This window comes from Paenibacillus oryzae (genome assembly GCF_001675045.1).
Taxonomy (GTDB): domain Bacteria; phylum Bacillota; class Bacilli; order Paenibacillales; family Paenibacillaceae; genus Pristimantibacillus; species Pristimantibacillus oryzae.
Genome location: NZ_LYPA01000066.1, coordinates 1 through 57,671, shown reverse-complemented (window position 1 = coordinate 57,671; position 57,671 = coordinate 1). Strand labels below are relative to the sequence as shown.

Genomic DNA, 57,671 nt, shown 5'->3' with positions numbered 1-57,671 from the left:
GCCTCCCCTCTAAAAGAAGTGACATGCCGGTAGACTTGAATGAAAACATCCTGTGTAATGTCGTCGGACATGACCCTGTTTTTTGTTATAAAAAAAGCATAATTCCATACCTCTTGTCCGTATCTTGTCAACAGGCTTTCCAAAGTCAGTGGATCCATTTCGGTCAAATGCTTTAAAGAATCGTGACTCAACCTTTATCACCTCACTATATAGACAAATGATAGCTGGGATGGGTTCATTTTTAATCGGAAAATGTGGACATGTCTCCTACCACAATATTTAACCGGTAGTTGGCTAGATGCGAAAGCTCGTCCAGGAAGGAGTTGAGTTCATCGTTGGAGTGAAAGCGGCATTCCAGCAAATAACAGCCTTCTCCGCTAATTTTGAAGCGTTTGAGAATATGGATGGTTTTTGTTTCGAGAAATGAAAAAAGGGGCTGATGATCGTAGCTAATCGTCAATATCGTAATAAACGTATGTAAAGCTTGTCCGGTTTTTGTATAGTTCAGGGTAATTGTATACCCTTCAATCACTTGCTCCTCCTGAAGCCGCGCTACCCGATTGGCTGCAGCCTGACCGCTCAAATGAACCTTTTCTCCCAATTGCTTCATAGAAATTCTGCCATCCTTGCTCAATTCCTCGAGAATGCGTTTATCCGTATGATCCACTTATATTCAACCTCTTTCAAAATTCAAGTATTTTCAACTATTTTCGTTATTTTGAATCTGTACGGTTCGTTACAATCAATGATAATTTAGAATGGAAATATTGGAAAGGGAGGCATGAGACGAATGATGGCAGAGAAACGTGTGTATGCTTTGTGGGATGACCTGGAACCATTTAATGGGGGAGAGACCAGGGCAATTTCGGGAGAATGGAAGGGTAAAGAGACGTTATATTTGAACCAAATGAATTCAGCTTTTTTTCTTCGTGAGGAAGTGACGTTCTCTTCGTTTCGTTTGGAGGCAGAGGTGGCGATACCTGGCGAAGTGGGCTTTGTCGGCTTGATTTTTGGGGCAAAGGACGAAAGGAACTATGAGCTTGTTTATTTAGCGCCGATTGAAATTCAATATGATCCAATCATAAACGGGTCGATGACTTGGCAAATTTACAACGGTCCAGCTTATCAAAAGCCGCTGCCTGATACGACAGGAGCCTGGCATCGGTTTGCCGTTGAGGTTGGTCCGGAGGGAGCAAAGGTTTTTTTGGATGATCAACCTGATCCGATGCTTGTTATTTCAAATCTGCAGCATGGCGGGGAACGGCTGGGTAAGGTGGGCTTTTGGAATTATGTGCCGGTTTACATACGGAATTTTTCGATTGAGGAAATCCCCACTACTGAGCGTGTTTTTTCTGACCCTGTTCAAGCTGGCGCCATCAACCGGAGGCAACCGGAAGCGGGAGCGTTCCTGACTGAGTGGATGGTGAAAAACCTGCTGATGCCAGAGAGGGCTGAGCCATGGATAAAAGGCATAGTGGAGGAAAACGGAACCCTTAATCTCAATCGTATTTGTGAGGCGAAACCAGGTCTGGTAGCCGAAGCCAAAAGCGGTTTCCTGCTTCAAGAAGAGACGGAAGCTCTGTTATCGCTTGGATACAGCGACTCAATCCGGCTGTGGATTAACGATATCGAAGTTTATCAGGGAGATTGGCTCTGGCAGCCCCCAAGTCATGACGGGCGCATACGTCCTGATTTTGTAAGCGTACCGGTTAAATGGAGGAAAGGCGTTAATACTGTACGCGCCGAAGTGACGCAGCGCGAAGGATTTGGTTGGGGAGTTGCTGTCAAAACCGGATTGCCGGGGATAACGCATCTTAGCGAAGAACAATTGAAAAACTTGAGCCATATATAGAGTAAAGAATTCGGAAATAAAAAAGCCAAAGGATACTCAACAATAGTATTCATTGGCTTTTTCTCCCTTCAGATCATTATATTTGTTAGGATCATATAGAGCTATCAGTGTAGTCAGTGTCTTGCGACTCTGTGTCACGGAAGGTTTTCCGTCCTAGCAGGCCTGCAAAAAGTGCCAGCAGGGTGAGGAGTGCAGCTACCAGATACAAGTTGACAATACCAATGCTCTCAGCAAGACCTGCCATCACAAGCAGCGAAATACAAAAAAACAAATGCAACAAGGAGGCCTGTGCAGACAATACTTTAGGCAGCATTTGCTTGACTACGCTGCGCTGAATCAGGGTACGTCGGTTAATGATGGACAGCTCTGCAAAAGGTCCCATAAGCAGCACGAGAACAAGTGCGATGAAAGGGGAGGTGTTAAGTGCATAGAAGACGGTCAGCACACCGTAACCCGTCATGCCGATCAGCATAGCTGCAAGGTAGCGATTGCCAATAGTACGGGCTAAAGCTAATACCAGAAGTCCTCCACCAACCGTTCCCGCAAAATAAGCCGCATTAATAAAGCCCCACCATTCTTCACCTTGTCCAAGTGCCACTTGCACGAAAGCAAGTGTAAAAGCGCCAACCCAGACTGAACCACCAAGCATATCGATCATATCCATAAAGGTAAGCATCCGCAGGCGCGGCATAGCCCATATTAATTTCCAGCCTTCAGTCAACGTATGCCATCTTGAAGCGGCAGGTACCGCCTGTTTATCTGGATAAGCATCCGTCCGTTGGTTAACGGCTACGGGATCTGCAGGTTCCTTAACGCCAAGCGTAAAAGCAGCTGCCATCCCATAGATTACTGCGGTTAGAAGCAAGGTAGGAGTGGGGCCCATGATGACAACAATAACTCCGCTTAAGCCCCACCCAGCGAACTGAACAACCTGGTCGCTAATGCTAATCAAACTGTTGGCTTTGATCAGTCCTTGTTCATGACTGATCAGCCGGGGAATGAGAGCGTTTCTTGCTGGGGTTGTCCACCCATCAAGGAAAGACATAACGAACACAAGCGCAAAAACGATTAGCAATGAAGAGCTTTGCCCATTTATTTGCAAATAAATAGCCAGGCAAAGAAATAACAGGAATTGACCTGTCTGCGATAGCAGCAGCAAGGAGGGCAGCTTGAAGCGATTGATCAGCAGCGGAGCAATCAGACTACTCAGCATTTGGGCGCCACTGCGCATAAGCGGCATTAGTGCGGCAGATATTAATGAATTGGTCTGATCCAGCACCAGCACCGTAAGCGCCATAATGTAAAGTACATCTGCGGCATTCGCCGCGGTTTGAGTAGTCCAGAGAAAATAGAAGGGCCGAGTTAAAAAGGATGAAGATTTCATAACAAGCACAGTCTCCGTTTCTTGGTGAATAACCATAATAAAAGCAATAAATATAAGAATACAAGAATATCAATATTTTTACAAACAACAAAAAACACCCCTTTCGACTTCCGATGAAAGGGGGAGTCGAAAGGGGTGCCAGAGCTGTTTAGGGCTGCTGCAAGTTTTACTTACTTGTTTCGTTTATTAAACTGGAGTTTTGCAGCAGCCGCTCAATCATGACGGCTGCCTCAGCTCTAGTAATGTCAGCTTGCGGCGCCAGGATTCGGCTGTCTTTGCCTGAAACGATGCCCCCGCTTAAGGCATCCTCCACGCCTGCAACCGCCCAGGCCGCTACATGTTCTGCATCATTGTAATAATGAATTTTGGCAATACTGCTGATGCTTTCGGCTCCTCTCAGCCCGGTTAGCTTCATCGCTTTCGACAAAATGAGCATGCCCTGTTGACGGGTAATGCTATCCTGCGGCCTAAAGGTGCCGTCCTCAAACCCGTTAATTAAGCCATAAGCCGATGCTGTTTGTACGAAATTGCTGTACCAAACGTCTTGCTCCACATCCTTAAAGCTGTTCTGCGATGTTTGAAGCTTCAATCCGAGAGCGCGTACCACGGTCGCTGCGAATTCTGCACGCGTAATGCTTCGGTCCGGAGCAAACTGGTTTTCGTTTATGCCGTTAACGATAAGCCTGGCGCCCATATTATGAATGCTTTTGCCAGCCCAATGTGTTGTTGTATCGTCATAAGCAGCCGTATTCCAGATGAGGGCGTAGACGCTGTTGCTCATGCTGTTAATTTGGGCAAAATATTGCCCGTTTATCGTTACTATTTTTGTAGGCACGTGACGCATGCTTCCATCTTCTCCAACGATAATTCCTGTTGTTATTTTTGAGGGATCAATGCCTTCAGGAAGTTGAAGTGATCGCTCTACATAAGTGCTGAAATGAGTATTTTCAACGGAGGAGTCTCCCGATACTGCAGTAACCGTGAAACGGATTGGGGAGCCTACCATAGCCAAACCATTAGCGGAAATGGTTTCTTTTACTTTATGAAGATCGTTATTGTTTAGTGTTGCAACCTCAATGAGAAAATCGATATCAACGAGCTCGCCGCCTGCTTCAAGCTGTTGAGACAATGCTGCAAGATTGATTTCTTTTAATGGCAAGGTGTACGACGCTTGCTGGGTGCGGAGCACCACTATGGACTGGCTGTCAGCCATTAACTTCAACAATTGCCCGTTAAGCTTGCCGATTACAACATCGCTATTACTAGTAAAAGGAATGGTAATAACGGGATTTTCTCCTTCGGCTTTAAGTCGTTCTAGAATCTTCCCTTCATCAACCATGATCGTTGAAACGGATTGACCATTTATGAATTCTTTTTTTAGAATACCGGCTTTTTCTGCTTTGCCGTTAACGATTACTTCAACTGCTTCATTAGCTTGTTGAAACAGAGGAGGTGAAAAAACGGGAGGTGCTGCAGGCGTGACTTGAATGAGATTTGAGTAGTGACTTAATCCTCCGTTATTCCCAGCAGCAACAACAAAGCCGTATGTTGTTCCGTTTGTTAGATTCTGAACAGTGTAAGAAGTTGCGGTAATGGTATCAAGGAGTTCATACTCCGCTACTCCTGTAACACGGTAGACGTTGTAATAAGTGGCTCCTGTGACGGTTTCCCAAGAGAGGGAGGCCTGTCTATTGCCGGCGATTCCGTTTGTTTGCTGTGGTATAGCAGGCAATTCCATCGCAGCTACAACTTGAGTGAAATAAAAGCTTTCATCGGTTAAATTCGTTGCGGAAATGGTAACGGTGACGGCATATGTCCCAGGTGCCAAGCCGGCTTTTGCAGAAACGGTGAAGCTGGATGTTGCACCTGGGGCTAAAGCAGCATCGGGCTGCGTTACTACAAAATGATCGGCATCGCTGCCGCTTAGTGTAACTGCCGTATCGGTTAAGCTTCCTGTGCCGCTGTTTTTAATTGTAATGATTTTAGGGTCACTGCTTGTATAGCCTTGAACCAGCTCAGGCGCAGTTTGGTTGGCGATGGGGTCAATTGAATACGTTGGATTAATCGTTACTTGTGCAATTTGGCTGTTTAAGGTTGCCGTTTTCACACCATTCACGCTGTTGTTTGTGTTGGTGACAACGGCATAGTAGTAGAACGTGCCCGGCGCATCGGTCGGTATGGTTAACGAAGCATTCTCTGCTCCAGGAATCAATGTACCTTCGCTTGCGTTGTTCACTGTGTTGCTAAACCACTGGTAGCTCAGGTCTCCTCCGTCCTGGGATGAGGCTCCCACGCTTAATGTCAACGTGTCTCCCGTATTCACAACTTCGTTGGCGGGCTCGGACGTAATGCTCGGCGCTGAGGCATGAACCAATACGTTTACTTCCGCAACATCACTAAATACACTCGTGAATTTAGTGCCGTTAACGGTACTATTACTGTTGATGACGCCAACATAATAATAAGTGGTGCCTGCTGTATCAGTCGGGACCTCAAAGAATTCACTATTCGCGTCTTGAATTGGAGTGCCATCGATTGTACTGTTGGTTGTGTTGCTGAACCACTGATAACCCAGTGTTCCGCTATCACTAACGGTTGCCCATACATCCAGCATCAAAAAAGAATCTTTGTCAACGCTTTCACCAATCGGCTGAATATGTATAGCAGGTGTTGCAGCATGTACCAATTCGATTACGGTTAAGCTGACCTGGATGCTTTCGCTCAGGCCGCCGTCTGCCGTAAACGTAAGCGTTTCAGTGTACGTGCCTGCAGGCACATTTGTCTTGGGACGAATGTTAAGGGAGGTTGACATAACGCCCGCGCCTAGAGAGTTTCCATTGACGGTTCCGATCAAAAAGCTGGAAGTGGGACCTCCGCTTAAGGTGGCGGTCAAATTCGTGATGGCGTCACTGCCTACTTTGGTCAGAGTGATGTATTGCTGCAATTCCAATGCTTTGGTGGAGCTATACCCTTCAGTTAATGTTCTGAGATCTAGATTGCCTGCAGGCGACACGGTAAAAGAAGTCCCGGGCGCAGCATGGAGCGGTACAGGGATAATCGTTAGTAGCAAAGCAATAATGATAAGGCTGGCTAAACCTTGTTTCTTTTTTATCCGCATACTAATCCTCCTGTGGTGTCGTTTTTATTAGTTAGCAGTTCTGATTTATAGGATTCTGGTCAGTGCCCCCTTTACTTCCTACTAGTATAAAAGATTTTTATTCAAAAAAATGTGTTCGTGGTTACATTAGTGACCGATCTTACATCTATATTAGGTTACTTCTCCAAATAATTCTAGTATTCATTTGTTGCATCGGGTTGGTTTGGAATTTGGAAAAATGTTGATATAATGGAACGATAGATGAAAGCGGAGGATAAATATGTCGATTGTAATAGCAGCTGACGGGGAAGCGTATTGGAGCAAGCCCGTTGATTTGGGTTTCATGGGCAAGTTTGATGAAATTATAATAGATCTAGATAGATGTGAAGCGGCTGGAGTTATCGAAGGAATGTCGCAGATGGATATTTTGGATAAGGCGACAGTCTATTACGAAGACAGGTTTAAAAACCTGGAGGCGAATGCCGACAAACTCGGGGAGCAGTTCCTGATGTGGATCATCACTCATCTGTGCGACATTGGGTATCCTTTCTGGCAATTTGATGATAATACGTTCAGTAATGGAGGATATCCGGATTATATTAATAAGGAGGTCATCAAGAAGTTTGAGGATGAGTCGGGAGCCTTGAAAACGGGTTCCAACGGTTCAAGCCCCATTTACGAGCAGCTATATGCTTATGATCCTTATACCAACTGCGATCAGCTTACCAGCTTCCAAATCGTAGCTCAATATTTGCCCGTGCTGAATTTTGAAAAACTTATAGCGACTATTCACCCCGATTTGCTGAATACCTCCGATGAGTATATTAACTTTCAAGTGAGCAGTGAGGTTTGCGGTGGTTTGCTGTTATGCGCGACATACGGCATAATCTATGAAAATAATGAATTGGAAGTTACGAATAATTGCTAGGTCGTGTCTGAAAACCCGCTTGAGGTCATCTTGCACCGCCTTTTCGCCCCCTTCTGCGTCAGTTTTGCTTGACTTACCCCCGGTAAGCCTGCACAAAACTTCCTTGTAGGGAACGAAAATTCGGCACAACCTGTTCCTCTCGGAGTATTCAGACACGCCCTAGTGAAATCCGTATAGGTTGGAGGCATTTATGAGATATTTGACTAAAGAGTGGTACGAGCAGTGTCAGCAGACGGGGCTTCATTTTGGGAAAAGGTCGCATAAAGGAGCGTACATTCATGATGATGAGTTATATAGACGTCTATATAAAAGAAAAGAAAAAGCATTTGTCCAATTAGAGCGCGAAATGTACGATATCGATCCTCGTTACATGCTTAAGCAAGACGGAGCTCCTTTAGTACCGCTTAGCAAGGTGCTAAATGGTGAAGAGATTAGCGAAGCGGACCTTATCGTATTCGAGATGCCGCCTGAGCAAAGAGAGCATATCCATCAATTAATTGCCGCCTTCGATGTCCGGCCTCCTTTTGATGAGTCAGGGAGCCAGGCAGAATTCAGGTCTCGTCATGAATGGCAGTGCGAAAGCGCGTTTCATTCATTGCCGGCGGAGCTATCCTCTCGCATTGCGGATAAACGGCTGTTTGCACTGGGGTATTGCACGAACGAAATATTGACTGAGCTGAAAAAGCTGAGTAAAGAAAATGAACGGAAAATAAGAAGGGTTATGGATGAATGCAACAAAGTCAGGCAAGGAGAGGATATTCCAGACTCAATTGCTCATACCTTCGGATTCCATGATTGCAAAGTGACCGAGTTGGTCGTGAACAAAAACATAGTGATGCGGCTGGACACGAAGGGTGGTTTTACAAGCTTGAATAAGGTAACCTTTAAAGATGCCCAGATCATAAAACAAGATCAATATATTGAAGGCAGCCATTGGCTTTATGAGGAGCTGTATAAGGTAGATAGCGGCTATGAGGCTCATATGCTGTTTTCGGGCGAAAAGATGGCTGATCTCATCATTCGTTGTAGTGATATTGTTATGGAACAGGAGTAACCGTGCAGCGATAGGAAGGGTGGTAGGGTTTTGCATACAAAAGAAAGCTTGCTGAATCAGCTGAAGCAGCTTGGTATCAGAGAGGATGGCACCTTGCTGGTGCACTCCTCCATGAAAAGCATTGGCGAGGTTGAAGGAGGAGCAGACACCGTTCTGGATGCGTTTACAGAATATATGGCGAAAGGACTGCTGGTGCTTCCTACTCATACATGGTCATATATAAATGGAAGCAATCCAAAATTCGATGTGGAAAAGTCCGAGGTTTGCGTCGGTATTTTGCCTGAGCTTTTTCGCAAAAGGCCCGGCGTGGTCCGCTCCTGGCACCCGACTCATTCCGTAGCCGCGTTAGGACAAGACGCGCTGGAGTTTACAAGCAGCGACCATCTGTTTGATACGCCATGCGCCAGAGGCTCCGCTTGGGGAAAGCTGCTTGACCGCAAGGCAACCATTTTATTGGTTGGAGTTGACTTAAAGCGCAATACGTTTATTCATGGCATTGAAGAATGGGTTGATATTCCGGGGCGATTGACGGATAGCCATGAAATGCTTTATACGGTGCTGCCCGACGGCAGTGAAATTCCGGTTCCTTCCCGCAGGCATTGCGGCTTGCCATGGTCGGAGCATTTCTGGAAGGTAGATGACATTCTCGAGAGCAAAGGCGCAATGACCAAGGGGCGCTTTGGCGACTCTGTTGCCAGGGTGTGCGATACGGTCGCTATGACAGAAATTCTGACGGAAATGCTGAAGGGAAATCCGGATTTATTTTCAGATAATGAGGCTCTTCAGATTTGATAGAATCGCATGATAGGTGTAAAGGAGCCTTCCAATCCACTCTCAGCGGATCGGAAGGCTCCTTTTGCGTGAATAGCATATATAGAAGTGGCGGTGGCGGATGCGGATGTAATTCGTCCCTAGAGCGGGTTTGCAAACACGCCCTAGCTTCTCCGCTCTAGCTTTTACGCTCTAGCTTCTATCCCCTAGCTTTTACCCCAGGTTTTTAGCGATAAGGCCAGAATGTTGCAATAGACGCAATCGATCATAACAGCGACTTCTGATCCTGCTCTTGTTTGTAATGGTACGTTGTGGCTGACGGACAGTTTTGTCCGCTAGAAGCTCAAAACGCGGCTTTTATCATTTTTAACGGATATTTTTGTCCGTCAGAGCCATAAAAAGGGTGATAATCACAAGAATTATGTCTGTAACGGACATAAACGACCGTCACAAAAAGACAAGCACCTTGAAATCAGCTATAACGGACATTTCTGTCCTCTTCCTATCCGCTAGCTTTCCGACCATGTAGGCCAGTCTACATCCGCCAGCTTTCCGACCATGTAGGCCAGTCTGCATCCGCCAGCTTTTCGGCCATGTTGACTTGTCTGTACCCGCCAGCTTTGCAACACTGTTGCCCTGTTTGTATCCGCTGTCTTTTCGAACATATTGGCCTGTCTTTACCCATCTGCTTTCTTATCTTCTGGGTCTCTTTACCTGTTTCTTTTTGCTCTCCTGGCATCTTGTCTGCAAATCATATTATGATATCTTAGTGTATATACGTGAACGCAGATGATTATATCATTGTATTTATTGATGCAATTCAGGATAAATTAACCATTGAATATTGAGGAGAGCGGAGGAAAGGAATATGGAGCAGCAAAAACAAGGCGGTAAAAATGATGCAGCGTTAGTGTATACCCTTAACACGCAATGGGCCACCTTCCCGAACAAGGATATCAACGAGCAGCTTTTTACCGATATTATCGGGGAGTTTAGCGAAGATTCCGAGGATTTTATCGTTCTTGAGCCTAGCGAGCTGATTCAGGAAAGCTTTTATTTGCAAGCCATCCCGGCCAAGGATGACAAGGGAGGCATCATTGTCGAAATCCGGTTTAAGGACGGGGAAGACGGGTTTAAGCATTACAGCTATCAGACGCTTGACGCAAACGAGGTAATCGCCATGTTTCTGGACTACTGGCGTGTTCAAAAGCTGCCGGATTGGGGCAACTGGACCGATATAACGGATGAGTTTTAGATTTGTAGGTCAAGTGTGATCTGCATGGAAGCTTTAGAAATAAAGGCCGGCTATCAAGGCATTCGCCCCAATGGAGCAAATACCATGAGGGCCGGCCGTTTCTGTGCAAGGCAACCGTTATGCTTGGTCCAACACGTTTATTTTGAGAGTGAGAACTGATAAATCGGGCCGTAGCTCTTCCTCCAGGCTCATATTAAGCACCGGTCTTCCGTCACTGGCAAAATGAATTGGCTTGATTCGGGCATGTCTGCCGGGATCATCCAGCCCGCCGTCTCCGGGTTCGCCCTTGGTGCGGGAGTGGTAGCATAATACGGTATTTCCTAGCTCATCGCGCGTAAAGGAGTTGTGCCCCGGGCCTTGCTGACCGTCGTCGAAATCATGTGTGGACAGAATAGGAAACGGATTTTTTGTCCAGCTTTCCAGCTTCATCAGGTCGGCGTTTTCATCCGCATGCAGATACCCCATGCAATAGTTGGCATCAACGGTGCAAGCGGAGAAAAAGACAAATACCCGCCCGGAATGCTTGATTACGACCGGCCCTTCGTCAATCTGATCGCCTTGGCCTTGCTCCCACGCATAGTCCGGGACAGAAAGCTCGATCCGGGGACTGGTGAGCCTCCAGGGCTGAGCCGGATCTATCGTGGCCATATACAATCTGGAGCCAGCAGGCTTTTCCGCCCAAATGACATAATGCTGCTCCATGTGCTGGAAATACGTCATATCCAGCGAAAAAGTGCTGAACGAGCCATCGTTAACGCCGTTAAACGCATAATGTCCGTCGCGCGACCATGCGGAGACGTCCATAACGTCGCCATTGCAAGGAATAAACATAGGCCGGATACCCCATACATTGTCCGGCTCGCTGCTGGCTGTGCAGAGAATGTACCATTTGCCACCGATTTTGTGCAGCTCTGGCGCCCAGATGTAGCGATGGTTTACAGAGGAATTTTCTTCGTTCCATACTTCGATTTCCTCCGCAGTCGCCAAGCCCTCCAGCGTGCGGGAGCGTCTGATCATAATTCGATCATAGCCGTCCGCCTGAATTTCATTGTTGTGATCATGCCCATAGGTCGGATAAGAGGCGGTGAAATAATAGAAACCCGTTTCATTATCATAAAAAATAAAAGGGTCCGCTCGTTCTCTGATTAGCGGATTGGGATATTGCGGCTGTTTGATCCTTCCCGTAAGCGTATACACGCCGGGCGTTGTAAAATCAACGGCTTCTGTATCCCATGCTACGCCAAATCCTTTAGTGGAACCATCGCTGTAGGTTGCTGTAACCTGATCCGGCAGGTTAAGGTCCCCTGCATTAGCGTCAACAAGCAGGCTCATATCTGCAAACGCTTCGGCAAATCCGGTATGCTGCGGCTTGTTATAACGCATAATCAGCGCTGCGTATTCCTCGGTGCTGATCAGGAGCGACGAAACACAGATGGCATCAGCTACCGGAATATGGGCTTGTGTCTTCTCAAAATCAGCCGTTGCAGGTTCGCTGAACGTTGTCCAGTCCGAAGAAACGGATACATAGCCTTGGCTGCCATCGCTCCATTGCAAGATGAATTCTTTTTGGTCTTGGCTGTAGCTGATCGAAAATGACTTGACCGGTATGCCGGCTTTATTAACGCGAACATGCCGCTCGTTCGTAAACGTCCAATCCTCTGCGCAGTCGTACAGAAGGATATATTCAGAGCCTTCGAAAGCTGCTGCCGCAAGCCCCAGCTTTCCATCCGGCTTTCTGAACAGAACGGGAGACCCCATTTTTTTCTTCTCATGTAATGAAAATAATACGGGCTGTCCGTCATTTAACAGCGTTAACTGACCTTGGCTTTCCACAGCCAGACAAAGAGCGTAATGGCGATTGGAATCTCCCTCCTTGATGAAGGAATGCAGAATAGCAAAACTCATGTTGAGATAACCTCCGTATTCAATAATTATAGCCTCTCATAGACTAAATCTTATTTATTATCCCTCGCTGGACATGATATAGCAATTAAAAAAGTGTGGACAATTGACAACAGGCAAAGAGGTGTTTAGTATATTAAGCAAGTGCTTAATATTGAGCATTTGCTTAATGAAATGACAAGCGTAATAACATGACAACCGTAATAACATGACAACCGTAATAACATGAGAGTCGTAATAACATGATTCGCGGAAAGGAGAATGGTTTTGGTAACTAAACAGGAGCAGCATGAGCAGCGAAGGCTTCAATTGCTGCAGGTAGCGCTGGAGCAATTTGTTGCGCGGGGCTATTATGGCACTTCTACAAGGGAGATTTCCAAGGCGGCGGGCATTAGCTCAGGTCTGATGTTTCATTACTTTAACTCCAAGGAGCATATCTACGAGGAGCTGATCAAGATTGGCTGCCAGAGGATGGACATTGATTTTTCCTCCGGGATGACCGATCCAGCTGCTTTTCTGCACGCTTTAGTATCGGAGCTGCTTGCCATGCTGGAATATCCATTTTCGGCCAAAATGTTTGTATTGATGGGGAACGCCTTTTTCCATCGCGATATTTCGCAAAAGGTAAACGACATGCTGGATGTCCGAAACGTTTCGTTGTTAAGCAAGGAATTGATTATGGAGGGTCAGAGGCTTGGCCAGTTCAAAAAAGGCGACCCCGTTGCGCTTTCGCTTGCCTTCTGGAATGCTATTCAGGGCATTGCCGGGCATATTGCGTTAAGACCGGATGATCCCATGCCTGAAGCTGCATGGATTATGGACATTTTAACCAAATCGTAGAAAGGCAGGTGCTGAATATGAAGGCGCAGGGAACACGGAATTTCATTATTTTCGTTATTGTTGTAATCGCCAGCGGATGGTTTGGCGTATGGGTTGACAGCTTGCTGGAGGGCCAGCAGGCGGGCAATACGCTAGGAATGGGGCTATGGCTTGTCCTTCCGCTTCTTACGGTTATTGTCCTTCGCTCCTTTGCCGGAGACGGATGGAAGGGAGCGGGCCTTGCCCCGGCATTGCGCACGGGATGGCCTTGGTATTTGGTTGCTCTGCTGACTTATCCGCTGGTTACGTCCATTGTGCTGCTAGCCGGCTACGCCACCGGATGGATCGACTTCTCCAATCTCAGGTTAAGCGCCCTGGGGGGCGTGTTTATGAGCCTTTTGCTGATCCAGTTTGTCAAAAATATATTTGAGGAGGCTGTCTGGCGGGGATATTTGACTGCCAAGCTGGTGCAGCGGGGAACCGGCGACTGGGCTCTGTACGGAATCGCCGGTATCATTTGGGGTGTCTGGCATGTGCCCTATTACTTGTATTTTTTGCCCGATGACATGATGTATACGGTGCTGCCTGTTAACAAAATAACATTTGCTGCTATTGCGGTTGTTTCCATGGTTGCCTGGTCGGTGCTGTTTGTGGAGCTGTACAGAATTGCAGGCTCCATATGGCCTGGCGTATTGATGCATGCGGTGGAGGACAGTCTTCTTAACCCGCTTGTTATTGACGGTTATATAACGGTTGCCGCCGGCAAGGAGATATGGGCTTCGCCCATAACGGGTATATTGCCCACCGCGCTTTATGTCGCGGCGGGCCTGACGATTCGTTCTATCCGGCGGAGGCGTTCAGCTTAGCTCCATCAATTGTGCGAATAGGCTGAGGCTTGTCAAAATACGATTTTGTCCCGTTGCCGATTTGTCCATACGTATTGTCTCCGCCGTTCACATACAGCCTTCCGCCAATGATAAAGTAATAGTTGCTTCCTTGCGGCTCGGCAAAGGAGACATTCAACTGCAGCTTTTTGGCCAGCAGCGAATAAGAGGAATATCCGAAAAACAACATTTCATTGTTGCTGGTCAGGAGCAATGCCCCGCGGCTCGAAGCGCTTATAGCCCGGTACTCCAGCTTTTTATTCACGTTTGTCAAGGAGCTTTCAGACAATCGGTAAGGCTCCTTGGTCAGGTTTAAGGGAGTCGTTATTTTGTCTTTGACCCGGCGGCCAAGCTGTGAAGCTGTATTGTCTCCCCAACCCCATAGCTCCCCGCTTTTATCAAGCGCAAGCAAATAATCGTCATTGGCCGTTCCGGCAGCCAGCAGCGTGATATTTTTAAAGCCTGCAATCGGCTTTGCCCCGGCGGGCTTATCCGAAATGATAGTGTCCCAGCGCCATACGGTTCCATCCTTGCGAGCGGCGTAGCCCTGTTGCCTTCCCATTGCAATGGCGGTTGCGTCGGTAATCGGACCGATACTTCGTACATAATTGCTCCTGTTATCACCAGCCGTGTCCCCCAGATAAACAATGCCGCCAAGCTGGTATACCTGGCCTGACACGCCTAACACAGCTACAGAGGATTCAGAAACCGCAATATCCTGGATAGCTTCAGTTATTGAGTCGATGTGGGTTGGCGTTACGGCTGGCTCCAGTCCAAGCCTTTCCAAATCGCCCCAGCCATACAGCTTTCCCTTCTGATCCAGATACAGGGAAAAACCATTGCCGGCACCCAGCTTTTTGATCCCTTGCGCCTTGGTGATTACGACGGGGCTCCATAGCTCTTTATGGGCGCTTCCGTTAATTTGTCCGTTTGAATTGCTGCCCCAGCCATAGACAGTGCCGTCGCTGCCAAGAGCCAAGACATGCTTTTCGCTTGAAGCGATAGATACGGCATTAGCTACCTTGCTGATCAGATAAGGCTCAGTAGGTGAAGCCGGAGAAGCACTGGTCCCGAGCTGTCCGCTCGAATTATATCCCCAGGATACCAGATTGCCCTCTGCATTAACGGCAAGCGCATGCTTGGAATCAGTAGCAGCGGCAGCGCCTTGCGACAGGCTTTGAAATCCATCAAGCATGGCAACCGGCTCATAAACAAGGGCGTGGCTGCCGGGGTTCCATTCATAATAACGCCCATCCGTTCCAAGCACATAGCTGCTATTTTGGAATACGGCAGCTACTCCATGCGAAACTTTACCCGGCTTTTTTATAAAGGTATCCTCTGTCGACAGGTAGGACCACAGCTCCAAGTCATCGCTTACAAGCAAGGGATAACCTCCATACAAAGCGATTTGAGAAATGGGAGGAAAGCCCTTAAGCTGCTCGGGCTTGTCGCTTATAACAGCATCCGGCATATAGCGGGAAAGCCCGTCCTGAAGCGCTTTTTTTTCGTTGGTATTGCCTGCTTGCCGAGCACTTGCAATAACGCTCAAATCTCCCCATGCCCAAACCATGCCGTTTTTATGCAGCGCAAGATGAGTGGATTGTCCAGACATGCTATAGGGAGCAATGACAATGCTGGTAATTCCGGTTAATGAAGCCATTGCTTTCACCGTTATTTTTGGTGCGGCGTATTTTCCGTCAAGACCGCTTTTGCCATAGGTTAACGTCCAGCTGTGCACAGTTCCGTCCTGTTTCAAGATCAAGCCGTTTCCTTCGTTAGTTATGGCAATTTCCTTAACCCCGGAAAATTTGCCTATACGAACAAGCCCGGTATCCGCTGAGCGGTAATCCCATTGCCAGATTTCACCCTGCTTCGTAAGCAGAGCGCCCGATTGTCCGGCAACGCTGACTTGAGCAACATGGGGTACCGTTGTAATCCCTTTCGGCAGTCGCCACACAACAGGGAAGGATTTGGCTGTTTTCTCGAAAATGCCTGGCAGCTGTCCCCAGCCCCAAAGCTTCCCATTGTCATCCAGAAAGTAGGAGGCCCGGTCACCGGCGACCAGGCGTTTGGCAAGTTTGACGGCATTGTGCCCAAGCTTCCGGGACTCCTCTAAGGATAGAACAAGCTGCGAGCTATCCATATATTTTGCATATTCGTCCCTGCGGCTAAATAAGTCTGGATCATTTGCTTTTAGAGAAACAGGAAAGGCTTGAGTGCTTCCCGTTTTTTGTCCTTCCTTATCAATGACAGCAATGCTGATCTTGTTGCCAGTAAGCATGGCGATATTAACGGGCGGTGTTTTTACGCGAAAATAGCCGTTTGCATTAAGAATGCCCTTTGTTTCAGAAAGGAGGGTTTCGGAGCTGCTCAGCCTGACCGTTATCACTTCGCCGGCTGTCGGATTCCCCATAATTCCATCAACGGTCAAGGAAAAATCATCATGCTGGATAGCTCTAAAATCAGTAAACCGCCATTTTTGTTCATCGGCAGTGATCTGGCCGGGTAAGGCGATTAGCAATACAAATGCCAGTACTATGGACAATAACCCTTTTTTCAATCTGGTCAGCTCCTGTTGCGTCTGTCTTTTGCTGTCCCGATATATATCGGAAGCTCTTCTCTAAACGGTGAATAACCATTAACAAAAATAAAATAGTGAAGTGACACCGCTGTCTTTTAAAAATGAGACTTGTACAAATTCAAAATCCATTTAAAATAAATACAAGATTAGAAATATTAAAGTGAGCTTTGCTAACAAGACACCAAGGGAGATGACAACATGTTGCAGATTATGAAAAAGAAGGCATCAGGATTTTCGAGTATTGCCAATACGTTGGCGATACTGTTGTTTGGAATTATCGTTGTTGTCTTTTTCGTACTGGGAGCGTTTATGTTTTCTAACATGCGCGGCATTTTGATTAATCAGCAAGAAACGTTGCTGGAGACGAAAACAACAGCGCTAGTTAAAGAGTTTGATGCATTTTTTAAGGAAAAAGGCTCGCTTGTAAAGCTAATGTCAACTAATCAAACCTTTACGCGTTATATAGAGTCAACAGAGACGCCGCAAATGGCCAAAACATCGCCTTATGCAGCCGAGGTGCAAGCTGCACTCGCGGAGATGGTCGCTATGGAGCCTTCCTTTGCGGATGCCTGGGTTGCGAGCATCGACGGGAAAGGCTACTACATATTGGACAATGGCACCGTATCTGATTCCTCGTTTGATATCCAAACGCGCCCCTACTACAAGGCGGTCACGGAGAAGGATGGCCTCTATTATTCAGACCCTTATCCTGACGTTGCGACAGGAGAGCTGCTGATGGGCATCTTCTACCCGATTAAAAATGCGGCCGGCAGCATGATCGGATTTGTTGCGGTAGACATTTCCTTTAGCGATATTCCCACCATTATGAAGAGCTATTCGCTTGGCAAGACAGGTTTCTCCATTTTGGCATCCCAAACAGGCGATATTTTGTATCATCCTGATGAAACAAAAATTCTTAAGGAAAAGCTGACAGAAAGTCCCGGCGACTTGGGCAAAGTTGGTCAAAAGATGGTGGACGGGCAATCCGGCGTGGAGCTCATGCAGGATAACGGCGAACGGCGGTACATCGGCTATGCTACCAGCGAGGATACGGGATGGTCCGTTGGATTGACGATCAGCGAAGATGAGGTTTTGGAGCAGCTAAAAGGGATGACCCGAATGACGCTGATTTCCTTTATCGCGGCTACTCTTCTACTGGTTGCCTGCTGCTACGTGACGCTGCGTTATTTGCTCAGATCCATACCAAAGCTGCTTGGCAAAATAAAGCTCATCGAGCAAGGCGACTTGACTGTCAGCTTTGACGTCAAATCTACGAATGAGATTGGTCAAATCTCTCGCGGCATGTCTAATATGGTTCAAAAAATTAATGGCATGATCGGCATGGTGGCCGACTCAGCGAATGTGTTGAACCAGTCGTCGCAGGAACTGCAAACGATCTCGGCCAAAACGGCCGTCACAATGAACGATACGGCAACTGCGATTAACGAAATTGCCAATGCTACCAATTATCAGTCCGAGGAGACTGAGCAAATTTTTCAAAAAACGGGGACGTTATCCGCTCAAATCGATGAGATTTCTAATGAAACAAAGGCTGTAGAGCAGATGGCGCAAGCTTCTGCAGATCAAAGCGTGAGAGGACTTGAGGTCGTCGAGCAGTTATCCAAATGGTCGCAGGATAACCAGGATGCGACACAAGCTATGTCATCCCTCATTCACGATATTGATTTAAGCCGCAATGAAATCGGGAGTTTTGTTGCGACCGTGCAGCAAATTGCTACACAAACTAACCTGCTTGCGCTGAATGCCTCAATCGAGGCGGCGCGCGCGGGCGAGCAGGGCAAAGGCTTTGCTGTTGTTGCAGGAGAGGTGCGCAAGCTTGCGGAGCAGACGGCAATGGCGACTCACGAAATCGCCAATAAGGTTGGCATTATTGAAGAGAAAACGAAAATATCCGTCCAGCATACCGTTCAAGGCTTGAAAATTGCCGAGGAAAACGCGAAGTCGGTTGAAGATACGAAGCAAGTATTTTTCCACATCAGCAACGATCTGGAGGAGCTGAAGTCGAGAATGCAGCGCATTAGCGGCAGCGCGTCCAGCGTTTATACCCACAAGGAGGAAATTGTGCGGGCGCTTGAAATCATCTCATCCACAACAGAGGAAAATTCGGCCTCCACGGAAGAGGTTAGCGCCAGCACGCAGGAGCAGCTAGACAGCATTGAGCAGGTTGCCAGCTTGTCCGACAGGCTGAGCATTTTGTCCAAAAAGCTCCAAGAGGAGTTAAGCCAGTTCAAGGTATAAGTAAAGCAAATAGCGCCTAATGCCAGGAAAAACCCGCCGTGTATGGCCAGGCTGCCGCTTACAGTAGTTTCCGGCAGGGGTATGAAGCAAAGAAGCATCCAGACTGACTAGCTATCTTTTCGGACTGGATGCTTCTTTTTGCTCTGTCATGCAGATAATGGCATCAAATGCTAGGACAGCATCCTGGCGCTGCAGTAGGATGAAAGAAGAGGGGGAAAGCGGGAATGGAATGGGTAGAGCGCATGAACAATGCCATTCAATATATCGAGGAAAGGCTTGAGGGACAAATTGATTACCAGGCCGCAGCCCGAATTGCCTGTTGCTCGGTGCATCACTTCCAGCGCATGTTTTCGTTCATGGCGGAGGTTCCGCTGTCGGAATACATCAGGCGGAGACGGCTGACGCTGGCAGCCTTTGATTTACAGAGCAGCGACATCAAGGTAGTCGAGGTTGCCCATAAGTACGGGTATGATTCGCCTGAGGCTTTTGCCCGCGCGTTTGCCCAGCTGCATGGAGCCACTCCAACTTCAGCGCGTCATGCCGGAACCAAACTCAAAGCCTATTCCCGCATTTCCTTTCAAATTTCGATTAAGGGAGCTGCGGAAATGAATTACAGAATCGAAGATTTAGCCGGGTTTGCTATTGTTGGCGCTCAGGAAAGCATTGATCATCAGCATGCGTTTGAAAAGGTGCCTGCTTTATGGGAGAAAGCGGCAAGCGAAGGGCTGTTCGAAAGACTTTGGGAAATCCGGGCTGAGGCCTCTCCGCTAATCGGTATTTTGGGCGTATGTGCCGATGGAGATTTCGGCAGGAGCGAGACGTTTTACTATATGTTGTCCATAGTCTCGAATGAAGCGCCTCCGGAGGGCATGGTTCGCCGGGAATTTCCGGCAGCGACGTGGGCCGTGTTTGAAGCGGAAGGCGGGCCGGAGGGTATTGCGGAATTATGGAAACGTCTCTATACCGATTGGCTGCCGGTATCCGGCTACGAGCTTGCTTATTTGCCCGCCATCGAACGGTATTTGCCGCCGGAGGAGAACCGGAACGAGCTGTGGGTAGCGGTTGAAACCAAAAAGTGATCGCGGATTGCGAGTTGCGGAAACCCTTTTCCAATATTGGCGTGATGAAGTGAGCGGCTAAAGCTTTGTTACTGACTTGGGCAAAGGCTGAGTATCAAATGAATGCCATAAAACTTAATGGTAACGGGCTAAAAGGCTTGTTCCTTCTATTTTGAGGGAAGCGCCTTTTTAGTTGCTTGTAATCCCATATTTATTAAAAGATAATTATCTATTGACAAGTAAACGTCGTCGTGATAATTTATTATCAAATGATAATAAAGAAGGTGCTTTATGAAAACACTGGTTATTTATACCCATCCCAATCACAAAAGCCTGAACTATGCTTTTTTGCAAAAAACGATGGAAGGCTTGAAGGAAAACCCCCTTGTAAGCGATATACAACTATTGGATTTGTACCAGGAAGATTTTGACCCCCGGCTTGTATTTAATGAGCAAAAGCGAAGGAGAGATATGCACCTCGATCCTGATCTGAAGAAATACCGGGAGCAGCTGCTGTGGGCGGATAAAATCGTATTTATTTATCCGATCTGGTGGGGGCGGCCTCCAGCTATGCTGCTGGGATACATCGACCGGATGATGGCAGCGAATTTTGCTTATCGGAAAAAGGGGAGTTTGTTGCCGGAGGGATTGCTGAAGAACAAGTCGGCCGTTATTGTTTCCACTATGGAGGGGCCAACCCTATATCCATTGCTATGGCTGAACAATGCCCACAAAATATTGATGAAGCGGGCTTTGCTCAAATATGTCGGCTTTAAGAAGGTCAAGTTTTTTGAATTTGGCTCCATGGAAAAGAAAAACGGACCGCAGGCTAAGCGGCTTGAGCAGATTTACAGCTATTTCAAAGCCGTATCCAGCTAGGCTTCAGTAATTGCCGAAGCTACGATAAGGCGGAACTCCTGCAACCCCGGTAATGAGGCAACACCAGTAACTCCAGCACACCAGTAACACCAGCAACACCAGCAACACCAGCAACACCAGCAACACCAGCAACACCAGCAACACCAGCAACACCAGCAACACCAGCAACACCAGCAACACCAGCAACACCAGCAACTCCAGCACACCAGTAACTCCAGCACACCAGTAACTCCAGCAACCTGGGTAACTTCAGTAAACTCGGGTAACTCTAGTAACTCCGGTAACTCTGATAACTCTGATAACTCTAGTGACTCCGGTAATGAGACAATAGTGACAGTTGGGGTTTTCTGTAATCTGGTATTGCCGTGTGAAACAAAAGGGACGGGATAACAATAAACGGCGGGAAAGGTGGAGCATCTAGCCTGTAAAGAGTCGGTTTGTACGAAAAATCGTACAATCCGACAGAATCGCATGTGGAAATGGGCGGCATTGTATGAAAAATCGTACAAAAGGGATCAAACCGCCTGGCATAAATGAGGATTTGTACGAAAAATCATACAAATCGGCAGAATCTCATGTGGAAATGGGTGGAATTGTATGAAAAATCGTACAAACCGGCAGAATCCCATGTGGAAGCGGGCTACATTGTACGAAAAATCGTACAAATCGGCAGACCCATCAGGGCAAGGCCGAATCACCTGCGAGCCCTTCTGCCAACTCTCTTTCACTTGTCCTACGTGACCGCTGCAGTTCGTCTGCTATACCGAGCCCCGCAACCCAGGACCGTTACATCTCGCCCGCAATGCCTAGTAGCGCAACCCGCCGGTGCGGCTACAACTCGTCCGCAATGCCTAGTAGCGCAACCCGCCGGTGCGGCTACAACTCGCCCGCAATGTCGAGCAGCGCAACCCGCCGGCGCGGCTACAACTCGCCCGCAATGCAGAGTAGCGCAACCCGCCGGTGCGGCTACAACTCGCCCGCAATGGCGAGTAGCGCAACCCGCGGCGCGGCTACAACTTGCCCGCAATGCCTAGCAGCGCAACCCGCCGGCGCGGCTACAACTCGTCCGCTATGCCGAGCAGTGCAATGCCGATCAGGACAAACACAATGACGGCGTATTGTGTTTTGCTTAGCTTCTCCTTGAGGAAAATGCGGGATAATAGAATCGAAAAAATGCTGTAGGATGCGATCAATGGAGCCGCAATAATGGCATTGCTGGACATCGCAAACACATAGAAAAACTGGCCGATCGTTTCAAAAATCGCGGCATAGCCCTTAACACGCTCTCCCAGAAGGTTAAAGCGTACTTTTTTGACCCACCGCAAATAAATAAAAACAAGCACTGCGCAGGCAAAAAAGGTGAATTCATAAGCCAGTAAAGCGGCGTCTTCACTAATCAGCTCCAGTTCGTCCAAATAGATGCCGTCCGCAAACGTCCCCAAACCGTCGATGAGGCTGTACAAAATAGGAAACAAAATGGCCATAACGCCAATTTGATATTTGGGGTCGATGGTTGTTGCGCTTGCGAGCAGCGCAGACCGTTCCGCCCTTTTTTCAAGAATGGCAATGCCGATAACGCCAGTTGTGACCACAATAATGCCAACAATCTGCAAAACGCCGAGGCTATGCGTAAAAAAGATGTACAGCAGAATCGCTGTAATGGCCCCAGAAGAATTTTGAACCGGGGAGGATATGGACAGCTCGATGTACCGCAGGCCGATGTAGCCAATGGTCATAGAAAGGATATAAAGCGCTGATACAGGCAAATAGCGAAGCATATCAAAGGGATCAAAGGCAATTCCTTTGATGAGCATATAGGACAAACCGTGTATCCCCATGACCAAACCGACCATGATGACGATTTTGAGATGGCTGAACCGGTCGCCGCGGTCGCTGCCTTTCTTATAAAATAAATCCGCGCCGCCCCAGGCGATGGCGGTTAATAGTGCAAATACAAACCACATGAAAAACAGCTCTCCTTGTTTTTAGACATACCCGTCATTATAAAGCCAGCGGCAGGGGATAAGTCTATGACAAAATTAACAGTTAGGGGATTTTTGTGAAATGGGAAGGAGGGCTGTCACGTCACTTTGTATTGAAGGTGTCACATCACTTTGTATTAAAATGGAGGCTTCCGCCTTTATGCGTGTTCCACGGGCAATATGGGTTCATATACGCATAACAAACTCCCTGCAGTCCTGCCTGATACGCAGTGGGACTCCAGGCATATAACCCCGCCAGATAACTGTCTACAAAATCATCGTATCCGGCAAAATGGCACGTAAACAAACGATGGCATTTTGCGAGCCATGCTTCGGCCTCATCGGAATCATTCAATAACCCCGTCACGAGCCCGCATCGGACGATTTGTACAAATCGCGCAATATCAAAACCTGCCGTTGTACGAACATGAGGGAATATGTTCCGGACAGAGCTGATTTCCTTTATGTTAATATCGCCCCGTTGCCCGGTTTGCAAAAGCCAATTCAAATAATGGATCAGGCTTGGCCTGTCCGTAATATCCCAAAATCGCGCCAGACGCTCCAAGGCGTCATTTTCCATCGTTTCTTTTATAGAATCGGAGCCGTGATAACGATCTTTTGCATAATCCAGACTGTAGAAAATTTCAGCAAAAAAGAGCGGCATTTTGTTAACGTAAAGGCCAGTTTCTCTAATTACTTCAAATATGGAGTAAGCATTGGGCATGATGCAAAATCGGATGTCGCAGCCGACCATAAACCGGATTATGGGGTCCTGCGGCAAGCCTTCAAAGGTAGAGGGGGGAGTGTGTGCGGGCATCATCCGGGCATGCTGCCGGGCTTGCTGAAGCGACAGAACGGGTAGTCCCTTCACGGGCTGCATAAGTCTTTTGGCATAGAGGTAAAAAACGGCAGGGTCTTTTGTATAAAGGTCAAAAAGTCCGTCTTCCGGCTCATGTCCAAAAATACAAAGCGGAAAGGTCTCTTTTCCCGCCTGCAACCAGCGTTCGGCCATTAGGGAATCGTCGGCGAAGTCCAGCAGGTGGCGGTTGCCAAAGGAATCGGCTATTACAATGTTGTACAAATGGCCATGCAGGCCGGAAGTGGAAATATACATCCAAACGACTTGCTCCGGAACAGCACACAGCTCAGGCCATTGCCTGACAAAGCGCCTGTAGCCAAGGTAATCGGTAAGCCTGTTGTGCCAAACCAGCAGATAACACAAAAACAAGGTCGAGATCAGAATAAAAAAGGCATACACATATTCAAATTGAATGGAATAAAAAACGACCGAAAGCGCCAAAACGAAAAAAAGCAGGGCGGTTACGATACCAAGACGCCTGAATTCCGACTTTTTCGACAGCCGGTAGGCCTCAGCCAAAGACATCAGGGGACGGTTTGCTGCTCCTGTCATTCTTTACCTCCCATTACGCTGTCGTTGGCTCTAATCGTATCAAAAAAAGTCTTATTTTGTCATGATTCAGAAGTTTGACAACGATAGTCCCGATTCTCATGAGAAGGTGTATAATCAATAATAATTACAACAGCAGCTGGAGAAGGCCGGCTCTGCCGTCCTTTCAAATATTTCAAAAAGCCGAGGAGGAAACACAATGCCGAATGAACTGGCTATTAAACAAATTACGGAAATCGACCCCTATATAGCGCCATTTTCAGAGATGCTTAGTCTGGTTGTTGAAGGAGGGGCGTCTATCGGTTTTCTTCCACCTTTGAGTCTTGGGGAGGCCGAGGCTTATTGGAGGGGCGTATTAGCGCCCGATGTGCTTTTGTTAGGCGCTTTTGCGGATGGAGCGCTGGCTGGTACCGTTCAGTTGCACTTCTGCATGAAGGCCAACGGCGATCACCGTGTAGAAATTGCCAAGCTTATGACGCATCCGCGCTTTCGCCGGAGAGGGATCGGGCGCGTGTTGATGGAAGCCGCTGAAACAACTGCAATGGGAATGGGAAAAACACTGCTGGTACTGGATACGAGGGACGGCGATCCTTCCAATCAGCTGTATACATCGCTTGGCTACATTAAAGCTGGCAGCATTCCCCGTTTTGCGAAGTCGGCAAACGGAGAATATCATACGACTAATCTGTATTATAGGGAAATAAAGCCTTCAAATTGAGGAATTCCCTCTAAATATAGGAAAAATATAGGGTCACTTATTCATTTCCTCTGTTTTCCTGACGATGAATACGTATAATAGAAAATAGCGGTTACAAAATTACGCTAACGGAGGCCTCTATGATCAATCGCAGACAGACCCCATTTCGATACGTATTCAAGGAGCCAATAGCGTTTGAGCTTCGACTTTTGAGCATTGACGGCGTACAGACGCTTTCCAAGCCCGTTAAAGCTATTCTCTACAACATTAGCAAGTCGGGCTGTTGCGTGTGGCTGCCGCTGCTGCTTCCGATTGAGGAGCGACAAATAGAGGTTAGTCTAGGGCTAGTATTAAATGAAGAGCCCCTTACTCTGGTTGGAGAGCTTCGCTGGAGCCTGCCCGATGATGAAGGCAATCGCTACGGCATCAAGCTGAACATACCGGAGGAGGATCATGATATTTTGCCGCGCGAGCTTCGGGAGCTTGCAGGGCATGGGCGCATTATCGCCGTTTGATCATTATTTCTCTCAGGTTGAAGGAGGAGCTGCTATGAGTGAAGAAGTTGACGCAATCGGCTGGAACGCCATAGACACGGCATTGGAGAACATCTATGGGGAGCAGCAGGCGCGGCATTACGGAACGTCAATACCTTATATGCTGGGCGGCAACGACCCGCTTGACGGCATTAGCGTGTATAGCGCGGAACAGCCTGTACCGCATTGGCATTATGTCACGTACGGTTTTTCCGACCTTTACGAGAAGGAATCCGAGGATGAGACGTATAGCGGCTATGGCTTCGAGCTGACGATGCGTCTGGCGAAAGAGCCGGGAGAGGATGAACCCCCCGCCTGGTGTATGAATTTGCTGCAAAATTTGGCCCGTTATGTATTCAAAAGCGGGAATGTTTTTCATTCCGGCGACCATATGGATGCCAACAGCCCCATCAGGCTGGAATCCGACACGAGGCTGACTGCGCTTGGTTTTGTCACCGATCCCGTGCTTGGAGAAATACATACGCCAAACGGAATGGTGGAGTTTGTTCAGGTGGTAGGAATTACCGCCGACGAGCTGCAGGCCACCCAGATGTGGAATACGAATGGTCTGCTGGAGACTCTGAAGACTTATTATCCACTGTACATGACGGATTTGGAGCGGCCTTCCATTCTGGAGCGTCCCGAGGCGCTTGAAGCCATTACGGATGGAGCAAAGCGTGAAGGGTCCAGCACGGGGATTTTATTCGTGGAGCAGCTGGATTGGCGCGGCGGCGAAGAGGGGGACGAAGCAGGGATATATATTCTTACGGTCGGCGCAAAGCAGGCGGCTATTGTTGGGGGACTGCTCAGCGGGCGGTTACCGTATAATCGGACGCTCACTCTGGTTTCGTCCAGCTGCCAGATTGTATTAAAGCCGGGTGAATCCAACGCCGTCGAGGAGAGGGACGGCGGCATCGATTTGCTGCTGTCTCCAGAGACTGCCCAGGAATGGGGCTTTTTGCTACAGCCCGTTGCAGGAAAGATCATTCCTCCATCCTTCCCGTCAGTTATCATTGAAATTGTGCCTACTCACATTAAGGATACCGATGGAAACATCGTACAAACGATAGGCTGACTCCAATAATTGCACAAGGCTGATTGTCAACTCTTCAGAGAGTCAATCAGTCTTTTTTTATATGTCGAGAAAATTATTGACTACGCTTACATAATGTTCTAATCTAAAGTGAAACTTACCTGAATTTCCAAAAACTCGCAGTGTAAGAAATGGGACTTATGGCAAAGGGGCTTGGAAGATGACAGAGGAATCGAGAACAGAACCGGATCACCATTTAGGTAAAAAGATTGCCGAAGGCGGGTGCTCGGAGGTGTTTGTTTGGGGCGATGCCGGGCAAATTATCAAAATAGCTAAACCCAACACGGGGTTTGATGCCATGGAGAAGGAGTTTGCCAATAACAAGCTGGCATGGGAAAGCGGATTGCCAGTCACGCAGCCTTTCCGGTTGTTGAAGGTGGAGGAGCGGCCAGCTATCATTTTTGAACGTATTTATGGCGAGACGGTTATGGAGCGTTTTTTGAGAGAGCTGTCCAAGGAAGCCTCAAGCTCTTTAGCTGACACGCCAATTATAGAAAATGACGTTCGGCTGACGGCCCGGGCCCTTGCCGCCATTCATAGCAAGCCGCATGATGGCTCCTTGCCTTCCCAGAGAGAAAGCATGAAATATGCGATACAAGCAGCCGGATATTTGACAAAAGGCGAAACGGATAAAATTGCTGCTATTTTGGAGGGATTACCCTCAAAAAATGCGTTTTGCCACGGTGATCCAAATCCTAAAAATATTATGATAAAGGATGACGGAACCTACGTCATGCTGGATTGGATGAATGCTTCTGCCGGCAATCCAGAGGCGGATTTGGCGGAATATATCATTATGGTTAGATATGCAATTTTGCCCTCTACCCTGCCGCCGGCCGCCCTAAAGCGTTTTGATGCCTGGAGAGAAGAGATGATTGCTGTTTTTCTGGATGAATACCGCAAGGAGACGGGTATTACGAGAGAAGAGGCTGAGCCGTGGATTTTGCCGGCATTGGCGCGAAAGCTTTGCGCGGACGGCATCACCGAGGCTGAAAAAGTTCTTTTGATCAAAGATATAAGAGAAAGTCTTGAGCGTACTGCTGTACTTTAACAGGATTGATATATCGTCAACACTGTAGATGGCCTGTTTTATCGGCTGGTGCAGCGGCAAGATATTCTTGGCTATAATAATGCGGCAGAAGCCGCCCATCTCATCTGCTGTATGCTTCAGATGAGATGAGGCGGCTTCTTGTTATGCATCTATTCATTCCATTATTTTGGCAAGTCTCTATTTTCCCAGTAAGCTTTCGACGATAAAGTCCAGCTGTTTTTCCAGCGAGATAGGGTCATTATAATAAAAGCCCATTGGATCAATGCGGAACACATTTCCATTTTTTACGGCGTCAAGATTTTTCCACAGAGCGGTATCGTAAAGGGCGGAAGCCAAGCCGGAGGTGTCGTTGTCCCAGCCGAATTCGCTTGTAAAAATAAAGTCCCCGGCATATTGGGGCAGCTGCTCCAGCGAAAAGTCCTGGCCGGCCAATTCTCCGTCAATCAGTTGTTCCTTGACCAGCGGAGGAGCTTTTAAACCAAACTCGTCATACAAAATTTCTCCGCCTCGTCCGCCTTTATTTCCCCAGCCGTAAATGCCTTTGGCATGGGGCTGAAGAATCGACACGGTTTTGTCGCCGACGGCCGCCACAATATCGGGTTTGACGGCTTCAATTTTTTGCTTCCAATTGTCCACCCAGCTTTGGGCTTCTTCCTCTTTGCCCGTTATTTTACCAAATTCAAGCAGCAGCTCTGCCGGTTTTTGCGCGCCGTATTCAAGGCGGACGGTTGGGGCGATTTGCGAAAGCGTTTCGTAAACCTCTTCGCCCACGTAGCTGAATATAATGATCAGATCGGGATCAAGCGTAAGAATGGCCTCGGGATCGCTGCCGTCGCCTATATTTTGGATGCCCTCTATCATGCCTTCATGAAACGGATTTTCCAGTCCAAAATCTACAGCGGCGATTGGTTTGACGCCTAGCTGAAGCAGGTTGCCGATAGCGCTGCCCGTCAAATCGACAATCCGCTCGGGATTGGCTGGAATCGTAACACTGCCGAAGCTGCTCGTATATACTTTTGTTGCGGCAGCCGGGGCTGTGCTTTCCTGGGCTGCCGGCGTTGCCGTTGCCTGAATAGCCGACGCGCTTTCGGAGGCTGCGGGCGATGGGCCGGGAGCCGGATTGCCGGAGCAGGCGCTCAGCAGAAGCGATAAGCCGATCATTAATGTTGCAGCCGTAAATGAAGCTGATTTTTTTGTTTTGTACAAGGATACCCCTCCATATTCCTTTAAGTGAGAATGGTTTTCACCGCCATCAACACTATAGCATTGAGACGAAGGGGGAAGAAGGGCAAATCCGGTACGGCGAGCTGGCATTTTTGGTATTGTTTTTGGTGCGGCATCGGCTCTTGATCTGAAGGCTGAAGGCGAATAGCGGTAATGCTTTTTGAAGCTTCGGCTTAACGCGTGTGCATCGGGATAACCGACCTGCTCGGCAATAAGCTGAAGCGGAGCGTCAGATTGAAGCAGCAGCTTGGCTGCAGCCTCAAGCCGCAATTCCGCAAGATGGCGCATCGGGCTGGTTTGCAGCTTTTTTTTGAACAGCTTGGTGACATAGCTGACGCTGCAGCCAAGCATGGCTGCCATCTCCTCCAGTGTAATCGGCTGCATGTAACGCTCTTCCATATAGCGGAGCGCCTGTGTGAGGGGATCAGGGCGCAGCGACTCCATCCCGGCGCATTTCATCTGACTAAGCAGCTCGTAGACAAACGGAAAAAAGAACGACCTTGCGCGTAGAGTAAGAAGGGGATCGCGGCTGCTCCAATCCCGATGCATTTGCTCCAGAAGGTTTTGTAAGGCCAAGGGATTTAATGGAGCGAAGCTGAACATTTCATGAAAGGGACGGTTATTGGAAAATAAGCTGAACCATCGCTTTGCGGGCGGCAGCATCAAGGAAGCTTTGTAAAGGACAAGCCAATAATGGAAGGGCTCATTAGCCGCGATATGAAGGGTTGCCCCGCAAACGCCATGCAAAACATGGGATCTCTCCATCCGGTAAGCCGTGCCGTTTAGCCGAACTTGAGCACCTCCCTGAAAGGAGCAAATAAAAGCGTTAGCGGGCAGGCGGTACCCCGCAATCTCTTCCCGGGCTTCCAATCTCATTTGCCGAATATCCAGCACTTTGACAGATGTATGGTTCCATAGCAAAATTTGCTCGTCCAGTCTTAACATAAACATTCGCTCCTTCATGCAGTTGCCTTATCACCATTATATTGATAACGATTATCAACGTAAAGCTGTAACCTATAAAAGGCAGTGTCCAGAATGAGGGGCAGGACTTGACAACTGTAACTGTAATTAATACAATTACAGAAACAAGTGTAAACATTATTGTTACAGTTGAAATAAAAAAAGCAGAGGCGGTGCGGCATATGAATATTCACGTCGAGGATTGGGTTATGGGCAGAACGAGAGAAGGCGCATTGATTCACGGATTTGTTGATTCTCTGGATAATATTAGAGGGATCGCTTCTGTTTATGTGGTGAAAAGCGACCAGGAGCCCTTAATCGGCAAAAAGACGAGCGTGCGTTCAATATGGCTAAGGGCTCTGCCGGATGTTCAGCTTGCGGGAAGTCCGCTTGTTCCGGATTTGATCGATCTGGCGTTGGCGACGGACGATGAAGCGTGGTTTCTGGAATTGTCGGCAGATGCCAATACCGGGAAAGCGGTGGGAATGCAGCCAGCCAATTCGGAAGGCTGGATGGCAGCTCCTATTAACCGTTTAGGCAAGCTGGCGCAATAATGGGATAGAATGCGAGGACTATTTGGAAGGAAATCCAGCCGAACCAAATATGTCGCAAAGAGGATGTATGATACAATACGAAAAAAAAGGCCATGAAACGAGGAATGAAGTTGTCACCCCGGAACGTTGACCGAGACATGCAGCACAGAGATCAGAAGATAAGCGACATATTGGATTCTGCCGTCTATACGATAGCAGGCAAAGGAATCGGCGCAACCAGCATGAAGGATATCGCTCAGGCAGCTGGAATCAGCATCGGCAATTTGTATCATTATTTCAAGTCAAAAGAGGAGCTGCTGGATGTGCTGCTGAAGCGTTCCCAGCAAAATTATGGCGAGCTGGTCAGGGAACTGGAGCGGCTCGATGAGCCGCCGCTCGCCAAGCTGGCCAGACTAACACGGGATTGGCTGACGGTGGAAGAAAACTGGGCGCTTACGATGATTCGCCAGAATGTACGAACAAGCCATCTTATCTCGCATCAAATCCGAAGGGATGTAACGGACCGATTCACGGATAACCTCGCACCAATCGCCTCCATTATGGCAGAAGGGCAAAAGCGGGGTGAAATCAAGGACGGCGATCCCACCCAGTTGGCCTTTTATTTGGTCAGCCTGATCCAGGGGCTTACGCTGCAAAAGGCGCCAGGATACGAGGTTCCGGTTGCTGTAGAAGCTCAAAGCATAGTAAACCTGTTTGTGAAGTGAGAAATATCATACAAAAGCATTGACAGAGATTCCTGACGGTGGTTATAATTCAATACAACAAACCGAATCAAGGTTCGGTTTGTTGGTGAATGGATAACCATATGAGGCAGCTTCCGGTCCGCCGGAGCAGCTATTCGATGAGGAATCTTTTTTTTATTTATAAATCCGAGTAAATAGGGGTGAATTGTTTAAATTGATGAATAATACAAAATCTGAACCTCTGTTGTTAATTAATGACTTAAACAAAATATTTGAAACGCCGGGAGGCCGGGTCGAAGCGCTAAAAAATATTACCTTAACCGTCAATAAAGGCGAGCTTCTAACGATCATTGGTCCCAGCGGCTGCGGCAAAAGCACCCTGCTGAAAATCGTAGCGGGACTGGATACCGGTTACGCCGGCCCCGTTCTGCTGAACGGGAAAGCGATAAGCGGACCCGGCGTCGATAAAGGCGTTATTTTTCAGGAGCCTCGCTTATTTCCCTGGATGAACGTCCTGCAAAATATTGCGGGCAATTTGTCCCTGAGAGATTCCGGAGTACGGGACAGAGTCCATGGGCTGGTTGAGCTGGTAAAGCTGCGCGGCTTTGAAAAAGCATATCCCCGGGAGCTGTCCGGCGGGATGGCCCAGCGGGTTGCTATCGCCAGAGCGCTGCTCCGCAATCCGGAGGTGCTGCTGCTTGATGAGCCGTTTGGCGCATTGGACGCTTTTACAAGAGTTCATATGCAGGAGGCGCTGCTGGAAATATGGGAGAAAAACAAGACGACCATGCTGCTGGTCACGCACGATATTGACGAAGCTGTCTTTTTGGGACAGCGGGTGGTCATTATGGAGCCGCGGCCGGGCCATATTCGTTCCATCCTCCCCGTCAAGCTGACTTATCCGCGTGAGCGGAGTGGTACCGCCTTTCAGGATTGGCGCCGCACAATAATGAATGAATTCGAGAAAGTGGAAGGGCCAGCTGTTGATTTCGGGTCACATATTTAAAATTACGTTCAACCTCTAGAAGGAGTGGAAACCTATGAAAAAATGGATTTTGACAGTAGCGGTTTTGATGATGGTAGCACTGGCGGCCGCTGCTTGCGGCACTAGCTCAAATGGCGGAAACGGTGGAAACTCCGGAAAATCCGGGAACGGATCAGCGGGAAGTGCGACGGCGGAAGCAACGGCCGGGCAGGAAGGCGATAATAAGGGCGGCGAAGAAGCGGTCAAGGATTACAAAGGTCTCAAGCTGGTGCTCGGCGTACAGGGCAGCGGCGGATTATGGGGCAAAGCAAGAGAGGAAAAATGGTTTGAGGACGAGTTTGGCAAGCTGGGCGTCACGATTGAATGGGCTGAATTCCAGAGCGGCCCTCCCATGACCGAAGCAATGGCATCCGGCAAGCTGGACTTTGCGGGACTTGGCAATTTGCCAGTTGTGGCGGCTCAGGCTGCCGGCATCCCCTTCCGTATTATTTCCGAAGCGCTTGACGGTAAAAACAACGTGGCTATTATTGTTCCGCCAGACAGCGAAGCGGCTTCGATCAGCGACCTGAAGGGGAAAAAGGTAACGGTGACGACAGGCAGCAACGCCTTTAACTTCCTGCACAGAGGCCTGAAGGAAGCCGGTTTGTCCTCGTCGGATATTGAAACGATCAACCTGCAGCCTAATGAATCTCAGCCTGCCTTTGAAGGCGGCAATGTTGATGCATGGGCAACCTGGGAGCCTTACATTACGCTGGAGATATTGACCGGCAAAGGGAAGGTGCTTGCTGATGGCAGCGACCTTGGCATCTTGTCGCATTCCTTCTACATTGTGCGGGAGAAGATAGCGGCCGATTATCCGGAGCTGGTGACGCTATACTTATCGGTATTGGAGAAGGCCAGACTGTGGGAGGAAAACAATTACGAGGAAGCGGTAAAACGATATGCCGGGGAGCGCGGCGTGCCGGAGGCCGTCATACAAGGCATTTTGACCAACAGCCGCCAAACTAATATTCCGGTCAGCGAAGCGACGGCGGCCGAATTGCAGAAGACGGCGGACTTCCAATTTGAGATCAAAACCATTCGCAAGGAAATCAAAGTTGCGGATATTATCGACAATCAATTCATTGATGCGGCTCTGGCAGCGGCTCAGCCTTAATGCTGCGAGCCGGATGAGAAAACAGGAGAAAGGCGGCGGTTGAAGTGAAAAAAGAAGGGGCTGCGACACGGCTTCGCCTTGCTGCTGGAAATGCGCTGCTGGGCTGGCTGCTGCCGCTGGCGATTGTAGCAAGCTGGCAGGCAGCGGCGGCCCTTGAGCTTTTAAATCCGATTTTGCTGCCGTCGCCTTGGACCATCGTTGAGGAATTTGCGGCATTGGCAAGCTCCGGTGAAATGCTGCATCATCTGGGCATTTCCGCATGGCGGGCTCTGCAAGGTTTTGTGCTGGGCGGCGGGGCAGGGCTGTTAGCCGGTATCTGGGCAGGCTTTTCGTATCGGATGGAACGGCTGGTCGATCCCTCGATTCAGGTGCTGCGCACCTTGCCCCATCTGGTCATTGCTCCGCTGTTTATTTTATGGTTCGGCTTTGGGGAGTTATCGATGGTGCTGATTATTGCCAAAGGGGCATTTTTCCCACTATATGTTAACACATTTCTGGGTATCCGTTCCGTCGACAGCAAGCTGTTCGATGTGGCAAGAGTGCTGGAGTTTAGGCGCAAGGACATGATCCTGAAGCTTATTGTGCCGGCTGCGCTGCCAAGTATATTGCTAGGCATCAGGCTTTCGCTTGGCATCGCCTGGCTAAGTCTGGTGGTAGCGGAAATGATGGGCGCAAGCTCCGGCTTTGGTTATTTGATAATGGATGCAAGATCCTTTTCCATCACCAGCCTTGTCATTGTTGGCATTATTGTATTTGCGCTGGTTGGCAAGCTTAGCGATTCATTGGTCAAAATGCTGGAGCGCAGGCTGCTGTCATGGCAGGACACCTACAAAGCGGAGGCGGTGAAGGGATGAGCGACAAGCAGGCTGCGCTTCCGACTGCCCAGGTGCAAATCGACGGTCAGAGCCCGGCGGGCACAGGCCAAGCGCAGAAGCGGAGAAACGGAATGGCATCCACCCCTAAGAGCGACAAGCCAAGCGGCGGACTGACTGGCAGGTTGACAGGCAAATCATCGGGCTTGCTGGAACGCGTGCCTCCTTACCTGCATGGCTGGATTTTGCCCATTGGCGTTGTGGTGCTATGGCAGCTGTCCGGCACATTCGGCTGGATATCAGCCGACCAGCTGCCTGCCCCAACCGCTATTATTAAAAGCTATTATACGGAGGCGGTAAACGGCGAGCTGTGGCGGCATCTGTTTATTAGCTTAAAGAGGGTTATTTTTGGATTTGCGTTAGGTACATTGACGGGACTGCTTCTGGGACTGTTTACGGGCTTGGGGCGTATTGCTGGTAAAATGCTCGATCCTTCTCTGCAAATGCTGCGCACCGTCCCGCTGCTGGCGCTCATTCCCCTGTTTATTCTGTGGTTTGGCATCGGCGAGTTTTCCAAAATATTAATGATCTCCCTGGGAGCTTTTTTCCCCGTCTACGTGAATACGTATCTTGGCGTGCGGTCCGTGGAAAGCAAGCTTTACCAGGTTACGCAAATTTTAAATTATTCGACCTGGCAGCGGCTGACCAAGCTGATTTTGCCTTCGGCCTTGCCCAATGTGCTGCTTGGTTTCCGTCTTGCTGCGGGCAATGCCTGGCTGGTGCTCGTGGTGGCGGAGATGATGGCGACCAGCGCGGGCATCGGCTACATGATTCAGGATGCCCGGACGTATACCCGCACGGATATCGTGTTTGCCGGCATCTTGATTTTTGCGCTTGCCGGCCGGTTATCGGATCTCGCCGTGCGCCGCCTGGAGAAAAAGTGGCTGGGCTGGCGCGATGTATACAAAGGCTAGAGACGAAGTATAAGTTCAACTAATAGCAATGGCATAAGCGCTCGGAAGAACTATTCATACGGCGACCGCCTGCCTCTGATAGCTGAATTTATAATTTGCTAGAGCAGAAAGGACAAAGAGTATGAGCTTACAGAAAAGGGACGGCCGCCTTCATTTAGGCGCCTTCATTTATTATGCCGGTCATCATCATGCGGGCTGGCGCCATTCCGAATCCGGCGCCGAAAATATGTTCAAGCTGCCTTATTATGTGGAGTTGGCCAAAACGGCGGAGCGCGGCAGGTTCGATATGCTGTTTTTGGCTAATCTGTTGTACGTCCAGCCCTCCGAAGGAGCGGCTAACGGCATGCTGGACCCTGTCGTTGTTTTGTCCGCAATCGCGGGCGCTACGGGAAAGCTGGGGCTTGCGGGAACCATCTCCACAACCTACAGCGAGCCTTACAATGTAGCCCGCGCCATGGCTTCGCTTGATCATATCAGCGGAGGCAGGGCGGCGTGGAATATCGTAACCTCCCAACTGGATCTGGAGGCGTTGAACTACGGAAGGGAGAAACATCCCGATCATGCTCTCCGCTACGAAATGGCGGAGGAGTTTACGGAAGTGGTGGCGAAGCTGTGGGATAGCTGGGGGGAAGACACGCTGCTGCTTGACCGGGCTGGCGGACGTTTTGCCGATTTTGGACAGCTCAAGGAAGTGGACTACAAGGGTCGCTGGTATGGTGCCAAAGGTTACCTGAATGTGCCGCGTTCTCCGCAAGGACGGCCCGTTTTGATTCAAGCGGGCTCTTCCAGCCAAGGCCAAGGCTTTGCGGGACGTTTTGCCGATGTTGTGTTCACGGCGCAGCAATCTCTAGAATCTGCACGGCAATTCCATGACGCTGTTGGCGACCAGTTAGCGATAGCGGGCAGGGCGCGGGGCAGCGCCAAAATTATGCCGGGCCTTTCGCCGATCATCGGATCGACGGACGCCGAGGCCAAGCGGAGGCATGAGGAGCTTCAGGAGCTGATCACTCCCGCAATGGCGGTGGAGGTCATCTCGCGTTTCGTTAATTATGATTTGAGCGGCTATTCCGCAGATCAGCCTTTGCCCCAGCTTCCGATTGATCTAGTGGCAAGCTCCAATGGAATGAAGAGCAGAGTACAGCTATTTATGGATCTCGCCTATAACAAAAAGCTGTCGATTCTGGAGCTTGGACGCATCTTTCTTGGCGCAAGAGGGCATTTGCAGTTTATCGGCACGCCGGAACGCTTGGCAGACCTGATGATTCAGTGGTACGAGGAAGGCGGCTGCGACGGCTTTAACATAATGCCTCCTGTTTTGCCGGGTGATTTTTCGCTTTTTGTTGATGAAGTAGTGCCCATTCTTCAACGGCGAGGAAGATTCCGCCAAGACTATGAAGGCGATACGCTAAGAGATCATCTCGGGCTGGAAAAATGATATAAATGATAAAAAAACGGGATTCCCGGTTCTTTAGAAACCGAGGCAGTCTCGTTTTTTGTGTCGGGATTGCGGGCACAAGCTGCCCGCCGTTCCAGCGATCGACTGAAACCCGAAGCTTTCTGATACGTATTTCCAAGAGATGTAATAGAAGGGAACTGATTGGAGGAAAAGTATGCGACTGATTGCAGAAAGAATATCGAAGCAATTTAATGAAAAGCAAGTGCTCAAGGAAGCCAGCTTTGCTTTTGAAAAAGGGAAGATATACGGTTTGCTGGGACGTAACGGAGCAGGCAAAACAACATTGTTCAACTGCTTGAGCGGTGAACTGGCTATGGACAGCGGCAAGGTGCTGCTGGATGATGATGGAGTCAGCGTCGAGGCAAAGGAAGAAGATATCGGATACGTGTATTCACTGCCGCTTCTGCCGGAGTTTTTGACGGGTTATGAATTTATCAAGTTTTTTATGGAGGTTAATGAGGACAAGCTTGAGATGGACCATAACATCGACGGATATTTTGATCGGATGAGGATCAGTCAGGAGGATCGGCACCGGCTGATCAAGGGATATTCGCATGGCATGAAAAATAAAATTCAAATGCTGCTTTTCCTGATTACAAAACCGCTTGTTATTTTGCTGGACGAACCGCTCACGTCCTTTGACGTCATTGTGGCTCTGGAGATGAAAAATATGCTGAAGGAGATGAAGAAGGATCATATTCTCATTTTCTCCACCCATATTTTGCAGCTGGCGTCCGATTTGTGCGACGAGCTCGTTATTTTGAACAAAGGGGAATTGTCAGCGGTGCCGGCCGAGCTGCTGAAAAGCGCGGAATTCGAAAGCACGGTGATTGATTTGCTAAAGGATGATCATCATGTCGATGCTTAAAACCTTGCTGGTTCTAAGAATCTCCACGTTCACTAATCTGCTTATCTATTATGCGCAGCGCATGCCGCTGATCGGGCGCTTGATTCCGGATTCCCTTTACGCGCGGCTGGATTTGAAAAACGGATTTGCGGCAGCGGTCTTTTTGCTCCAGATTTTATACGGATTTGCTATACGTTTTGCTTATTTCGGCCTGATGCTGTATGTCCCCGTCATGTTTATGTCGAAGGATATGGAGCCTGATGTTCGTTTAAATGCCTTCTATCATGTGTTGTTTATGCTAAGCTTTGTCATATCCGCAGTCAGCAGCGCAACGATATTGGAGCCCAAAAGGGAAAAATATGTTGCGGTCAAGCTGATGCGCTTATCTCCCGCCCATTATATGAAGGCTGTTTTATTATATAAATATGCCACCTTCCTCATTTATTCGCTGCCTGCCATGTTTGTGTTTGTTTCCTTGCTGGGCGGTTCGGCTTTAGAGGCGCTTCTGGTGACGGTCAGCCTAACCTTGTGGCGAGCGGGAAGCGAGTTTCTTCACGCCAAGGTTTATGACAAAATTGGAGTTATTTTGATCAAGCATATGCTTATCGCGTGGACGACGATTGGCGTCGGCGTGATCGCGGCTTACGCTCCCCTGTTTCTCGACATGCCGCCGTTCGCGGGGGAACTGGTTCGGAGCCTATGGGTTTGTTTGGTTTTTGCCATATTGGGCATTGTGCTAATCATTGGACTGGCTGCTTACAGGGGGTACGCCGAAGTGGTGAATGCCGCGACCAAACGTGATGATCCGCTGCTCGATCTGGGGAAAATGGTGGTTGAAACTCAGAAAACCAGCGTCCAGGCAAAAGAAAGCGATTATGCGGAGGCCGCAGTTCTGGGGAGCAAGGTTGCCGGAAAACGCGGATATGCTTATTTAAACGCTATTTTTATGGCTCGTCACGGCAGCCAGATTCGGAAGCCCGTGCTAAAGCGTGTAGCCGTATTTGGCGCGATTGGCGTTGCCGTGTTTTTGTTTTCGCTCACAGGCAAGGAACGTTTGGAAGCCTTGCCGTGGAGTTTTAATACCATCGTTTCCGCGCTTGTGCTTGTTATGTACTTTTTGACTGTTGGCGAAAAGGTTTGCCGATCGTTTTTTTACAATTGCGATATTCATTTGTTACGGTACAGCTTTTACCGCAAAGCGGCTCCCCAGCATTTCAGTATTCGGCTTTTGACGATCATTTGGCTAAATGCGCTTGTTGCGGCGGCGGTTGCTTTTGCGCTAACGCTCATCTCATTAGCCAGAGGCGGGGAAGGAAGCTTAGAGCTGACCATGCTTTGGGTGGGGCTGGTGGCGCTATCGGTATTTTTTTCGGTTCACCATTTATTTCTGTATTACATTTTTCAGCCCTACTCCACAGAGCTCAATGTCAAAAACCCGGCTTATCACATCATCAACACTTCCGTATCCGTAGCGGGCGGTCTCAGTCTCGCTCTGAAGCCCACGGTGATTGCATTTGCTTGCATATGGAGCGGGCTGGCACTGGTGTATGTCCTTATAGCCATAGTCGCTGTCCGAAAATACAGCGCGCGGACATTCCGCGTTAAATAGAGGGGCTCGCGTAGACAGCTAATTAACTAATTGTACCGTGCGCGAAGCTGTGATATCATGCCCTGCAAGTCCTCAGAGGACGGCATGCGCAATCTGGCAGAGGCTTCCCGCAGCCCTTCGGTTGTCTGGGTTTGCCGGATGACGTCTTTGACGGCTTGTACAAAGGATGCCGCGGCTTGAGGGCCGAGCTCCGTCAGCTCTTCAAGACTGGCCGTGCTTTCTCCGGTTACGATGGGGTGGCCTAGGCTATTATCGTTATCGGATGCGATATTATAGAAGGAGCGGACAAATTCCGCACGTTCGCGCCCCGATCCTTCGGCAACAACAAATGCCTGAATGATGGCGGCATGCACCTGCCTGCGCTGGGCGATGCCGCAAAACTTGTATCCGCCGATGCTCAGATCAAAGTCGCCGGGGCAATACGCACCCTGGACTTCTCCCTTTTTCACGGCTTTGTTTGTATGCTGCAGCGCCCGGGCAATCAGACGGTACATCGTTTCGAAGTCCCCATTGTAGCCGGCTTCCGAAGATTCATTTTTGGGCAAAATGAGCGACAGATTCACAACTCCGCCATCCAGCGGAACCGCAGCGCCGCCGGAATTGCGGACCATGACGAGCCATCCGTTTGCTTGCAGCCACTGCTTGGCCTTATCGGCATAAGGCAGCCGGTTGTCCCGCGAACCCAGAATAAAGGCGCGGGGTTGTCTCCATAGATGGCAAACCGCAGGTCCGCCATTGCCTGCGCTTCGGCATAACAGCTCGTCCATAGCAAAAGCGTAAAGCGGATCGGGTTGGCTCAAATCGCTGCTTCGATCCAGCAAAAGTATATTTTTCCCTATAGGGGCCATGTGCAGATTCCTTTCATGCGCGATCGTTCATGCCGCTATCATTGATTTTATGCGTTATTCAGCGGAATGCGGCTAATACTGCTTTTCATGCTTTAAGCGTATTCCTAGAATAACAGATACCGGGGCTCGACTGGAAGGCGGATCTTTTACAATGGGAGTTTCATTTTAGTATGGAATGCTTAAGTGCTCGTGTGTTGAAGTATTGGAGTGTTGAGCATTGGGGTGCTTGAGTGTTTGAGTCTTGGAGTGTTCAGTATTGGGGTGTTGAGTGTCTGAAAGCTTGAAGTGATTGACTGTTTGAGTTAGATGATCGCTTGTACGCTGGGCCGGACGATTATGTCCGTTAGCAACTGATATGAAGTTATTCACCTCGGCTTACGGTCATCCGTGGCCGTTACCGCTCAAAAACGGTGCAAATGCGGGTGGAAATCGTCTCTTATAGCCACCGATGTCCTTTAGAACCCGGCTTTCCGCAAAAAGAAGCTTCTAAGGGTCACGGATGTCCGCAGAATACAGTCCATTGCAATTGTATAAACTTTTCACACGCAAGCCAACGTCGCTGAAACTCATTTGTTCGACTTATATAGCAGAAGGAGTACAACCATGATTAGAAAATTATTGCCGGAAGATTTGGATCGCGTTATGACAATATGGCTGAATGCCAATAAAGAGGCTCATCCATTTATTGAAGCTGCATTTTGGGAACAAAATGCTCCTCTTGTAAAGGAACTGCTGCCGCAGGCGGAGGTTTGGGTTTACGAGGCGGAGGGCGAGATAGCGGGCTTTATTGGCTTGATGGATGATTATATTGCCGGCTTGTTCGTGGATGCCAGCCGCCGTTCCGGAGGGTTAGGCTCATCGTTGCTGAATCATTGCAAGCAGCAGGCTTCAAGTCTTACGTTAAAGGTTTATATCAAGAATGAAAAAGCAGTAGCGTTTTATAAACGTAATGGGTTTTCTGTAGCTGAAGAGCTGGCTAACGAGGAAACCGGCGGCGAAATGGAGTTTTTAATGCAGTGGAAAGCGGGGCTAGTGTAGCCTGAAGCATTAAAAAGCGCTGCAAACACTAACCAAGTCTGACCAATCCGCTCTGAATCGGACTCCTCTGTTTCAAATGCTGCATGAATGGGTAATACATCATGACAGGCAAAACAGAGGAGGCGGTTAATATATGGGAACTCCGTGGATTGAAATAACCATTGCTGTGTTTGTCCTAGCGAGTTTTCTGTTTATTACACTGCCGCTGGTCGTGCGGTCGCTGAAGCAATCAGGTCGGGGAGAACGAGCAGAGGATAAGGCGCTGTTGGAGGATGGAATATCCGCACGCGCAACGGTGATGTCGATTACGTCAACCAATGTGCAGCTTGACGATCAGCCCGTTGTCATTTTGGAGCTGGACGTTTCCTTGCCATATGGTTCAACGGAGAGGGTTGCGGTCCGAACGGCGATTCACGTCGCGAACGTTCCTTTATATCAGCCAGGCAATGAAATTGATGTGAAATATAAGGAAATGCCGGGAGGACTGCGGGTTGCAGTGGCAGGAGCTTATTCGCCATAACCCGCAAGCCTCCTTTTTTGTCGTGCTTTGTCGCGGTTACTTTATTTACATAATGTTTATTACTTACGAAAGCTTCCAAAGACGGCCCCTTAGCATTATTATAATTGTGAAAATATGCACAAGTGGGGGGCACGGTTTAAAATGAAAAAACAAGCAACGGCGGCTCTTATTTTTATTCTGTCGATCATGCTGGTGATTGCAGGCTGCGGCAGCAGCGGGGGCAACAATGGTAAAAATACCGAAAAACCAGGCAGCAGTCCAAGCGCAAGCAGCGAAAGCGGCAGCTCCGCCAATACGGCAGGCAACAAGGAAAACGGCGCGAAGGAAGAGGTGGAGGCGGTTTCCGGCGCTTCCGAGCTAAGCTACACTCCGCTGGACCAGTTGAAGGACAGCTATGACATTATCATTATAGGAGCTGGGGGAGCCGGCATGTCGGCTGCTCTGGAGGCCAAGGCCAAAGGCATGAACCCGGTCATTTTCGAAAAAATGCCGGTGGCTGGAGGAAATACGACCAAATCCTCCTCCGGTATGAACGCGTCTCAAACCAAGTTCCAGGAGGAGCAAGGAATACAAGACAGCAATGATTTGTTCTACGAAGAAACGCTGAAGGGCGGACGCAGCACCAACGATCAGGAAATGCTTCGTTATTTTGTGGATCATTCCGCAGATGCCATTGACTGGCTGGATTCCATCGGCATTCGTCTGAACAATCTTACCATTACCGGCGGCATGAGCCAGAAGCGCACTCATCGTCCTGAGGATGGCTCCGCAGTCGGCCAATATTTGGTGAACGGGCTGGTCAAAAACATTCATGAGCAAGGCATATCATTGTTTGTTAATGCCGATGTAAAGGAAATTACGGAAAAAGACGGCGCAGCAACGGGCGTCAAGGTTGTATTCAACCAGCAGGATGAAAAAACAATTACGGCAAAAGCAGTGGTTGTAACGACTGGCGGTTTCGGCTCCAACATGGACTTGATTAAAGAAGTAAGGCCGGACCTGGAGGGATATGTTACAACAAACCAGGTGGGCAGCACCGGCGACGGCATTTCGATGATTGAAAAGCTGGGCGGAACAACCGTTGACATGGATCAGATTCAGGTTCACCCTACCGTTCAACAGGACAAATCGTATTTGATCGGAGAGGCCGTTCGCGGCGAAGGAGCCATTATGGTATCCGCCGGGGGCAAGCGTTTTGGCAACGAGCTGGACACGCGGGACAAGGTGACGGCTTCTATTAACACATTGCCGGAAAAAGCGGCGATTCTTGTTTTTGATTCAGGGGTTAAAGCTCGCGTAAAGGCTATACAGCAATACGAAAAAATGGGCTTTGTCGTTGAAGGCGAAACTATCGAGGTTTTGGCCGAAAAAATCAATGTTCCTGCGAATCAGCTAAAGACTACGCTGGAGACATGGAACAATGCGGTTAAGGATAAAAATGACGGTGAGTTTGGCAGAACAACGGGCATCGACAACGATTTATCGGCAGCTCCTTATTACGCCATCAAGATTGCGCCCGGCATCCACTACACAATGGGCGGTGTCAAAATCAACACTAACACCGAAGTGCTGAATAAGGATGGCAAAGCCATTCCAGGGCTATACGCAGCGGGCGAAGTAACAGGAGGACTGCACGGACAAAATCGGATTGGCGGCAACTCCGTTGCGGAAATCATTATTTTTGGGCGTCAGGCGGGCGTTCAGTCCGCGGAATATGCAAGCGCGCATTAAGCTGCATGCATAGCTGTTTAGACCCATAGGTGCTTACACGATTAGCAAAGAACAAAAGTATATTGCAGTAAAAAAAGCATCTGTGCAGCCAAAGCCGCGGAAAAATGGGCTGTCCGAAAAGTCACGTGAAACGAATAAATATTCAGCGGAGAGGACCGGAGGGGAAAGGGTGTCTTGAGGGCGAGTTTTTTTGTCGGCTTTTATCCACTACAAAATAGGATCAAAATAAAGCAGACAAAAATGTTTGAGCTTCCAAGACACCCTTTTCCTGCAGGTACCGGTTTTGCTGAATATTTATTCACCGAAATAGACTTTTCGGACAGCCCCTTTTTGTGTTTTTCCCAAATGTACAGAGAAAAGCAAGCCTATAACGTGCGCAGCAGCAGCGGGGCGATCAAGGTCCGGAAAATATGAACCTGCTGGCTGCGGCGTTTGATTTTGTCAAAGGTAACGACAGCGGTCACTTCAAGACCGGGGACAACAGCGATGTATTGCCCGCCAAAGCCCAAAGCATAGAAATAAGGCAAGCTAACAGCTGCACCGGCTGCTGTTTCCCCGGTTATTTCGGAAATCCACCAATGCCAGCCGTATTCCGCCTGCACCGGAGCGGTTGCGGTTAATGCGGGCTTCAGCGCCTGCTGTACAATCTCGCGGGAAAGCAGCTCCTGCCCTTCCCAAATGCCTTGCGCCAGGAAAAGCTGCCCAAATTTCAACATATCGGGGGGAGTCAGCTTTAAGCCAAACCCTCCGGTATGGTTTCCGCCGGGATCTGTTTCCCAGCTGTAGTTTTGGATGCCAAGCGGGCCGAACAGATAACGTTCGGCAAACTCTGCCGTTGACAGGCCCGACGCTTGCCGGAGAATGGCTGACAACAGCTGAGAGCAGCCGGAGTTATAGACCATGACCGTTCCGGGAGAGTCCGCCATTGGCAGCTCCAGTACATGGCTGACCCAATCCGGCTGCTTCGTCATGACGGGAAAGGAGTTTAAGCCTCCAAATTCATTCCACCGAAAGCCCGCTGACATCGTCAAGAGATGTGCGATGGTAATTTCGCGTTTTCGTTTATCCGAGGACTGCAGCAAAGCAGGAAAAAAAGTGGATATCGGCGTATCCCAATGGGGGAGAATCTCTCGGTCAATTGCGATGCAGATCAAGGCGGACAGGATGCTTTTGGTACAGGAGTTGATTTTGGCCAAGGAGTCTGCCATATGCTCTTCCCTGTAATAGGTTAATAAAGCGGTTTGGCCCCGAGTAACAAGACAGCTGCCCGTTTCATGAGCAGCCAGCTCGGGCAGCAGAGAGGTTAGCGTAATGGTGGTTCATCCTTTCAAGACTGTTTTTGTTTAAACACATAAAAACAGGCGGCACCCGGCATGAAACGCCGAATGCCGCCTGCACTACCTGCGCCCCCTGCCGGAGGCAGCTTATTGACCGATTTGCTTGAATTCAGCCCACCGCAGCTGCAAGCCGGGTTTTGTATGCTCCAGCGTCAGCTCGTAGAGACCGCGCTCAAGCTCCACTTTTGCCAGACGCTGCAGGACCTGCTTGCCCTCTGTGCCGTTGCTTTGCACCGTAGCCGCCACCTTGCCGTTAAGAAGGAGGTTGCTTGCGCTTTGGGCCAGCTCCGTGCCTTCCGAAGCCAGGCTAACAACGATCCGGTATTGACCCGGGTGTTCAACACGGAAAAGGGCGGATTCGTTTTCCCCAATAGCTACCGGGGATTCAGGGCTTATCGCAATGGCCTGCGGAGCAGGCTCCAGCGCCGCGCTTGCGGAAATGACAGCTACGGTTTCTTCAATAACTTGATTTCTGGATGACACCGGCGCATTCAGCAGGAAGCGCAAAATGTTAAGAGCGGACCGCTGAAGCTCGCCGCGCGTCAGCGTGCCATTTGCCAGCGACTCTAACGTATTGTCCTCCCAAGCGTTGATCTCCGCGCCGTAGTTAGGCACAACCATATACAAATCATTTTGGGCGCGAACCATCCAGTTTGTATATTTGCGGTCCGGCTCGCCGCCTTCCGTTACATGGTTCATGACGGCCCACCAGTCCGTCATGACGATGCCTGTGAAGCCCCATTCTCCGCGTAGAATTGTCGTGTTCAGATCATAATTGGACGCCGCCCAATGTCCGTTGATGGGATTGTACGAGGTCATGATGGAGGTTGCCCCGCCATCCTTAACCGCGATTTCAAAGCCTTTAAGATATATTTCCCGCAGCGCGCGCTCTGATACGACGGCGTTGACCTTGGAACGGTATTTTTCCTGATTGTTGCAGGCAAAATGCTTAAGGGTGGCATGGGAGCCGCCTTTGGCTATGCCCTTTGTGCAGGCGGCCGCGAACAGGCCCGTTACAAGCGGGTCCTCCGAAAAATATTCAAAGTTCCGGCCATTCAGCGGACTGCGGCGAATGTTCAGGCCAGGCCCCAGCAGCGTATCGATTTCATTGCGGACCAGCTCTTGCCCTTCAAGCACATACAGCTCCTCGACCAGTCCGACATCCCAGGATGCCGCCAGCAGCGTGCCGATAGGAACCTGGGTTGCCTTGGCGCCGCAGTCCATTCGAATGCCGGAAGGACCGTCGGAGGTGCAGCCAACGGGAATACCGAAGCCAAGCAAGCTGTCGCTGACGCCGCCAAAGGCTGAAGCCGTTCCCGGCGTTACGAGCGGGCTGCTCATGCCTTCGCCGCGCACCAGAGCGGCAAGATCGTGATTGGATAGCTGGGCTGCAAAAGCTTCCAGCGATACCTTGCCTGCCTGAACATCCTTTAGCTTGTAGCCAAGATTGCCGGTATCGCCAAGCTCCGGCGGCAAATGACTCTGAATGCGGTCTTGCAGAGACACTGAGCGCTGCGGAACGGGGACGTATTCCAGCTCATAGGTTCCGTCCGCCTTACGAATGCCCGGCTTCATGCGCGAGAACGGCTGTACAGGCGCCATTGCTTCCTGCAGCTGCTTGACGACGCGCAGCTTGTCCACCGTATAACCTTCCTTGCCGTCCAGAACGATAGCAGTTGTGTTCCGCACGCTCGTTCCTGCAAAGAAGCGATAGAAGCCGGACTCCAGCACATAGGCGTGGGCATGGCCTGTAGCTCCGCTATCGTCATAGGACGCAAGGGAGTTTACGGAGAAGGAAAGGGTCAGCGTTTCGGAAGCTCCCGGCTGCAGAAGGCCGGTTTTCGCAAACGCTGCCAGTGACCGGACCGGCTGTCCAAGCGCGCCTTGAGGAGCCTCTGCATAAATCTGAATAACCTCCTTGCCGGCGTATTGGCTGCCCGTATTGGATACGGAAACCTTCAATTGGATGTATTCTTCGCCGCCCTTGGAAATGACCGCTGCAGCCTCCGGCTGGAAGCTGAAGGTGGAGTAGGACAAGCCAAAGCCAAATGGGAATTGCACTTTTTCAGGACAGAAGGTTTCAAAATAGCGGTAGCCGACATAAATATCCTCCTGATAGAGGCTTTCATGCTCTTGTCCGTAATTGCGGGTGGAGGGATAATCGTCAATGGAGTATGCAATGGTGTCCGTCAGCTTCCCGCTTGGCGTCACTTCACCGGACAATACGTCGGCAATGGCGTTGCCGCCCTCCATGCCGCCTTGCCAGGCATAAACCACGGAGGCGATAGGGTGAACGTAGTCGCTGTCGTCAAGCCAGCTCATGTCGATAATGTTGGATACGTTCAGCAAAACGATGACCTGGTCAAAATGCGAGGTTACCTTTTTCAGCATGTCCAGCTCTTCCGGCGTCAGCAAATAGCTGCCGGGTGCATTGGCGTTGTCCTGATCCTCGCCGGCCGTACGGCCTATAACCACGATAGCTTTGTTGGAGGTTTGTCTTGCAGCTGCAGCCAGCTCGTCGCTGATCGGCATTTCCTTCTGATGCCAAGGCTCCGAAGCCCAGCCGCCGCCGCCGTTATCAAACGGATTTTCCCCAATCCATTTTTCGTAGACGGCCGCAAGCTCCTCATTTATCGTAATAGCGGCTTTGCTCCGCAGGCCGTCCAGCAAATTGGTCGTATGCGTTACGTTAACGCTTCCCCCGGAGCCGGTGCCGCTTCTGTAATAGTTGATTTGCGTTCTGCCGAAAATCGCAACGTTGTCGCTGCTCACTAGCGGCAGCGCTGCGTTTTCATTTCTGAGAAGGACGGCGCCTTCCGCCGCGACCTTCCGGCTAAACTCTGCAAAGCCTTCCAGCGGGACGCCGATTAATGATTGACTCATGATACTCCTCCGATTCTCCCGTATGTGAGGGCGTGCATGCAAAACACTCCCCAGGTTGTTTTTGGTTCTTCTCTATTTTACCGGAATGTATATGGGAATAACAGGAGGGGGGAGCCATTACTTCGCCATGCGTTAAAAGCGAATTTCGGTATCAATGATACGTCTGTAGCGCCCCGTTACGTAGGCGAGATAACGTTTCAGCGCTTTCCAGCACACAAAAGCAATTCCTCCAACGATGCCGCCGATGACTACCCCGTAGAGCAGGCTTAATTGTGTAGGTACAACGTAGCTGCCAATATCCATGGTGATCCAGGTTACGCCAAACGTGCGGATAAAGCTGGCCAGCATAATAAGAGCGGCGCAGAAGCCAAAGCCATAAGCGATCGTGGCCAGCACCGGGACAACCATGACGCTTAACAAGCCGGTTGTGCAATAAAAACCGATAAGTCCAAAGACGTATTTGTATGAAAATGAAATATTTTGCGAGAGATATTCGCTGCGATAGGCCTTCGCCAGCTTTCGAGGGTCGCCAAGCCGGGCAAGAATGGCCGCTTCGGGCTGCCCCCCCAATATCCCTTCCGTAATGTGGCTTTCAATTTCCCGAACGGCGTCAAGCCGCTCTTCCTCCGGCAGTTTGTGCAGACATGCGTTCAATTTGTCCAAATAGGCTTTTCCCAGCGGACTCATTCGTCATCTTCCTTTCCAGCTTTTTCGATTTCGCTTACTGCGGACGATATTTTTTTCCATTCCAGAGCCATAGCGCCGAGCAGCAGCTTTCCGCTGTCGGTCAAGCTGTAATATTTGCGGGGAGGGCCGGAATCCGATTCCTGCCAAAAGGAATCCAGATGCTTTTCCTTTACCAGACGGCGCAGCAGCGGATACAACGTGCCCTCCGTAACGGCAAGGGTTTCCCATCGGTTCAGCAAGGTTATCAGCTCGTAGCCATAACAAGGTCTGGCACTAATAAGCGACAAAATGCAGTATTCCAAAATTCCTCTTCTGACCTGGGCGGTCCAATCCGGCATATCCATGGTATCGCTCCTTCTGAGACCCATGTTATCACACAGTACTTTGCAATACAAGGTACCGGATCTTAAAAATTGGACAGCGGGGGAGAAATGACTTTGCATCCTCGTCCATTTCATAGTATAAGTAGAGAAGGCGATTGGCATAACCGGGAAAGGGATACAACAACATGAATGCTATTTTATTGGCAAAAGGATTGATTATCGGAATCTCGATTGCAGCCCCCGTGGGACCAATCGGGATCTTGTGCATACGAAGAACGCTTGCGCAGGGCAGACTGTACGGGCTGGTCTCGGGTTTGGGAGCCGCCAGCGCGGATGCCTTGTATGGCTTGATCGCGGGTTTTGGCTTAAATATGGTGACAGCTTTTTTGACCGGAAACCGGCTTTGGATTCAATTGATCGGAGGTTTGTTTCTCTGTTATATGGGCATCCGCACCGCGTTATCCAAAGCGGCGGATGCCCCTCCTCAAAGCAATGGCAAGCATTTGCTGGGAGCGTACGCATCGGTATTTGTGCTTACCCTTGCCAATCCGGTTACTATACTGGCGTTTATGGGTATTTTTGCGGCAATGGGGCTTACGCAACATCATGCGGGATCGGCCTTGACGCTGATTTTGGGGGTGTTTGCCGGCTCGGCAATGTGGTGGATGCTGCTATGCATGGGCGTGGGCTTGTTCAGAAACAAGCTGAATACAAAAGGCTTGCAGATCATTAATATTGCTTCCGGAGCCATTATCGGAGTATTTGGCATTGTTACGCTTTCGGGCGTGCTGGACAGATGGCTTTAAAAGGAAGGTCAAAAGAGAAAAATTCCCGTGGACTGCTGGAATGGCAGAACACGGGATTTTTTTAAACGTTGAGTAGTGTCGAAATCAACGCGATGAGAGCAGGAAGACCCTGCATGACCAGAATGGACCGTTTGGTCGTCAAGCCGCCATACAAGGCAGCGACCAGCACGCAGCCCAGAAAAAACAATTGCAGCTGGTGGCCAAAGACCTCGTTGGGATGAATAAGGGCCCACAGAAGGCCGGCTGCCAGGAAGCCGTTGTAAAGACCTTGATTTCCGGCCATCGACTTCGTGGCTTCGGCTTGCTCGGGCGTAAGGCCAAATGCTTTTCTTCCTCTAGGTTTCGTCCAGAGAAACATCTCCAGAATTAAAATATACACATGCTCAATGGCAACCAAAGCCGTGAATATAGCAGCGATCATGCCGAAATCCTCCTCATGCTTTCTTATGTCGCCTATGTAGAAGCTTTAGCTATTATAGCAGAATAGCCTCAAATGTAACAGCGGCAGTTTCAGCTTGCTTTGCTGCTTTTTTTTCCTTTACGGAAAAATCCCACGAGGAATGCAACCGTCATTAAGAGCATCTGTGCCGGTATTAAATATCTGATAACGATATGAAAGCCGATCCATTGATGAACGGAATGGTTCGGTTCCAGAAAACAAACGCCATAAATGATTGGCGCAAGCACGACCGCACATGTCCGGTAGGGGATTTTCAGCAATGAACTGAGGGTCAGCGCCGCAGCCATAAAGAGGAGAGACAGCTTTATGAATAGTCCAATAATAATTAATACCGTAACGACAACGTCAAGGCGCTCCAGAAAATTTGCAAGCTGGATTAATTGGACAGCTTGAAGAAACGGAATCGTGCTGTATTCATTTAAGCCCGGACCTAATACAGACATAACCAGCATATGCATAAAAATGGAAAACAGCGCGGTCATGGTATAGGCTCTGTACGTTATTTTGCCTATTGCGGCAGAAGGTTTAACATATTTCCAGAAGACGAGCATTGTCAGGATTTGGGCGAAGGGGAAGGCTGTGAAATCCGGAAAAACAACCTTGAGAATGGGACCAATACCATCACTCATAATAGGCTGCAAGCGATGAAAGTCAGGCAAGCCTGCCTGAATAAGCAAAACGATAATGAGCAGATAGCCGAGCACAACAATTGGAAACAGCAGCTCCGCCAAGCGGAACAAAACCCGTGTACCGCCCCAAACCGCGTATAGCGAAAGCATAACCATCAGCAGCTTGATGCTCCATTCAGGAGTACGGCTAAGAATAGTCATAGCCGTCAGGTCGCTGAAATCCCTTATGTTGCGAGAGGCCTCGTATGCAAAAAAGAGACCTTGAGGAAAAGCCAGGGCAAAGCCAAGCCATTTGCCAAAAAGCTGCTGATAAAGCTCAGCCAAATCGGAATCCGGCGAACGGCGTTGAATGACCAGCAGCATCCATAAATAAAGAGAGCCGAATGCAGCGCCGATTAACAAGGCAATCCAGCTATCCTGTTTAAGCTGTCCCGGCGGCTTCAGAAGCGGAGTGTTTCCGATGAGAAACAGCAAAATCATGATGGCAAGCTGGAACTTGCCGATTTGAGCTTTAACCTGCATCATGGCACATTCACCTCCTTAAACTGTAGCTGCCGTTCCCGCGGAATATCTGCTCTTGCTGCTTAGCTCCGGGCTTTCTTCTGAATGCTTTTAAAGTTTTGATTGCTGAAGCCAATGCGGACAAGCTTGAAATGAACATCGATTTCAGGCTCTATTGCGGCAAAGCTGGTGTTCCAGTCCTGCTTTAGCTTCTTCCATTGTTGTGGATAGGTGCGATTTATTAAGGCTCCAAAACCAACGATATCCGTTTCCAGGCGGCTTATAGCCTTCCAGCTCTTCATCATTTCGCTTTTGATCTCTTCGGCAATACGCTCCTCTGTCTGCTTCAGGCTTTTTGGATCCTCCAAATTATCGGCACACGTATATTCCAGCAGCGTCCCCTCCGCTTTGACATGAAGATACATCTTTATCCGGCCATCTGGCAGCAGCTCCGGCTTTCGTTCAGCGCCAGCTTTTGCAACGATGACCGAGGAGGATTTGGGAGCTTCGCTGTTCCCGGAGCAATTAAACGGTATAGTGACTCGCTTTATTTGGTTGGAAAGCCACATGACGCCGGCAGCCTCCTCCTGGCTGAGCCATCCTTTCAGCTTGTCGCCTGACAGGACCGCCAAATCGCCAAATTTGATTTTGGCAGCCGTTGAAGTTGTTTTGAGAGAATCCAGAGAATTGAGCGCTTGCCTGGAGCCAGCAATCATAAGCTGTGGGATGCCTGTCGACTGGCCGGGACCCAGCAAATCCTGCAAAATCCGGTATATGGTCATATCGGGATAAAGCGAATTGCTGTTAGCCTCATTTTTAACAAGCTGTTTGATGGCGGTGCCCGGAATTTTTTCGATAGGAAGCAATTGCTCGATGAGTGTGCGGGCTTTGCCCTTGGCTATAAACATGGAAACCGTCTCGCGCGCTTCCGTATTTCGCATATAAATTTCGAGAATGGTAGAGATGCCCTTTTTGGCGGCCGCTTCGCTTACGACAATGATCTGGTTATGGGCAAAATAAAGCTTGCGCGACATCTCCCGGCTCGCATCGCCGATCGCCTTGCGCATGCTCGTACCTTCGGTTGAAAACACGTTGACGGGAGCGTCCCCTCTGGACGAACCGCCGCTCTGGGAGGAAATCGCTTGCGGAATAACAAGCTGATAGGACACTACCCACTTGCCGTTGTCCCAGTCCAAGGCCGTTGCGGTGACGATGCCGATTTCATTCATTTCCACCCGGTTCCAGCAGCCGGCAAGGGGCAACATCATGACGAGAGAACACAGCAGCGTCAACAGCCGTTTTTTCATACAATCCCCTCCCTTGTGCTCCGTATCGGTTTATTCCTGCTTGCTTCTCCTGTTAATCACATTTCCGGCTTTCTGCTTAAGCAGATATTTCATCGGCGCGCGGATGAAGTTGTCCTTCATTTTGGACCAGTCAAAGGGAGCGATAGGGGACATATAGGGCATGCCAAACGATTCCAGCCCCGCCAGATGGATCAGCACGGTAAGAATGCCGGATACAATCCCTATAAAACCAAAAACTCCTGCCAGGAGCATAAACGTAAACCGGATTAGCCGGGCCGAGATAGCGATATTCAATTGGGGGATGACAAAGTTGCAGATTGCGGTAAAGGACACAACCATAACCATACCGGCGGATACAATACCGGCTTCCACTGCGGCTTGTCCCAGCACCAGCGCGCCGACAATGGAAATGGCGGGGCCGATTGCGCGAGGCATTCGGACGCCTGCTTCCCGCAATACCTCGAAGGTCAGCTCCATGAGGAGCGCTTCGACCAGCCCCGGAAAAGGGATGCCTTCCCGCTGGGCGGCGAGCGTAATGAGCAGCGTTGTGGGCAGCATTTCCTGATGGAAGGTGGTGACGGCGATATACAAAGCCGGCAGCGTCATGGATATAAAGAAGGCGGTAAATCGAATCAGCCGTAAAAAGGAGGCGATGTCGAAGCGGTTGTAATAGTCCTCTGGCGTATGAAACAGCTGAAACAGGGTCACCGGAGCCAGCAGCACAAACGGCGAACCGTCTACCATAATTGCGATTTGGCCTTCCAGAATGCCGCCGGCGATGGCATCCGGGCGTTCTGTGTTTTTCATGGTTGGAAAGGGGGTGTAGATCCGGTCCTGAATGAGCGATTCGATATATCCGCTCTCCAGCACGCTGCTTATCTGTAACGCTTCGATCCGGCTCCTGATTGTATTTACAATTTCGGGCTCGGCAACGTCGTCCAGGTAAAGAAGGGCCACCTGAGTACGCGTCTCGCTGCCTACCTGCAGAGAATCGATATGCAGGCTGGGCGAGCGGATAATTTGCCTGACCAGGTTGATATTGGTGCCGATATTTTCGTTGAAGCTTTGCTGCGGCCCCCTCAGCACCGTTTCCGCAGTAGGCTCGCTGACCTGGCGGCCCTCCATATTGCTGATGTGGATCAGCAGGCCGCAAGCCGCGCCTTGAACAAGCAGGAGGCAGTAGCCATCCAGCAGCCGCTGTATGCATTCGTCGATATCCGTCGTAATATAAGCCGCGCCAACTTCAACCACGCGCTCCAAAATGATGTGGACAAGCTTTTCGTTTCGTGCTTCCGTTCGCAAAATGGTGGACATCAGAGGGCGCAAAATGTATTCGTTCAGAGTTGTTTCGTCCGTAAGCTCGCCGATGTAGACGGCTGTCATGGGAACTTCAGGAGCTAGTTGGCTTCCGATGGGACGTATTTCAAGATCGGAGCTGTTGTGCAAATCCGTCTTGAGCTTGTCCAGGTTGTCCTTAAGAGAAGAGCCGAGCTTGCTGCTGCCCCCGTGCTTTGCGCGCGTTCTCTGACCAGTGTTTTTCATTTGTTGTTTTACGCCGGAGCCCTGTTTGCCGAAAAACACCGCGAACCCCTCCTCGAATTCCGTTCTTTGTTCAGCTTATTTGAAAAGCACATGTCCATAATCTGGCTGAAAAGTCTCTATAATATGTATGGCTCAAACCAGAAATCAGTGCTTGACATGGGCCGAGATGAGGCGCTACGGGACAGAGGGTTCTTCCGATCGCTGTTAAAGCCCGATTCCTTTTATTTTTATGAGGACTATGGTGGGAATCGGTCTTTAAAGGCGAACACTTCAAATGTTCTGAAAGAACATCGCTTCGTAAGCATATGCCTTCTCCAGAATCCCTCCGCCCCTCCGCTAAGCTCTGTTTTCTGTCAAGCACTGGGGCGATGCGAGAGAGGTCGCGGCGCGGCTGGATTTGTTAGCCGAAAACGGCTTCCATTGCGGCTTGACTGAATTCCCGGAGGAAGGCCATGTTAGCGTTTTGCCGGCGGCCATCAGCAGAACGGTCAAATTTGCGTTGGGTTAATCGCCGGAGTGCCCCTCAGGCGCAGATGTAACGTCATTTTCCATAATTGGGATTCATTTTCCTTTTTCTGCTTCCGATAATAGAAGTGAGGCTTCTATTATCGCTCCAATCAAAAAAGGAGAATGCAACCATGAGTAGATTATTGAATATGACGGTCAAAATGAAGCTGATAATCGCAATGATATGTGCTGTGGCAATTCCTGCGGCCGCAATAGGCTTCGCTTCGATTCAAACCTCGAAAACAGCAACGCAGCAAAGCATTATGGATAGCGCAAGCCAATATGTATCGATAGTCAATTCGATCGTTAACGATGCGCTTTTGCGAAAAAGGGTGGATGCCGATTATTTCATGACTGCGATTACAGGCAATATGATTGACGGTGCCGATAGCCCGCTAATCGTTTCACGGTTTAAGCAATATCTGGCACTGCATCCCGAGGTGGCGGATATTTTTATCGGCACGGAGGAAGGGTTGATGATCCGCGGCGTGCCCAAGGACGACACCAATTACGATCCCCGCAACCGCGATTGGTATAAGCTGGGGCTTGAAGCCGGCGGAGAAATAGCGATGACCGGTGTTGCCATCAATACATCCGGCGAGCCTGCAATCGTTTTGTCCAGACAGCTTGCGGATAAATCCGGTGTTCTTGGCATATCGCTGAATATGGAAAGCCTGCGTGAAATGACTGAGATAGCGGTGGGCAAAGACGGCTATGTGCTGCTGCTCGACAATTACGGGAAGGTGATTCAGCATCCTGTGCTGGAGGCGGCTGCAGACGGCGACCCCGTTTATACGGAAAAAATGTTTGAAAAGGACAGCGGAATTATTGACTATCCACTGGATGGCCGGGATAAAAAGATGATGTTTGAAACAAATGAGCTGTCAGGCTGGAAGATTGGCGGCTCCATGTATGTGGATGAAATCAACGAAGTATCCAACGGCATTGCCAGAGTTGTTATTTGGACGGTATGCATTACTTTAGTCATTCTTATACCTGTCAGCATTTTGCTGGTCAATTCCATTACGCGGCCGCTGCAAAGGCTGCAAAAGGTGGCGGAAAAGGCGGCTGGCGGCGACTTGACCGAGGTCATTCGCATATCCCGCAAGGACGAGATCGGAAAGCTGGCGTCCAGCTTCGGAACCATGATAGAAAGTTTGCGGGGCATGATTATCCGCGTGCAGGCTACGACGGGACAGCTTACGGCCTCGTCCGAGGAGCTGGCGGCCGGCGCGCAGCAAACAAGCAGCGCGGTTGTCCATGTCAGCGAATCGCTGGAGGGTCTTGCATCGGGAAGCGAGCGCCAGGTAGTCAGCGTTCAGCAGGGCTCGCAAAACATGGGGCTTATTTCGGAGGAAATTGTTCAGCTTTCGCAACGGATGGAGGAAATTTCATCCGGCATGATGGACGCGCAAGCTTCCGTCCGCGAAGGCACGGCAGCCGCCGATACGGCAACCCGGCAAATTTACACGGTGCAGGAAGCCGTCATGAGGCTTGGCGAGGTTGTGGTTACGCTGGAGAGCCGCTCCCATGAAATTGGGCAAATCGTGGAAGTGATATCGGAGATTGCCCAGCAAACAAATTTGCTCGCTCTGAATGCTTCAATTGAAGCCGCGAGAGCGGGCGAGCATGGGCGCGGTTTTGCGGTGGTTGCCTCCGAGGTGCGCAAGCTGGCGGGAAATTCAGAGCAGGCTGCCGCGCAAATCAGCGGTTTGATTGCTAACGTGCATACCGACATGGCGGAGGTCGCAACCGAAATGGGTATCGCACGCGATAGGGTTGTTGCGGGCATGGAGGCGGTTCGCGTTTCGGAAAAATCCTTTACCCGCATATCCGGCAATGTGGATGAATCCTCCGAAACGCTGGAGAAGGTGTCCAACGCTTTTGCAGAAATGACGGATACCATTGCCGGATCGGTTCGTCAAATGGAGCATATCCGAGCCATCTCGGAGCAATCCGCAAGTATAACGGATACGGTCTCGGCAGCAACCGAGCAGCAGTTAGCCTCCATCGAGGAAGTGGCTGCCTCCGCAACAGAGCTGAGCAAGCTGGCGGAGCAGCTTCAGCAGATGGTATTGCGCTTCAAGCTGTAAGCTGGATAAAGCTACTATGCTACAAGCCGCAGGCAGGGTGAAGCTATTGCGCTTAAATGCGCAGGGAGGGTGAAGCTATTGCGCTTAAATGCGCAGCAGCAAGCAGATATAGACATAAAAAACGGCAGTCTTGCGGGCGGAAATATGACCCTGTCAGGCTGCCGTTTTATTGCGTGGGAGCGTAGAAGTGATAGAAGTAACAAACCGGATAATCTAGTTGAACGGCCTGATGAGTTCAAAATGAAAAAAACGATCATTTTTCCGGCTTCTGAAGAGCCGCTTTTTGAAAAATATGATTACAGTCATATCATTGGGCACATAACACGGCATACCATTAAAGCATAAGGTATCGGCGTATGGCGGACTGCTGCACGCGATACAAATGGAGGTGCGAGAAATGGATCTGAATGCGTTGTTTCAACCCTGCAAAGCAGGCAAGCTGGAGCTTGGCAATCGTTTGGCCATGGCTCCGATGACGCGGAAATTTTCACCTGGCGGCGTACCGGGCGATGATGTGGCAGCTTATTATAAGCGAAGAGCGGCTGGCGGAATTGGATTGATCATAACGGAGGGAACGGCGATTGACCATCCTGCTGCGGTTAATCATGATGCCATACCGCGCTTTTATGGAGAAGAGGCGCTGCAAGGCTGGGAGAGGGTAGTATCCGAGGTTCATGAGGCGGGAGGCAAAATCATTCCGCAGCTTTGGCATGTCGGCGCGGCGCGCAAGCGTGGCGACAAGCCGTTCCCGAAGCAGATTCCCGTGGGACCCTCCGGCCTGACTCCAGCCGGCGTCAAAATCGCGGAGCCGATGAAGGAAAGCGAAATCGCCGATATAATCGAAGCGTTTGGCCAAGCGGCTGCCGAAGCCAAACGGATCGGCTTTGACGGTATTGAGCTGCATGGCGCGCACGGCTACTTGATTGATCAGTTCTTTTGGTCAAAGACGAACAAAAGAAAGGATGCTTACGGCGGAGACCTGAGGGCGCGCCTGAAATTCGGCATTGAAGTCGTTGAGGCATGCCGCAGGGCCATAGGTCCCGACTTTCCGATCGTCTTTCGTTTCTCGCAGTGGAAAACGGGCAATTACGAGGCAAAGCTTGCGGATACGCCCAAGCAGCTTGCGTCGTTTCTGGAGCCGCTTGCGGCAGCGGGCGTTGATGTGTTTCATTGCTCCACCAGACGGTTCTGGCTGCCGGAGTTCCAGGATTCCGGGCTAAATCTTGCGGGCTGGACCAAAAAGCTGACCGGATTACCTACCATTACTGTTGGTTCTGTTGGCTTGGATAGCGATTTCGTCAACCGCAGCACAGAAGCCGCAAATCCGACGCTAGATAACCTGGAGCGGTTGATGGACCGGCTTCATAATGATGAATTTGACCTCGTTGCAATCGGGCGAGCCTTAATCGCCGATCCTGAATGGGCGCTCAAAATAAAAGAGGGCAGATTTAGCGAAATTGTGCCTTATACGCACGACTCCGAAAAAACGCTGAATTAGAAGCATAAACCGGATAGCAGGGTTGTTTGATTGTCAGCAAGCGAGCCGCGTTTGGCTGGATGAGCTTTTGATTGCTGTGAGCGGTTTTTGCTGTGTTAGATTTATACTTTATTTGGATTATGTTGCATTCAGACATGACTTATGCAGTTCGCGAGATTAACTGGTAATGGTGAGAATCTATGCTTGAATAAACTGGCCACCAAGACATAGA

The 57,671-nt window shown here is 49.6% G+C and carries 49 protein-coding genes (1 of these 49 running past the window's edge); 30 read left to right on the top strand and 19 right to left on the bottom strand.

Features of this window, described 5'->3' with window-relative positions; all coding sequences use genetic code 11:
- Both A7K91_RS18215 and A7K91_RS18210 read right to left on the bottom strand, forming a co-directional pair.
- Positions 1 to 191: the 5' end (the start) of an RNA polymerase sigma factor gene (locus A7K91_RS18215; protein WP_342671748.1), read on the bottom strand. Its footprint begins 343 nt before the window's first position; only the first 191 of its 534 coding nucleotides appear in the window; it begins with the start codon at positions 189 to 191; the stop codon falls past the left edge of the window.
- Between the two features lie 50 nt (positions 192 to 241).
- Positions 242 to 667, bottom strand: coding sequence for an Lrp/AsnC family transcriptional regulator (locus A7K91_RS18210; protein WP_082967564.1), 426 nt, complete (start codon positions 665 to 667; stop codon positions 242 to 244).
- A 123-nt stretch (positions 668 to 790) separates the two neighbouring features.
- Between A7K91_RS18210 and A7K91_RS18205 the strand changes: the two genes are divergently transcribed.
- Positions 791 to 1,852, top strand: a complete 1,062-nt coding sequence (locus A7K91_RS18205) for a hypothetical protein (RefSeq protein ID WP_068685347.1) — start codon at positions 791 to 793, stop codon at positions 1,850 to 1,852.
- 91 nt (positions 1,853 to 1,943) lie between these two features.
- Here the strand turns inward: A7K91_RS18205 and A7K91_RS18200 are convergent, their stop codons facing one another.
- Both A7K91_RS18200 and A7K91_RS18195 read right to left on the bottom strand, forming a co-directional pair.
- On the bottom strand, positions 1,944 to 3,236 hold the full coding sequence (locus A7K91_RS18200; RefSeq protein WP_068685345.1) for an MFS transporter: 1,293 nt from the start codon (positions 3,234 to 3,236) through the stop codon (positions 1,944 to 1,946).
- 166 nt (positions 3,237 to 3,402) lie between these two features.
- The gene (locus tag A7K91_RS18195) at positions 3,403 to 6,354 is read right to left on the bottom strand and encodes an S-layer homology domain-containing protein (protein WP_082967563.1); all 2,952 of its coding nucleotides are present in this window, start codon (positions 6,352 to 6,354) and stop codon (positions 3,403 to 3,405) included.
- A gap of 259 nt (positions 6,355 to 6,613) precedes the next feature.
- Between A7K91_RS18195 and A7K91_RS18190 the strand changes: the two genes are divergently transcribed.
- The 4 genes from A7K91_RS18190 to A7K91_RS18175 all read left to right on the top strand — a co-directional run bounded on the left by A7K91_RS18190 (position 6,614) and on the right by A7K91_RS18175 (position 10,341).
- Positions 6,614 to 7,261 (top strand): hypothetical protein, encoded by a 648-nt coding sequence (locus tag A7K91_RS18190; protein WP_068685343.1) that lies wholly within the window; start codon positions 6,614 to 6,616, stop codon positions 7,259 to 7,261.
- Positions 7,262 to 7,451: 190 nt separating this feature from the next.
- Complete coding sequence (locus A7K91_RS18185) at positions 7,452 to 8,315, top strand: DUF4085 family protein (RefSeq protein ID WP_068685340.1); 864 nt, start codon at positions 7,452 to 7,454, stop codon at positions 8,313 to 8,315.
- Between the two features lie 30 nt (positions 8,316 to 8,345).
- Positions 8,346 to 9,107, top strand: a complete 762-nt coding sequence (locus A7K91_RS18180) for an AAC(3) family N-acetyltransferase (protein ID WP_068685338.1) — start codon at positions 8,346 to 8,348, stop codon at positions 9,105 to 9,107.
- A gap of 847 nt (positions 9,108 to 9,954) precedes the next feature.
- The gene (locus tag A7K91_RS18175; protein WP_068685336.1) at positions 9,955 to 10,341 is read left to right on the top strand and encodes a hypothetical protein; all 387 of its coding nucleotides are present in this window, start codon (positions 9,955 to 9,957) and stop codon (positions 10,339 to 10,341) included.
- Positions 10,342 to 10,458: 117 nt separating this feature from the next.
- Here the strand turns inward: A7K91_RS18175 and A7K91_RS18170 are convergent, their stop codons facing one another.
- Positions 10,459 to 12,246 carry a family 43 glycosylhydrolase gene (locus tag A7K91_RS18170; RefSeq protein ID WP_068685335.1) on the bottom strand — a complete coding sequence of 596 codons (1,788 nt, stop codon included), beginning with the start codon at positions 12,244 to 12,246 and terminating at the stop codon, positions 10,459 to 10,461.
- 264 nt (positions 12,247 to 12,510) lie between these two features.
- Here A7K91_RS18170 and A7K91_RS18165 point away from each other — a divergent pair, with 264 nt between their 5' ends.
- Together A7K91_RS18165 and A7K91_RS18160 are read left to right on the top strand one after the other, a co-directional pair.
- Positions 12,511 to 13,083, top strand: coding sequence for a TetR/AcrR family transcriptional regulator (locus A7K91_RS18165; protein WP_068685333.1), 573 nt, complete (start codon positions 12,511 to 12,513; stop codon positions 13,081 to 13,083).
- Between the two features lie 17 nt (positions 13,084 to 13,100).
- Positions 13,101 to 13,928, top strand: coding sequence for a CPBP family intramembrane glutamic endopeptidase (locus A7K91_RS18160; protein ID WP_068685331.1), 828 nt, complete (start codon positions 13,101 to 13,103; stop codon positions 13,926 to 13,928).
- On the opposite strand, the gene A7K91_RS18155 is transcribed toward A7K91_RS18160, so the two are convergent.
- A complete protein-coding gene (locus tag A7K91_RS18155; RefSeq protein WP_068685329.1) occupies positions 13,903 to 16,506 on the bottom strand; it encodes an RCC1 domain-containing protein in 2,604 nt (867 codons plus the stop codon). The two genes, A7K91_RS18160 and A7K91_RS18155, sit on opposite strands and share 26 nt — an antisense overlap.
- Before the next feature lie 219 nt (positions 16,507 to 16,725).
- Here A7K91_RS18155 and A7K91_RS18150 point away from each other — a divergent pair, with 219 nt between their 5' ends.
- The 3 genes from A7K91_RS18150 (at position 16,726) to A7K91_RS18140 (ending at position 20,723) form a co-directional block, all read left to right on the top strand.
- Positions 16,726 to 18,786, top strand: a complete 2,061-nt coding sequence (locus tag A7K91_RS18150; RefSeq protein ID WP_068685327.1) for a methyl-accepting chemotaxis protein — start codon at positions 16,726 to 16,728, stop codon at positions 18,784 to 18,786.
- A 224-nt stretch (positions 18,787 to 19,010) separates the two neighbouring features.
- Complete coding sequence (locus A7K91_RS18145) at positions 19,011 to 19,865, top strand: AraC family transcriptional regulator (protein WP_068685325.1); 855 nt, start codon at positions 19,011 to 19,013, stop codon at positions 19,863 to 19,865.
- A gap of 270 nt (positions 19,866 to 20,135) precedes the next feature.
- Positions 20,136 to 20,723: an NAD(P)H-dependent oxidoreductase gene (locus A7K91_RS18140; RefSeq protein ID WP_068685323.1), complete on the top strand. Its 588-nt coding sequence runs from the start codon at positions 20,136 to 20,138 to the stop codon at positions 20,721 to 20,723.
- Positions 20,724 to 20,726: 3 nt separating this feature from the next.
- On the opposite strand, the gene A7K91_RS26865 is transcribed toward A7K91_RS18140, so the two are convergent.
- The 3 genes from A7K91_RS26865 to A7K91_RS18125 form a co-directional block, all read right to left on the bottom strand.
- The gene (locus A7K91_RS26865) at positions 20,727 to 20,927 is read right to left on the bottom strand and encodes a hypothetical protein (protein ID WP_068685321.1); all 201 of its coding nucleotides are present in this window, start codon (positions 20,925 to 20,927) and stop codon (positions 20,727 to 20,729) included.
- A gap of 851 nt (positions 20,928 to 21,778) precedes the next feature.
- Complete coding sequence (locus tag A7K91_RS18130; protein ID WP_068685319.1) at positions 21,779 to 22,687, bottom strand: DMT family transporter; 909 nt, start codon at positions 22,685 to 22,687, stop codon at positions 21,779 to 21,781.
- A 145-nt stretch (positions 22,688 to 22,832) separates the two neighbouring features.
- Positions 22,833 to 24,116, bottom strand: a complete 1,284-nt coding sequence (locus A7K91_RS18125; protein ID WP_068685317.1) for a DUF1266 domain-containing protein — start codon at positions 24,114 to 24,116, stop codon at positions 22,833 to 22,835.
- A gap of 196 nt (positions 24,117 to 24,312) precedes the next feature.
- On the opposite strand from A7K91_RS18125, the gene A7K91_RS18120 reads away from it, so the two are divergent.
- From A7K91_RS18120 to A7K91_RS18105, 4 genes are all read left to right on the top strand, one after another.
- Entirely contained in the window at positions 24,313 to 24,831 is a 519-nt protein-coding gene (locus A7K91_RS18120; protein WP_068685315.1) for a GNAT family N-acetyltransferase, read from the top strand.
- 119 nt (positions 24,832 to 24,950) lie between these two features.
- Positions 24,951 to 25,325, top strand: a complete 375-nt coding sequence (locus A7K91_RS18115; RefSeq protein ID WP_068685313.1) for a PilZ domain-containing protein — start codon at positions 24,951 to 24,953, stop codon at positions 25,323 to 25,325.
- Between the two features lie 34 nt (positions 25,326 to 25,359).
- Positions 25,360 to 26,418: a suppressor of fused domain protein gene (locus A7K91_RS18110; protein WP_068685384.1), complete on the top strand. Its 1,059-nt coding sequence runs from the start codon at positions 25,360 to 25,362 to the stop codon at positions 26,416 to 26,418.
- 178 nt (positions 26,419 to 26,596) lie between these two features.
- Positions 26,597 to 27,487, top strand: coding sequence for a phosphotransferase family protein (locus A7K91_RS18105; RefSeq protein WP_068685311.1), 891 nt, complete (start codon positions 26,597 to 26,599; stop codon positions 27,485 to 27,487).
- A gap of 177 nt (positions 27,488 to 27,664) precedes the next feature.
- Here the strand turns inward: A7K91_RS18105 and A7K91_RS18100 are convergent, their stop codons facing one another.
- Entirely contained in the window at positions 27,665 to 29,656 is a 1,992-nt protein-coding gene (locus A7K91_RS18100; protein WP_068685309.1) for an AraC family transcriptional regulator, read from the bottom strand.
- A 200-nt stretch (positions 29,657 to 29,856) separates the two neighbouring features.
- Between A7K91_RS18100 and A7K91_RS18095 the strand changes: the two genes are divergently transcribed.
- The 9 genes from A7K91_RS18095 to A7K91_RS18055 all read left to right on the top strand — a co-directional run bounded on the left by A7K91_RS18095 (position 29,857) and on the right by A7K91_RS18055 (position 38,750).
- Positions 29,857 to 30,228 (top strand): hypothetical protein, encoded by a 372-nt coding sequence (locus A7K91_RS18095; RefSeq protein WP_156739643.1) that lies wholly within the window; start codon positions 29,857 to 29,859, stop codon positions 30,226 to 30,228.
- Positions 30,229 to 30,338: 110 nt separating this feature from the next.
- Positions 30,339 to 30,932 carry a TetR/AcrR family transcriptional regulator gene (locus tag A7K91_RS18090; protein ID WP_068685382.1) on the top strand — a complete coding sequence of 198 codons (594 nt, stop codon included), beginning with the start codon at positions 30,339 to 30,341 and terminating at the stop codon, positions 30,930 to 30,932.
- A 196-nt stretch (positions 30,933 to 31,128) separates the two neighbouring features.
- The gene (locus A7K91_RS18085; protein ID WP_068685305.1) at positions 31,129 to 31,917 is read left to right on the top strand and encodes an ABC transporter ATP-binding protein; all 789 of its coding nucleotides are present in this window, start codon (positions 31,129 to 31,131) and stop codon (positions 31,915 to 31,917) included.
- A gap of 34 nt (positions 31,918 to 31,951) precedes the next feature.
- Positions 31,952 to 33,052, top strand: coding sequence for an aliphatic sulfonate ABC transporter substrate-binding protein (locus A7K91_RS18080; RefSeq protein ID WP_068685303.1), 1,101 nt, complete (start codon positions 31,952 to 31,954; stop codon positions 33,050 to 33,052).
- A gap of 44 nt (positions 33,053 to 33,096) precedes the next feature.
- Entirely contained in the window at positions 33,097 to 33,906 is an 810-nt protein-coding gene (locus A7K91_RS18075) for an ABC transporter permease (RefSeq protein WP_068685301.1), read from the top strand.
- Positions 33,867 to 34,838, top strand: coding sequence for an ABC transporter permease (locus A7K91_RS18070; protein ID WP_245697636.1), 972 nt, complete (start codon positions 33,867 to 33,869; stop codon positions 34,836 to 34,838). The genes A7K91_RS18075 and A7K91_RS18070 overlap by 40 nt, the downstream gene beginning before the upstream one ends.
- Before the next feature lie 121 nt (positions 34,839 to 34,959).
- Entirely contained in the window at positions 34,960 to 36,273 is a 1,314-nt protein-coding gene (locus A7K91_RS18065; protein WP_068685298.1) for an LLM class flavin-dependent oxidoreductase, read from the top strand.
- A gap of 175 nt (positions 36,274 to 36,448) precedes the next feature.
- Positions 36,449 to 37,162 carry an ABC transporter ATP-binding protein gene (locus A7K91_RS18060; RefSeq protein ID WP_068685296.1) on the top strand — a complete coding sequence of 238 codons (714 nt, stop codon included), beginning with the start codon at positions 36,449 to 36,451 and terminating at the stop codon, positions 37,160 to 37,162.
- Positions 37,149 to 38,750 carry a hypothetical protein gene (locus A7K91_RS18055; RefSeq protein WP_068685294.1) on the top strand — a complete coding sequence of 534 codons (1,602 nt, stop codon included), beginning with the start codon at positions 37,149 to 37,151 and terminating at the stop codon, positions 38,748 to 38,750. The genes A7K91_RS18060 and A7K91_RS18055 overlap by 14 nt, the downstream gene beginning before the upstream one ends.
- A gap of 26 nt (positions 38,751 to 38,776) precedes the next feature.
- Here the strand turns inward: A7K91_RS18055 and A7K91_RS18050 are convergent, their stop codons facing one another.
- On the bottom strand, positions 38,777 to 39,598 hold the full coding sequence (locus A7K91_RS18050; protein WP_068685292.1) for a lipoate--protein ligase family protein: 822 nt from the start codon (positions 39,596 to 39,598) through the stop codon (positions 38,777 to 38,779).
- A gap of 603 nt (positions 39,599 to 40,201) precedes the next feature.
- On the opposite strand from A7K91_RS18050, the gene A7K91_RS18045 reads away from it, so the two are divergent.
- From A7K91_RS18045 to A7K91_RS18035, 3 genes are all read left to right on the top strand, one after another.
- Positions 40,202 to 40,636, top strand: a complete 435-nt coding sequence (locus tag A7K91_RS18045) for an N-acetyltransferase (protein ID WP_068685290.1) — start codon at positions 40,202 to 40,204, stop codon at positions 40,634 to 40,636.
- A 133-nt stretch (positions 40,637 to 40,769) separates the two neighbouring features.
- Complete coding sequence (locus A7K91_RS18040) at positions 40,770 to 41,156, top strand: hypothetical protein (protein WP_068685288.1); 387 nt, start codon at positions 40,770 to 40,772, stop codon at positions 41,154 to 41,156.
- Positions 41,157 to 41,297: 141 nt separating this feature from the next.
- Entirely contained in the window at positions 41,298 to 42,887 is a 1,590-nt protein-coding gene (locus tag A7K91_RS18035; protein ID WP_068685285.1) for a flavocytochrome c, read from the top strand.
- Positions 42,888 to 43,252: 365 nt separating this feature from the next.
- Here A7K91_RS18035 and A7K91_RS18030 read toward each other — a convergent pair whose 3' ends face one another.
- From A7K91_RS18030 to A7K91_RS18015, 4 genes are all read right to left on the bottom strand, one after another.
- A complete protein-coding gene (locus tag A7K91_RS18030) occupies positions 43,253 to 44,173 on the bottom strand; it encodes a serine hydrolase domain-containing protein (RefSeq protein WP_342671749.1) in 921 nt (306 codons plus the stop codon).
- 138 nt (positions 44,174 to 44,311) lie between these two features.
- The gene (locus A7K91_RS18025) at positions 44,312 to 47,107 is read right to left on the bottom strand and encodes a glycoside hydrolase family 3 protein (RefSeq protein ID WP_068685281.1); all 2,796 of its coding nucleotides are present in this window, start codon (positions 47,105 to 47,107) and stop codon (positions 44,312 to 44,314) included.
- A gap of 132 nt (positions 47,108 to 47,239) precedes the next feature.
- Positions 47,240 to 47,794 carry a DUF1700 domain-containing protein gene (locus A7K91_RS18020; protein ID WP_068685279.1) on the bottom strand — a complete coding sequence of 185 codons (555 nt, stop codon included), beginning with the start codon at positions 47,792 to 47,794 and terminating at the stop codon, positions 47,240 to 47,242.
- Complete coding sequence (locus A7K91_RS18015; protein ID WP_068685277.1) at positions 47,791 to 48,138, bottom strand: PadR family transcriptional regulator; 348 nt, start codon at positions 48,136 to 48,138, stop codon at positions 47,791 to 47,793. The genes A7K91_RS18020 and A7K91_RS18015 overlap by 4 nt, the downstream gene beginning before the upstream one ends.
- 164 nt (positions 48,139 to 48,302) lie before the next feature.
- Here A7K91_RS18015 and A7K91_RS18010 point away from each other — a divergent pair, with 164 nt between their 5' ends.
- On the top strand, positions 48,303 to 48,923 hold the full coding sequence (locus A7K91_RS18010) for a LysE family translocator (RefSeq protein WP_068685275.1): 621 nt from the start codon (positions 48,303 to 48,305) through the stop codon (positions 48,921 to 48,923).
- 61 nt (positions 48,924 to 48,984) lie between these two features.
- Here A7K91_RS18010 and A7K91_RS18005 read toward each other — a convergent pair whose 3' ends face one another.
- The 4 genes from A7K91_RS18005 to A7K91_RS17990 form a co-directional block, all read right to left on the bottom strand.
- Positions 48,985 to 49,344: a DUF1304 domain-containing protein gene (locus A7K91_RS18005; RefSeq protein ID WP_068685273.1), complete on the bottom strand. Its 360-nt coding sequence runs from the start codon at positions 49,342 to 49,344 to the stop codon at positions 48,985 to 48,987.
- Positions 49,345 to 49,433: 89 nt separating this feature from the next.
- A complete protein-coding gene (locus A7K91_RS18000) occupies positions 49,434 to 50,537 on the bottom strand; it encodes a GerAB/ArcD/ProY family transporter (RefSeq protein ID WP_068685271.1) in 1,104 nt (367 codons plus the stop codon).
- Positions 50,538 to 50,596: 59 nt separating this feature from the next.
- Complete coding sequence (locus A7K91_RS17995) at positions 50,597 to 51,820, bottom strand: Ger(x)C family spore germination protein (protein ID WP_068685269.1); 1,224 nt, start codon at positions 51,818 to 51,820, stop codon at positions 50,597 to 50,599.
- A 30-nt stretch (positions 51,821 to 51,850) separates the two neighbouring features.
- Complete coding sequence (locus tag A7K91_RS17990; protein WP_245697633.1) at positions 51,851 to 53,401, bottom strand: spore germination protein; 1,551 nt, start codon at positions 53,399 to 53,401, stop codon at positions 51,851 to 51,853.
- A 599-nt stretch (positions 53,402 to 54,000) separates the two neighbouring features.
- Here A7K91_RS17990 and A7K91_RS17985 point away from each other — a divergent pair.
- The 3 genes from A7K91_RS17985 (at position 54,001) to A7K91_RS17975 (ending at position 57,460) form a co-directional block, all read left to right on the top strand.
- Positions 54,001 to 55,962, top strand: coding sequence for a methyl-accepting chemotaxis protein (locus A7K91_RS17985; protein WP_068685267.1), 1,962 nt, complete (start codon positions 54,001 to 54,003; stop codon positions 55,960 to 55,962).
- A gap of 78 nt (positions 55,963 to 56,040) precedes the next feature.
- Positions 56,041 to 56,307: a hypothetical protein gene (locus A7K91_RS17980; RefSeq protein WP_068685265.1), complete on the top strand. Its 267-nt coding sequence runs from the start codon at positions 56,041 to 56,043 to the stop codon at positions 56,305 to 56,307.
- Between the two features lie 52 nt (positions 56,308 to 56,359).
- Positions 56,360 to 57,460, top strand: coding sequence for an NADH:flavin oxidoreductase (locus tag A7K91_RS17975; RefSeq protein ID WP_068685263.1), 1,101 nt, complete (start codon positions 56,360 to 56,362; stop codon positions 57,458 to 57,460).
- Positions 57,461 to 57,671 lie beyond the last annotated feature (211 nt).

Bases quoted from the DNA above. Each gene is read 5' to 3' on its own strand.
- A7K91_RS18150 (WP_068685327.1), top strand. From the start codon at position 16,726: ATGTTGCAGATTATGAAAAAGAAGGCATCAGGATTTTCGAGTATTGCC.
- A7K91_RS18140 (WP_068685323.1), top strand. From the start codon at position 20,136: ATGAAAACACTGGTTATTTATACCCATCCCAATCACAAAAGCCTGAAC.
- A7K91_RS18125 (WP_068685317.1), bottom strand. From the start codon at position 24,116: ATGACAGGAGCAGCAAACCGTCCCCTGATGTCTTTGGCTGAGGCCTAC.
- A7K91_RS18110 (WP_068685384.1), top strand. From the start codon at position 25,360: ATGAGTGAAGAAGTTGACGCAATCGGCTGGAACGCCATAGACACGGCA.
- A7K91_RS18120 (WP_068685315.1), top strand. From the start codon at position 24,313: ATGCCGAATGAACTGGCTATTAAACAAATTACGGAAATCGACCCCTAT.
- A7K91_RS18010 (WP_068685275.1), top strand. From the start codon at position 48,303: ATGAATGCTATTTTATTGGCAAAAGGATTGATTATCGGAATCTCGATT.
- A7K91_RS18045 (WP_068685290.1), top strand. From the start codon at position 40,202: ATGATTAGAAAATTATTGCCGGAAGATTTGGATCGCGTTATGACAATA.
- A7K91_RS18060 (WP_068685296.1), top strand. From the start codon at position 36,449: ATGCGACTGATTGCAGAAAGAATATCGAAGCAATTTAATGAAAAGCAA.
- A7K91_RS18080 (WP_068685303.1), top strand. From the start codon at position 31,952: ATGAAAAAATGGATTTTGACAGTAGCGGTTTTGATGATGGTAGCACTG.
- A7K91_RS18000 (WP_068685271.1), bottom strand. From the start codon at position 50,537: ATGATGCAGGTTAAAGCTCAAATCGGCAAGTTCCAGCTTGCCATCATG.
- A7K91_RS18170 (WP_068685335.1), bottom strand. From the start codon at position 12,246: ATGAGTTTTGCTATTCTGCATTCCTTCATCAAGGAGGGAGATTCCAAT.
- A7K91_RS18205 (WP_068685347.1), top strand. From the start codon at position 791: ATGATGGCAGAGAAACGTGTGTATGCTTTGTGGGATGACCTGGAACCA.
- A7K91_RS18005 (WP_068685273.1), bottom strand. From the start codon at position 49,344: ATGATCGCTGCTATATTCACGGCTTTGGTTGCCATTGAGCATGTGTAT.
- A7K91_RS17975 (WP_068685263.1), top strand. From the start codon at position 56,360: ATGGATCTGAATGCGTTGTTTCAACCCTGCAAAGCAGGCAAGCTGGAG.
- A7K91_RS18085 (WP_068685305.1), top strand. From the start codon at position 31,129: ATGAATAATACAAAATCTGAACCTCTGTTGTTAATTAATGACTTAAAC.
- A7K91_RS18055 (WP_068685294.1), top strand. From the start codon at position 37,149: ATGTCGATGCTTAAAACCTTGCTGGTTCTAAGAATCTCCACGTTCACT.
- A7K91_RS17995 (WP_068685269.1), bottom strand. From the start codon at position 51,820: ATGAAAAAACGGCTGTTGACGCTGCTGTGTTCTCTCGTCATGATGTTG.
- A7K91_RS18175 (WP_068685336.1), top strand. From the start codon at position 9,955: ATGGAGCAGCAAAAACAAGGCGGTAAAAATGATGCAGCGTTAGTGTAT.
- A7K91_RS18160 (WP_068685331.1), top strand. From the start codon at position 13,101: ATGAAGGCGCAGGGAACACGGAATTTCATTATTTTCGTTATTGTTGTA.
- A7K91_RS18095 (WP_156739643.1), top strand. From the start codon at position 29,857: ATGAATATTCACGTCGAGGATTGGGTTATGGGCAGAACGAGAGAAGGC.
- A7K91_RS18195 (WP_082967563.1), bottom strand. From the start codon at position 6,354: ATGCGGATAAAAAAGAAACAAGGTTTAGCCAGCCTTATCATTATTGCT.
- A7K91_RS18115 (WP_068685313.1), top strand. From the start codon at position 24,951: ATGATCAATCGCAGACAGACCCCATTTCGATACGTATTCAAGGAGCCA.
- A7K91_RS18040 (WP_068685288.1), top strand. From the start codon at position 40,770: ATGGGAACTCCGTGGATTGAAATAACCATTGCTGTGTTTGTCCTAGCG.
- A7K91_RS18185 (WP_068685340.1), top strand. From the start codon at position 7,452: ATGAGATATTTGACTAAAGAGTGGTACGAGCAGTGTCAGCAGACGGGG.
- A7K91_RS18020 (WP_068685279.1), bottom strand. From the start codon at position 47,794: ATGAGTCCGCTGGGAAAAGCCTATTTGGACAAATTGAACGCATGTCTG.
- A7K91_RS18035 (WP_068685285.1), top strand. From the start codon at position 41,298: ATGAAAAAACAAGCAACGGCGGCTCTTATTTTTATTCTGTCGATCATG.
- A7K91_RS17985 (WP_068685267.1), top strand. From the start codon at position 54,001: ATGAGTAGATTATTGAATATGACGGTCAAAATGAAGCTGATAATCGCA.
- A7K91_RS18130 (WP_068685319.1), bottom strand. From the start codon at position 22,687: ATGTGGTTTGTATTTGCACTATTAACCGCCATCGCCTGGGGCGGCGCG.
- A7K91_RS18105 (WP_068685311.1), top strand. From the start codon at position 26,597: ATGACAGAGGAATCGAGAACAGAACCGGATCACCATTTAGGTAAAAAG.
- A7K91_RS18200 (WP_068685345.1), bottom strand. From the start codon at position 3,236: ATGAAATCTTCATCCTTTTTAACTCGGCCCTTCTATTTTCTCTGGACT.
- A7K91_RS18065 (WP_068685298.1), top strand. From the start codon at position 34,960: ATGAGCTTACAGAAAAGGGACGGCCGCCTTCATTTAGGCGCCTTCATT.
- A7K91_RS18025 (WP_068685281.1), bottom strand. From the start codon at position 47,107: ATGAGTCAATCATTAATCGGCGTCCCGCTGGAAGGCTTTGCAGAGTTT.
- A7K91_RS18100 (WP_068685309.1), bottom strand. From the start codon at position 29,656: ATGTTAAGACTGGACGAGCAAATTTTGCTATGGAACCATACATCTGTC.
- A7K91_RS18145 (WP_068685325.1), top strand. From the start codon at position 19,011: ATGGAATGGGTAGAGCGCATGAACAATGCCATTCAATATATCGAGGAA.
- A7K91_RS18015 (WP_068685277.1), bottom strand. From the start codon at position 48,138: ATGGATATGCCGGATTGGACCGCCCAGGTCAGAAGAGGAATTTTGGAA.
- A7K91_RS18050 (WP_068685292.1), bottom strand. From the start codon at position 39,598: ATGGCCCCTATAGGGAAAAATATACTTTTGCTGGATCGAAGCAGCGAT.
- A7K91_RS18190 (WP_068685343.1), top strand. From the start codon at position 6,614: ATGTCGATTGTAATAGCAGCTGACGGGGAAGCGTATTGGAGCAAGCCC.
- A7K91_RS18070 (WP_245697636.1), top strand. From the start codon at position 33,867: ATGGCAGGACACCTACAAAGCGGAGGCGGTGAAGGGATGAGCGACAAG.